The sequence below is a fragment of the Kitasatospora sp. NPDC001225 genome (genome assembly GCF_053597855.1).
In genome coordinates this window covers 1-54,797 of record NZ_JBSFJC010000034.1, presented here as the reverse complement: position 1 = coordinate 54,797, position 54,797 = coordinate 1, and the positions used below count along the sequence as shown (strand labels likewise).

Genomic DNA, 54,797 nt, shown 5'->3' with positions numbered 1-54,797 from the left:
CAACCACGTGGTGGACGCGATGCAGGACAAGCCGTTCGCGGACCAGGCCGCGATGCTCGAGAAGGCCAGGTCCTACGACGACTCGACCGACATCCGCCGCCTGATGGTCAGCCTCTGGCGCGGCAAGGCCATCAGCCACTACGAGGCCCGCCGCTACCGGGCGGCGATCAAGCTGCTGGAGGAGGCGCTCGAACTGTCCGGCACCCAGGAGGACACCGACCAGCTGTGCCGCGAACTCGGCATCGTCTACGGCTCGTTCGCCGTCCAGCAGGCCAACGCCCGGAAACTGCGCGAGGCCAAGGAGCTGGCCCGCACGGCCGTCGAGTACAGCCCGGACGACCCTGAGCTGCACGCCATGCAGATGCGGATCAGGTCGCTCTACTGACGGCAACCGCACGGCAGTCGGGAGCGTCCTGGACCGTACGCCGCAGACCGTACGCCGCAGGCCGAGCCGTCACCCGAAGCGCCGACCGAACCGCCACCGCCACCGTGAGGAGAGAGACCTCCCGCCATGCCACTGCACGAACCGTCGCCGTACGAGGTCCTGGGCATCCCGCTCACGGCCGGCGTGCGCGAGATCAACCTCGCCGTCGGACCGGCGATGCGGGCCGGCCGGTACACCCGGCAGCAGATCCAGGAGGCCGCCGCGCTGCTGCGCAACCCGGACCGGCGCCTGGAGGCGGACCTCCAGCGGCCCCTCCCGCCGGAGCCGGTCGACCAGGCCGCCGAGCTGCTCGCCCCCGCACTCGTCGAGCCGCTCCTGGTGATCGAGCGCCCGCCGCTGCCGCCCGCCGCCCTGCCCGCCCTCCATCGGGCCGAGCTGGCCGCCGACTTCACCGAGCCCGCCCCCGGCGGCGCCGACCCCGAACCGCCCGTCCCCGCCCGCTACACGGCGGACCTGTCCGTGCTGCCGCAGATCGAGGTCCCAGATTGACTTCCCCCCTCCTCCGAAGGAAGGGGTTCCCCTCAGCCTCGCGGCTGAGCCGCTGCGCGTCGCGCAATGGTCGGGACTACTTCCTGCTTCGCCGACGACCGCCCGCCCGGAGTACTCCGTTGAGGCCTTACACCGTCTCCACAGGCTGCTGCCGCCAGTCCGGCGGCCAGGATGTTGCGTGCCGCGTTCACGTCCCGGTCGTGGAACGCTCCGCAGCCGCATGCCCACTCGCGGATGTTCAGTGGCATCGTGTCGCGGATCACTCCGCAGGCCGAGCACAGCTTGGAACTGGGGAACCACCGGTCGATGGTCATCAGGTCGCGGCCGTACCAGGCGCACTTGTACTCCAGCATGGTCCGCAGCTCGGTCCAGCTCGCGTCGCTGATGGCACGGGCGAGCTTGCGGTTCTTGAGCATGTTGCGGACCGTCAGATCCTCGATCACGACCGTTTGGTTTTCACGGACGAGTCGGGTGGTGAGCTTGTGCAGGAAGTCCCTGCGCCGGTCGGCGATCTTCGCGTGGACACGGGCGACCCTGCGCCGAGCCTTCTCCTGGTTCGCCGATCCCCCGGCCTTGCGGGCAAGGTTGCGCTGGGCCTTGGCGAGGCTTCCGCGATCCTTGCGTTCGTTCCTCGGGTTGGTGATCCTCTCCCCGGTGGAGAGGGTCACCAGGCTGGTGAGACCGACGTCGATTCCGACCGCCGCGTTCGCCGGGGCGGCCATCACCGGCCGGTCGTCGCACAGCAGGGAGACGAACCAGCGGCCGGCCGCGTCCTGCGACACGGTGACCGTGGACGGCGAAGCCCCCTCGGGGAGTGGCCGGGACCACACGATGTCGAGCGGCTGCCCCATTTTCGCCAGGGTGAGCCGTCCGCCCCGGAGCCGGAACGCGGATCTGGTGTACTCGGCACTCTTCCGGGACTTCTTCCGGGACTTGAACGTCGGGTACTTTGCGCGATTCTGCCAGAAGTTCGAGAACGCCCCCTGCAAGTGCCGCAGGGCTTGCTGGAGCGGAACGGAGGAGACCTCGGAGAGGAATGCGAACTCCTCGGTCTTCTTCCACGCCGTCAGCATCGCCGACGTCGTGTTGTAGTTCACCCGTTCCCGGTGCAGCAGCCATGCTTCCGTGCGGGCGGCAAGCGCCTTGTTGTAGACCAGGCGTACGCACCCGAACGTGCGCGACAGCTCTGCCGCCTGTGCATCGGTCGGATAGAAGCGGTACTTGAACGCCCGCTTCACGTGGGTGGATGCCACGGATCACACGTTAACACTCACGTTTGTGACCATGTGACAGAAGGTCATCTACGGGGATTCCGCGCTGCCTTGACGGTGGTCCGGCTATCCATGCCCCGCCGCGCGGGAGCTTCATTTCCTCCCTCGGCCAAAGTCGGGGGTATCCACGAAGGAGTCGTGATGACCGATGCACCCGCCGAAGCCCCGGCCGGCGGCCACCGGCCGCTGGAGATCCCGCCCGGCGTCGAGGACGTCGACCTGGAGCAGGCGTTCGGCCGACTGCTCTTCCGGGCGTCCCTGTTGGGGAGCAAGCTGACGGAGCAGAAGCAGGCCGCCCGGGCCGAGCAGCGCGAACTGCTGGGCATCCTGGTCGAGGTGGACGACGCGCTCGCCGCCCTCGGCCTGGACCGCGAGCTGGTGGCGCTCGGGCGCGGCGCCGGCCTGGAGGCCACCCGGCGCCGGCTGCTCGGGCAGCTCGCCAAGGCCAGGGTGCGGCCGATGCGGCTGGAGGGCATGACGGCCGACCCGGACCTGACCGAGATCGTGGGCACCGAGGCCCGGTCCGGGGTGGCGCCGGAGACGGTGGTGCGGACGGTGGTGACCGGGTTCTTCTGGGGGGACGAGGTGCTGCGCCGGGCCCAAGTGGTGGTCGCCGCACCGGAGTCGGAGCCGTACTCGGACCCGTACCCGGAGCCGGCGGTCACCGAGCCGGAGGCGTCCGGGGCCGCCGGGGCCACCGAGGCCGCCGAGACCGTCGAAGCCTTCGAGACAACGGAAGCCACCGAGGCCGTCGAGCCCGAGACGCCCGAGTCACCCGAGGCGGACGACGCACCCGAAGCCGCCACGCCGGTCACCCGGGCCCAGCCCAAGGCGGCCCCGCCCCGGGCCCGCCGCCGGGCCAAGGCCGTGGCCGAGCAGGCCAGGCAGACGAAGCGCAAGAAGTAGCCAGGACCACGAGGGGCAAGAGGGGAACGACATGTACCGCACACTCGGCATCGACCTGGGCACCACCAACTCCGTGGTCGCCCACCTGCGCCGGGGCGAGCCGCAGATCATCTTCAACCGGCAGAACCAGGAGGCGACGCCCTCCGTGGTCGGCAGCGGCCGCAAGGGCGAGCTGCTGGTGGGTTCCACCGCGCGCAGCCGGATCGCCGTCGACGGCGCCAACGTGATCCGCTCGGTCAAGCGCTTCATGGGCCGCAAGTTCAAGGACCCGCAGGTCCAGGCGGCCCTGAAGGAGGTGGACTACAAGGTCACCGCGGGCACCGACGGCGACGTCAACGTCTGGTTCAACGGCCGCTCGTACACGCCGATCGAGATCTCCGCGATCATCCTGCACCGCCTCAAGGAGGACGCCGAGCAGCGCTTCGGCGAGCCCTTCCACCGCGCCGTCATCACCGTCCCCGCGTACTTCGGCGAGCGGCAGGTCGCGGCCACCCAGGAGGCGGGCCGGATGGCCGGCCTGCACGTGCTGCGGATCATCAACGAGCCGACCGCCGCCGCCCTCGCCTACGGCATCACCTCCGAGGCGGGCGAGGAGGGGAGGACCGTCCTGGTCTACGACCTCGGCGGCGGCACCTTCGACATCTCCATCCTGCTGCTGGTGCCCGGCTCGGTCTCGGTGCTCGGCATCGAGGGCGACAACCTGCTCGGCGGCGACGACTTCGACCGGGGGATCACCACCGCGCTGCTGGAGGACATCCGCGAGGAGTACGGCGCGGAGTACCAGCCCGACCTGCGCGACCGTCCGAAGATCGCCGCCACCGCCGAGACCATCAAGATCGAGCTCTCCCACCAGGAGTCCTCCGAGGTCATCCTGCCGGGCCTGGGCGCCGGACAGCTGGTGCTGGAGACGGAGTTCGAGCGGGCCCGCTTCGAGGAGCTGATCGAGGCCCGGATCGAGCGCACCATCGAGCTGACCCACAAGGCCATCATGCAGGCCAACCTGACCGTCGGGGACATCGACGAGGTGGTGCTGGTCGGCGGCTCGACCGCGATCCCGCTGGTCGCCCGCCGGCTCGGCGAGGTCTTCGGCCCCCGCCGGATCCGGCGCGGCGTCAATCCGATGCAGTGCGTGGCGCTCGGCGCGGCCGTGCAGTCCGCGCTGGTCGGCGAGGTGGAGTGCCCCGAGTGCCGGGCCCCCGGCGACCTGTCCGCCTCCAACTGCGCCAACTGCGCCGCCGGCCTGCTCGGCGGCGACCGGGTCTCCTGCCCGACCTGCCACCTCCCGGTCGACGCCGGGGTGGCCTCCTGCCCCAAGTGCGAGCAGGCGCTGGACGGTTCGGGCGGCGGCGGGACGGTCCCGCGGCAGGCCACCCGGGCCACCGCCGTGGTGCACGGCGGCAACTGCCCGCGCTGCGGCACCCCGGCCGCCCCCGGCGTCACCGCCTGCGAGCTGTGCGGCGAGCCGCTCAACTCGGCCGCCCCGGGCCACACCAGGGTGGCCACCACCGCCGCCGAGGACGTCGGCCTGCGCTGCGCCTCCTGCGGCCTGGTGAACCCGCCGGGCTGTGAGGTCTGCCCGGGCTGCGGCGAGCTGGCGCAGGTCACCAACCCGTTCGACATCACCCCGAAGAACCTCGGCATCGAGCTGAACGACGGCCGCCTCGCCGTCATCATCCCCAAGAACACCAGCTACCCGACGAGTTCGCCGGTCAGCCGGGAGTTCGTGGTCTCCGGCAGCGGCCGGCAGCGGCTGGAGGTCGCGGTCTACGAGGGCGAGCACGAGATCGCCCAGCAGAACGAGCTGATCGGCCACCTCACCCTGCGGCTGCCCGAGGGCCTGGGCGGCCGTACCCCGGTGGAGGTCGCCTTCGGCCTCGACCGGGACCGCACCATCACGCTGTCGGTGCGGATCCAGGGCGGCGCCGAGAAGACCGTCAAGCTGGAGCGGGTCACCCTCGACCCGGAGCTGAAGGTGCAGGTGGAGGAGCAGCAGCGGCAGATCGAGTCCTTCACCGACCGCTGGGGCGGCGAGCTGACCGAGGCCGAGATGCGCGAGGCGCAGCGGCTGATGGACACCCTGGACGACCTGGCGGCCGGGCAGACCCGCGGCCAGTCGGTGGACGCGGCGCTGGAGCGGGCCCAGCAGCAGCTCAAGGCCCAGCGCTGGGTGCGCGGCTCCGAGGCGTACCTGAGCCTGTTCATCCACTACTGCGAGAAGCTCCTCGACCCGAGCGACCTGGACCGGCTGCGGTCGGTGGCCGCCGAGCTGCGGCTGCGCCGGGAGGCCGCCGACTGGGACGGCGCGGTGCGCTCGGCCCGCAAGGCGGACGAGCTGTGCGACTCGCTCGGGCACACCATGCGGATGCTGACCATGTGCAACATCTACGTGACCCAGAGCATGGTCTCGCCCGCCCTGGCCCAGCTGATCATGGCCGAGCTGCGCGGGCTGGACGAGGCCGTGGAGGCGCCCAACATGGCGGACGTGAACACCCACATGTCGAACCTGCTGGCCCTGTACGCGCAGGCGCAGCGGGAGCTGGGCAGCGAGCCGGCCCAGGAGTCGCTCGGCCCGGTCCGGCCGGAGGAGGCGGGGCCGCGATGAGCGCCGTGGACGCCGTGGACGCCGTGTCCGTCCCGGGCGCCGGGGGCGCTGTCGCGGCCCTTGGGGCCCCGCCGGTGCCGTGCCCGCTGTGCAGGGTTCCGGCGGACCCGGTGACCCTGCGCTGCCCGTCCTGCCGGGAGGACCTGTCCGTGCTGTTCCGGCTGCGTTACGCCGGACGGATCGACTACAACCGCGCACTGGAGGCCCTGGCGGCCGGGGAGGGGCCGCTCGCCCTCGGGCTGCTGCACCGCGCGGTGGAGGCCGAGCCGGGCCTGCGTCCGGCCCGGGACCTGCTGGAATCGCTCGGTGGCGCCGGTCCCGAGGGCGGGGAGCCGGTGGGTCGGGAGGGCGACACGCCCTAGACGGGCGAATCCGGCGTGCGGAGGAGCGCATCCCTTGTGATCGTGGGCGAGGTGTGATCGTCACACTTCGACCCGCTCTGCTCACAAGGAGTGACGCAATGCGTATGCGTACCACCTTCGCCGCCACCGCCCTCGCCGCGGTGACGGTCCTCGTCGGGGCCGGCACCGCGTCCGCCGGCGACGCCACCGCCAACGGGGCCGCCATCGGTTCGCCCGGCATCCTGTCCGGCAACGTGATCCAGGTCCCGATCAACCTGGAGGCCAACGTCTGCGGGAACTCGATCGACATCATCGGGCTCCTCAACCCGGCGTTCGGCAACACCTGCATCAACAAGTGACCCCGCGCGCTGGGGCCGTCCGTCGACCGTGACGGGCGGCCCCAGCGCCGTGTCCGTACCCCCGTTCGGGGGTGGCGGCGCGGGGCCGGCGCCCGCGACCATGGACCCCGTCCCGCACCGCCGTCCCCAGGGAGCCCGCCCGTGCCGACCACGCCGACCCCGCGCAGCTACGCCTCCGGCACCTCGGACGTCCCGCTGCTCGGCGACACCATCGGGGAGAACCTCGACCGCGCGGTGCGCGCCTTCCCCGGGCGCGACGCCCTGGTCGACCGGGCCACCGCCCGCCGCTGGACGTACGCCGAACTCGCCGCCGACGTCGACGCCCTGGCACTCGGCCTGCTGGAACTCGGGATCGCCAAGGGGGACCGGGTCGGCATCTGGGCCCCCAACTGCGCCGAGTGGACGCTCACCCAGTACGCCACCGCCAAGCTCGGCGCGATCCTGGTCACGGTCAATCCGGCCTACCGCGCCCACGAGTTGGAGTACGTGCTGAACCAGGCCGGCATCCGGCTGCTGGTCGCCGCCGAGCGCTTCAAGACCTCCGACTACGCCGGGATGATCTCTGAAGTGCGGCCCCGCTGTCCGCAGTTGGAGCACGTCCTGCTGCTCGGCGGCCCCGACTGGGACGCGGTGACCGCCGCCGGACGGCGCGCCGACCCGGCCCGACTCGCCGAACGGCAGGGCGAGTTGGCCCCCGACGACCCGATCAACATCCAGTACACCTCCGGGACGACCGGCTTCCCCAAGGGCGCGACGCTCTCCCACCACAACATCCTCAACAACGGGTATTTCGTCGGGGAGTTGCTCGCCTACACCGAGCGGGACCGGATCTGCGTCCCGGTGCCGTTCTACCACTGCTTCGGCATGGTGATGGGCAATCTCGCCGCCACCTCGCACGGCGCCTGCATGGTCATCCCCGCCCCCTCCTTCGAGCCCGGCGCCACCCTGGCCGCCGTCGCCGCCGAGCGCTGCACCTCGCTGTACGGCGTGCCGACCATGTTCATCGCCGAGCTGGCCGACCCGGACTTCGACCGCTACGACCTCGGCAGCCTGCGCACCGGCATCATGGCCGGCTCGCCCTGCCCGAGCGAGGTGATGAAGGAGGTCATCGGGCGGATGGGCATGGCGCAGGTCTCCATCTGCTACGGCATGACCGAGACCTCGCCGGTCTCCACCCAGACCCGGGTCGACGACCCGGTCGAGCGGAGGGTCGCCACGGTGGGCCGGGTCGGCCCGCACCTGGAGGTCAAGGTGGTCGACCCGGCCACCGGTCGGACCGTCCCGCGCGGCGAACCCGGCGAGCTCTGCACCCGCGGCTACTCCGTCATGCTCGGCTACTGGGGCGAGCCGGAGCGCACCGCCGAGGCCGTCGACGCCGCCCGCTGGATGCACACCGGGGACCTCGCGGTGATGGACGGGGACGGCTACCTCGCCATCACCGGCCGGATCAAGGACATGGTGATCCGCGGCGGCGAGAACCTCTACCCGCGCGAGATCGAGGAGTTCCTCCACACCCACCCGGACATCCTCGACGTCCAGGTCATCGGCGTCCCCGACGCCAAGTACGGGGAGGAGCTGATGGCCTGGATCCGGATGCGGGAGGGCGCCGAGCCGCTCACCGCCGAGGCCGTCCGCGGGTACTGCGCCGGCCGGCTCGCCCACGTCAAGATCCCGCGCTACGTGCACGTGGTCGAGGAGTTCCCGATGACGGTCACCGGGAAGATCCGCAAGGTCGAGATGCGGGCGCAGGCCCAGCGGATCCTGGGGCTCTGACCGGGGGCGCGCCTCCGCCCGGGCGAGTCCGGGGAGCGCGCCGGCCCGCCCGGCGGGAGAGTGTGATCATGCTCGACGTCACAGTGGAACGCCTGATCCCCCTCCCGCCCGCCACGGTCGCCGCCTACGCGATGGACTGGCGCCACGACTCCGAGTGGACCCGGGGCATCCGCAGCGCCACCCTCACCCGGGAGGCCGACACCGGCGGCTTCGGCGCGGGCGCCGAGGTCACCCGGACCGCGCACTTCCTGGGCCGGTCCTTCTCGTACGTGCTGCGCGTGTCGCGCCACGACCCGCCGACGGTGCTCGACATGGTCTCTGTCGCCGGGCCGATGCCCATGCGCGTCACCTACACCTTCGAGCCCACCCGGACCGGCACCTTCGCCCGCATCCGCGTCCGCGGCGGCCTCCGCCTGGCCGGCCCGCTGATGTCCCGCCCGGTGCGGTCCGCCCTCACCGCGGACCTGCGCGCCCTGGAGTCCCGCCTCGGCCGCTGACGCCCGCCCCCCGCGCGCGAACGCGGACGGCCGGCGCGGGCTGCTGCCCGTCGCCGGCCGTCGAGGTCCGTGTCCCGGTTACCGCGCGCCCCACTCCCGGTCCGTCGGCACGATCTCGCGGCCGAGCGGCATCAGCGAGATCGGGATCATCTTCAGGTTGGCCCACCCGAAGGGGATGCCGATGATCGACAGGAACAGCGGGATGCTGGTGACCAGGTGCCCGATCGCCAGCCACCACCCGGCGAAGACCAGCCAGATCACGTTCCCGACGCACGACGCCGGCCCGGCGTCCGGCCGCTCCACCGCCGTCCGCCCGAACGGCCACAGGATGAAGCCGGCGATCCGGAAGGAGGCGATGCCGAACGGGATGGTGACGATGAGCACGCAGCAGATGATTCCCGCGAGCACGTAGGCAAGCGCCATCCAAATGCCGCAGAAAAGCAACCAGATGACGTTGAGGATGAACTTTATCGCCTTCATGGTCGGTACCTTCTCACGGCCGGTGACTTGCAGCTACGACCGTGGCATGCCCGTGGGCGGCTGTGTCCACGCCCCTAAGGGGTGGTTCTCAGGGTCCGGTCGGGGGCGTGGGGTGGTGGCCGGGTTCCCGGGGCGGGGCGGTGGGCATCCGAGAAATATTGGTATAGACCTAGTCGGCTAGCTGGCTTAGCCTCCCTGTGGTGACGAGCGGGACCATACGGGGGTATCTGCTGTGCTTGAGGTGCTGGGCATCGAACCGTCGGCGGAGGCGGTGTACCGGCTGATCGTGGAGGAGCCGGGGTTCCGGGTCGTCGACATGGCCGAGCGGTTGGGGTGGAGTGAGGAACGGGTGCGGGTCGCGTTGAACCGGTTGGCCGAGCTGGACCTGGTGAACCTGGAGGACGGCTGCCGGGACGCGGTGCCGTTCAATCCGGACGTCGGGTTCGGGTTCCTGCTCTCGCGGGCCACCGCCGACCTCAGCCGGCGCCAGCGGCAGATCGAGTCCGCCGAGCAGGCGGTGACGGCGCTGAGCGCCCGGTTCAACGCCAACCGGGCCTCGCGGTACGAGGTCATCCACCGGCTGGAGGGGCTGGACATGGTCCGCAAGCGGCTGGAGGACCTGGCCTCCACCGCCGAGCGCGAGTGCCTGTCGCTGCTGCCCGGCGGCGCCCAGCTGCCGGACACCATGGACGCCAGCGAGCCGCTGGACCGGCAGGCGCTGGAGCGCGGGGTGCGGATCAGGAGCGTCTACCAGGAGAGCTTCCGCAACGACCCGGCGACGCTGGAGTACGTCCGCTGGTTCACCCGGCTCGGCGGGCAGGCCTGCACGGTGCCCTTCCTGCCGCTGCTGCTGGTGGTGGTGGACCGGGAGACCGCGCTGGTGCCGATCGACCCGCAGGACGGCCGCGCGGGCGCGCTGGAGGTGCGGACCCCGGGGGTGGTGAGCGCGCTGGCCCTGCTGTTCGAGGAGTTCTGGGCGGCGGGCACGCCGTTCGGCCAGGACCCGCGCCGCAACGAGCACGATCTGACGCCCCAGGAACGGGAGTTGCTGCTCCTGCTGAGCATCGGCTGCACCGACGAGGTGGCCTCCCGGCGGCTCGGGCTGTCGCTGCGCACGGTGCGCCGGATGAGCTCCCAGCTGATGAACCGGCTGGGCGCGCGCAGCCGGTTCGAGGCGGGGGTGCGCGCGGCCAAGGAGGGCTGGCTCTGACCGACGGGCACGGGGCCGGGGCCTGTCCCGCACGACAGGCCCCGACGGCTGGCGGGAGGTCCGGTCAGGCCGCGGTGTCCAGCCGTCGGCGCTGCTCCTCGTCGAGGACGAGGTCCAACGCGCCCAGGCTCTCCTCCAGTTGGGCGACGGAGCTGGCGCCGACCACCGGGACGGTCGGGACGGGGTGGCCGATCAGCCAGGCCAGCACCACCTGGTTGACGGTGGCGCCGGTCTCCTCGGCCACCTCCGCCAGTACGGCCAGCCGGGCCTTCGTCTCCGGCCGCTCGTACTCCGCGCGCAGCGGGCGGTCCGGGCGGCAGTACGAGCCGCCGAGCAGCGGGGAGTAGGCGAGCAGCGCCATCGACGGCCGCGCCGCGAGGTACGAGAGCAGGGCCTCGTCGGCGTGCTTCTGGACGCCGAAGTCCGCGTCGGGCCTCGGCCGCAGGTAGCTGTGGCGCTGCTGGATGCACCGGTAGCCGGGCCAATCCCGGTCGGCGGCAAGGTCGTTGGCGTCGGCCAGCTGGGCGGCGCTGTGGTTGCTGCACCCGAGGGCGGTGACCTTGCCGTCGGCGACCAGCCCGGCGAAGGCGCCCATGGTCTCCTCGACCGGTGTGGCCGGGTCGGCCACGTGCGCGTAGTACAGGTCCAGCCGGTCGGTGCCGAGGCGGCGCAGGCTGCCCTCCGCCGCCTCCCGCACCGCGCGGGCGGACAGGCCCTCGATGTGCTCGGGGAAGGGCAGTCCGGGCACCGGGCGGGCGCCGAGCTTGGTGGCGAGCACCAGGTCGTCGCGGTTGCCGCGGCGGGCCGTCCAGCGGCCGAGCAGTTCCTCGCTCTCGTAGCCGTTCGCACCGGGCGCCCAGAAGGCGTAGTTGTTCGAGGTGTCGATGAACGTCCCGCCGGCTTCCGTGAACCGGTCGAGGATCGCCGTCGAGGTCTCCTCGTCGACGGTGGTGCCGAAGGTCATCGCGCCGAGACAGAGCACGCTGGCCGACTGGCCGTCAACTCCGAGGCTGCGGTACCGCATCAGTCTTCCCTCCAGGGGGATTGGCAGTGGTGTCGCCGGGCGCGGCCGGGGCAGTGCCCCGCCGCGACCTGGTCACCAGAATCATTACCCCGGCGGTGCCCAGTTCGGCCACTGTGCAGACCAGCCGGGAGACGATCGCGGCCGCGCCGGCCGTGGAGACCGGCACGACCGTCGACAGCGACAGCACCAGGACCATCTCCCGGGCGCCCAGGCCGTCCGGGAGGACGATCGTCAGCGTGCCCGCCACGGTGGCGAGCGCGAAGCCCCCGACGCAGGCCGCCAGCGAGCGGCCGGGCGGCCCGCCCAGGGCGACCACGATCAGCCACAGGTGCAGGCCGGCCGAGAACCAGGACAGCAGGGCCAGGGCGAGCGAAACCCGCACCGCGCGGGGCGAGTTGCGCCCGGACGGCGGCGGCCGGCGGAACAGTCGGGCGCCGTGCTCCACCGCCGCGCCGATCAGGCCCGGACGGACCACGAAGCAGAGCAGCACCAGGACCGGCAGGGCCAGCCACCAGGTGTTGCCGCCGAGCACGGCGGGCGCGATGCCGAGCGCGGCGAGGCAGGCGGTCAGCATGGTGATGCCCAGGCTGACCACGTAGGTGGTGACCATCCGTCCGGCCGTGGCCCCGTACTCGGCGCCCAGCTGGATGTGCGCGAGCAGTCCGAAGACCGGGGTCGGGAGGAACTTGCCGAGCAGCCCGCAGAAGAAGATCCGGGCGCTGCCGAACAGCCCGACGGGCGGCCCCAGGTCGTCCAGGACGGCCCGCCAGGACAGCAGGCCGAGCAGCAGCCCGCCGACGTTCGTCAGTACGGACACCGCCAGCAGGGCCAGGGACCAGCCGTCCGCCATCCTGGTCACCAGGCTCCAGGCGTCGTTGCGGGCCACCGCGACCAGGCCCGCGACGCCGGCCACCAGGAGGACGGCGGTCAGTAGCCGCCGCCGGCCCCGCGGCGGGCCGGCCGGACCGCCCCCGGACGCGTCCGCTGTAACACCGTCCGTCGCGACGCCGTCCTTCGTGACACCGTCCGTCATGACGCCGGGTGCCGCGGCCGCCGGAAGCCGCGTTCGGTGAGCGCCCGTACCGCGCCCCGGGCGACGCCCGCCACCAGTGCGGTGTGCAGCAGGAAGTGGTAGCCGACGAACACCGGGTAGTACCGCAGCCCCTGGTCGCGCACCACGAACCGGGCCAGCCCCGGGTCCGCCACCGCGAACCAGGCCACGCCCAGGGCCGGGAGGACGGCCGCCTTGGGCGTGAGCAGCAGCAGCGGCAGACTCCCCCAGGTGGCGGCGGTGGCCAGCACGCCCGGCATCCGGTTCGCCTTGAGCGCCCCGGGGCTGAATCGGTGGGCGCCGGCGAACGCCACCAGCAGCTGCGAGCGCCGGTACTGCTCGCCGAGCAGCGCGCCCAGCCGCTCCACGTCGTCGTGCCGGCCGGTGATGCGCTCGGTCAGCAGGATCGGGTACTTCGCCGCCAGCCGCTCGCTGTACTCCACGTCCTCGGACTCGCGCAGGGTCTCGTCCAGCGGGCCGATCTCCTCGTACACCTCCCGCCGGATCGCGCACATGGCGAAGAAGACGGTGCGCACCCGGCCGGTGGCGCGCCGGCGCCACCAGTACTCGTGCAGGACGCGGTAGCGCTCGACCGGGCCGTCGTCGAACAGTGCCCGCTTGCCGACCACCCCGTGGACGCAGCCGAGGTCGGGCTGCTCCGCCAGCAGGGCCACGGCGTTCGCGACCGCGTCCGGGTCCAGCGCGATGTCGGAGTCCAGGAAGAACAGGATCTCCCCGGTGCTCTCGGCCGCCCCGCGGTTGCGGGCGACGGACACCCCGCCGTTGCGCTGGGTGATCAGCCGGACGGGGTAGCGCCGGACGATCTCCGGGGAGCGGTCCGAGCTGCCGTCGTCGACGACGAGCACCTCGTGCACGGGGTAGGTCTGCGCGAGGGCGGACTCGACGACCGCCGCGATGGTCTTCTCGTAGTTGTAGTTGGGGATGATCACCGACACCGTTGGTCGTGCCTCGGCCGTGCGTGCGTCCGGATCAGCCATGTGTGCCTCCCGTTGCGGGCCCGGTGATCCAGGCGTCCTGGCGGAGATGGTCGGATGTGCCCTCGGGGCTGCTCAGCGAGTAGCGGTGGGTCCGGGAGCCGTGTGCGGTGAACGCCCAGTCGAAGCGCCACCAGTCGTGCCAGCTGCCGGCGTCCCAGGACATCGGCAGGATCGTGTCGCCCGCGTCCGCCGCGTCCTGGGTGAGGCCGCGCAGCTCGTTGAGGTCGCCCATGCCGGCGTTGGTGTTGAAGTCGCCGGCGATGAACAGGGGGTCGGGGTTGGCCCGGACGTCCCGGACCAGCCCGTCGAACTGCTGCCGGCGCTCCCGCTGCCGGCGGTGCACGTCGGCCGGGAAGTCCTGCGGGGGCATCCCGTAGGCGACCGGCACGAGCATGTGGACGTTGTAGAAGGACATCACCGAGCCGTTGACCGCGAGGTCGGTGCGCAGCACCTTGGCCCCGGCGAAGACGCGCGACCAGTCGCCCTCCCCGCGCGCCCGCAGCTCCTGGTCCGGGCCGACCGGCGGCTGCGCCACCACGGGGAACCGGGAGAGGGTCACCAACTCGCCCCGGGTGACCACCTGGTAGCCCGGGAACTCGCGCTTCAGCCGGGCGGTGTCGTCCACCTCGCGGGCGCCGTCGGCGCCGGCCGCGTCGTCCCAGTGCAGGTACTCCTGGAGCAGGTACACGTCGGCGTTCTGGGCCTTGAGGTAGGCGTAGAACCGGTCCGGGTCCACGTCGGAGCCCCAGTACTCGGTGTTCTGCGCGACGACGTGGATCGCGCCGGGCGGCACCGTCCGGTCGGCCGTCGCCGCGGCCAGCGTCAGTCCCGACTGGTCCAGCCCGACGGCGAGCGAGAGCACGCCCATGACGGCGGGCCAGCGCACCCGGCCGCGGCCGCGGCGCAGCCGGACGGCGAGCGCGGCCAGCAGCACCAGCAGCGGGACGCCGAGCAGGACCGGGGGAGGGGCGGCCCCGGGGACGACCCAGAACCAGGCCCGGCCGGTCAGGGCCTCCTGGAGCGCGCAGAACAGCAGCCACCCCGCGCTCACCGCGGCCAGCAGCCGGACCGGCCAGGTGGCGGCCCGGTCGGCGAGGAACCAGGACCGCCGGGGCCGGGGGAGCGCGAAGCGCCCGGGCTGAGGGGCCGTCACCATGACTGCACCGCCAGCAGGAGTCCGAAGCCGGTCAGCCACAGTCCGCCGACGGCGAGCATGGTCCGGTCCGTGAAGAGGGTCCGGGTCGGTTCGCCGCCGCCCTCGCTGACCAGCAGGATCTGCAGGTAGCGGGCGATCGCGAAGACCGCCAGCGGGGTGGAGAGCAGGATCCGCAGCTGGCGCATGCCGCCGGCCGCGGCGTCGCTCTGCAGGAAGGACACGTAGGCGAGCACGGTCACCGAGGCGGCGAAGGTGACCATGCTGTTCAGGAACGGGACGGAGTAGGCGCGCAGGGCCGGCCGGTGCAGCTCCGAGGGCCCGCCCTGCACCGAGGTCAGCTCGTGCCGGCGCTTGCCGAAGCCGAGCAGGATGCAGACCGAGAAGACGCAGAGCAGGAACCAGGAGGAGATCGGGACGGAGGCCGCCATCGCGCCGGCGCAGACCCGCAGCACGAAGCCGGTGGCGATGACGAACACGTCGACCACCGAGACGTGCTTGAGGACGAAGCTGTACAGGATGTTGGTGACCGCGTAGACGAGCACGGGGACGGCGGCGGCCCCCGCGGCCGCCGAGCCGGCCAGCAGGGCGAGGTAGAGGACGGCGCCGAGCACGATGGCGACCGGGACCGGGACGGCCCCGGAGGCGATCGGGCGGTGGCGTTTGACCGGGTGGCGGCGGTCCCGCTCCCGGTCGGCGAGGTCGTTGACGACGTAGGTGGCCGAGGACGCGAGGACGAACAGGACCAGGACGGGCAGGGCGCCGGCGACGGCCGGCCACGGCGAGGCGCCGGACGCCAGCAGGGGCAGCACCAGGACGACCGCGTTCTTCGGCCACTGGAACGGTCTGACCAGCCGGAGCAGGCCGCGCACCAGCGAGCCGCGCCGGGGCTCCCCGGGCAGCCCGGACCCGCCGGGCTCCTCGGGCAGGTCGGCGGGCGGGGGGCCGGTGGCCCCGTCGGGCGGATGCACCGGCGGGCCGACGAGGCCCTTGCGGTACTCGCTCGCAGTACTCACTTCCGTTCCCTTCGCTGCTGTCAGAAGAGGACCTTGACCGTGCGCAGGGCACCCTCGCGCCAGCGGTCGGAGTGCGTCCGGCCGGTGGTGCCGGCCACGGCGGACCGGTTCGCGCGGTACCAGGTGAAGCTGCGCTCGATGGCGGTCGCGTTGGAGTGGCGGGGGGTGAAACCGAGCACCTCGCGGGCGTCGGTGATGTCGACGCAGGAGTCCCGGGTGAGCTTCTGGACGAGGCGTCCGTAGACCGGGGACAGCCGCAGCGCGGCCAGCGTCCGCAGGGCGGCCTTCGCCGGGCCGAGCGGCAGCGGGACGACCCGCTTGCCGTGGCCGGCGAGGTCCAGGACGACCTGGCAGTCCTCGCGGAACGAGCCGTACTCGGCCGCGCCGACGTTGAACTCCCGGTTGACCCGCTCGCCCGGCAGGGTCAGCACCGCGGTCACCAGGTCGCAGAGGTCCTCGACGTCCAGCATCTGGTTGAGGGTGTGGCCGCCGCCGAGGACGGGGAAGCCCCGGCCGTCGAGCGCCCAGTCGAAGAGCATCGCGAAGACGCCCAGCCGGCCCGGGCCGATGAAGGTCTTCGGGCGCAGGACGGGCACGCACATGCCCCGGTCGCGGTAGTCGGCGCACAGCCGCTCGGCCGCGATCTTCGCGGCGTTGTACGGGTCGACCGGGACCAGTGGGTGGGTCTCCGGGGTCGGCGTGCGCTCCGGCAGGCCGTACACCGCGGTGGAGGAGATGTGCAGCACCCGGTCGGTCCCGGCCCGCCGGGCGGCGTCCAGGACGGTGCGGGTGCCGTCGACGTCCACCGAGCGGATCTCCGCCGCCGGGTGGCTCGGCAGGGCGGCGGCGCCGTGCACCACCACGTCCGCCTCGGCCGCCAGCCGGCCGAGCAGGGTGCGGTCCCGGACGTCGCCGACCACCGCCTCCACGGAGGGCAGGGCGGCGAGTCCGGGCGGCAGCGGGCGGCGGTCGAGGGCGACCACCCGGTGGACGGGCGAGCTGCCGAGCCGTCGGACCAGGGCGCTGCCGAGGAAGCCGGCCGCGCCGGTGAGCAGCACGCGCTGGGGGCGGGCGGTGGAGCGGGGGCCGTCGGGCGTCACGGGGCTGTCGGTGGTCACGGGCGGCCTGCCGGCGGGGTGGTCGGGCCGGGGGCACCGGCCAGCGGCGGACGGGCGGCGCCCGCCGGCGGCTCCTGGCGCCGGTACAGCCGCCGGAACCGCGGGCTCAGCAGCCACTGGCCGGCCCCGACCGCCGCGCCCGCCGTCACCGCGGTGCCCGCCGCGAAGTGCAGGGCGGTGTACGCGACCGCCGTCGGTACCCCGCGCTCGCGGACCAGGAAGGCGTGGAAGCCGCGGTCGGCGAGCACGGCGCCGGCCGCCAGGGCGGCGGTGGCGGGCAGCGTCCGGCGGGACACCAGGGCCAGCGGCAGCGAGGCGACCGCGCCGGCCGCGGCGAGCGCGGCGACGGCCCGGGAGCGGGTCTCGAACCCGCGCATGAAGCCCCGGTGGTCCACGTAGAGCGGCACCCGCAGGCGCGCCCGGCGGAACAGCTTGCGGACCAGCCCGGACAGCTGCTCCTCGTCGTTGTGCCGCCCGACCACCGCGGAGCTGAGCTCGATCCGGTGGGTGGCCGACAGCCGTACGCCGAAGTCGATCTCCTCGGTCTGGCGCAGGGCCGGGTTGAGCCCGCCGGAGTCCAGGAACAGCGACCGGCGGATGGCCGCCAGGGCCGAGAACCAGGGGGTGACGGTGCCCTCGGAGCTGATCCGCCAGTAGTACGACTGGAGGATCCGGTAGTCCCCGACCCGGGTGGTCGGCAGCAGCGGCTCCTTGGCGGTGATGCCGCACACCGACCCGGTCTCCGGGTCGGCGGCGAGGCGCTCCACCGCGGCGGCGACCGAGGTCGGGGAGAGGCCGACGTCGGCGTCCAGGAAGAACACGATCTCGCCGCGGGCCTCCCGGGCACCGCGGTTGCGGGTCTCGGCGGGCCCCGCGTTGCGCTCCTGGCGGACCAGTCGGCACGGGTACTTCTCCGCCACCAGGGCGGAGTCGTCGGTGCTGGCGTCGTCGACCACGACGATCTCGAGGTTGGGGTAGGTCTGGGCGGTCACCGCGTCCAGGCAGGCGGGCAGTGTGCGGGCGTCGTTGTAGAGCGGGATGACCACCGACACCAGGGGAAGGGTCATGTCTGTCCTGTTCAGGCCGCGGGGATCTCGGGCAGGTCCGGGTCATCGTCGGACGGGTTGACCCGCGCCTCGCTGATGATCTTCCGGTCGTCACTGGTCAGGCAGCGGCCGGTGGCCAGGTCGAACTCCCAGTCGTGCAGGCGGCAGGTGAGGATGCCGTCCCGGTGGGAGCCGAACCGGACCAGGTCCGCCTTGAGGTGGGGGCAGAGCCGCTGGACGACGTGGTCGCCGGCCCGGGCGCGCTTCTCGGTCTGGCTCAACTCCGCGTAGTAGCCCTCGACATAGGCCATCCGCTCGGTCGAGAGAGAGGCGAAGAAGGTGGTCACGAACTCGTTGAAGGGCCCCTTGCGGGCGGCCTTGAAACGGCAGGACAGGAACAGCTCGTTCGCCCAGTCGGGGCAGCGCTCGGCGACCATCCGCTCCATCAGCGGCCGGGGCAGCTCGAAGCGGTAGCGGCACTCCTCGCCTGCCCAGCGGGCCACCCGGCGGTCCAGGAAGTCGAACAGGATCTGCTCGGCGGGTGCGGTCCCGGCTCCGGTCCCGCCGTCGGCTCCCTCCTCGGCTCCGGCCGCGTCCGGGGTGTCCACCACCTCGACCAGGACCCGGCCGTTGATGCCCTCGCAGGTGCGGTCGGCGTACTGCAGCAGCGGCTCCACCCACTCCCGCAGGCCGGTCAGCAGGTCGGTGCGGGTGGTCGGCCAGCCGGCCTTCTCCGCGCGGATCCGGTCGGCCCGGCGGGCCTGGTACTCGCGCAGGTAGCCGGTGCGGTCGTCGCGGATCCGGGCGACCGTCCGCTCGTCGACCTGCTCCAGCCGGCAGCTGCGGTCCGGGCCCAACTCGGCCACGGTGCCCGGCAGGAGGAGGTGGGTGTTGGTCACCCCGCGCTCGCGGAGGAAGTCGAGGAAGACCCACTGGTCGGGGAAGATGTTGGCGTCGTCGCCGTCCAGGTCGTTGAGGTGGAAGAGCTCCTCGTCCAGGAAGCAGGGCGGCCCGGCGAACGGGAAGACGTGCTCGGCGCCGTACTGCTCGACGTAGTTCAGCGCGCGGGCCATGCCGTTGCGGCGCTTGCGGCGGCCGACGGTCTGCTTCATCCGGGCGGGGAAGTCGTACACCATCGGGTACCAGATCGCCCCGGAGTACTGGAGGAAGTGCCCGGCGAGCGGCCCGAAGGACCTGATCCGGGGCTCGTCGACCGGGCGGGCGTCGTTCTGGTTGAGGATCCGGGTGCCGTTGTCGTCGATGAGGATCGCGGAGTCGCCGATCGGGCCGTCGGTCGGCGAGGTGAGCGCGTTGACCATCACCTGGACGCCGCCGTCCAGTTGCGTCGGTTCGAGGTCCCGGGTCTGGACGAAGTGGCGGAAGCCGAGGTCCTCCAGGGACGTCCGCAGGTCGCGGACCGGGTAGTCCGGCAGCAGGACGACGGTGTCCTTGGACATCCGGGTCCGCAGCCACTCGGCGTCGAAGTGGTCGTGGTGGAGGTGGGAGACGTACAGGTACTCCGCGGTGTGCAGTTGGGCGGTGTCCATCGCCTCGTTGTCGGGGAACGGGAACCACGAGGCGAAGAACGCCGGATTGAACCAGGGGTCGCAGAGGATGCGCCCGGCACTGGTCTCCACGAGCAGGCCGGCGTGGCCGACGGATGTGATGCGCATGAGTCTCCAATGGCGGTCGAGCGACTTCAGGGGGAGGCGGCCGGGGAGAGGCAACGGCCGTGGGGGGAGCCACCGTTGGGGGAGCGGCCGCGGTGCCGTCCGGGCGGGCGTCAGTGGCCGTCCGTGGGCCCTGTCAGCGGTCGTGGGCGGGCGTGAGCGGGCGTGAGCGGCCGTGAGCGGTCGTCAGCGGCCGTTAGTGGCCGTCAGTGGGTGTCGCGCCGCGGGCCGGCGGGCCGGTCGAGCACGTTGAAGTCCGCGACGGCGAACCGGGCGAGCGCCGTCGGGCCGGCGACGGCCCGGTGGGCGATCGCGATGGCGCGGCCGACGGCGTCGGTCAGGTCGCAGCCGGCGAGGTAGAAGGTCAACCGGACACCCCGGGGGGTGATGTGGACGTGGAGGTGCTCGACGCCGTCGCGGGCGGACGTGACGCTGTCCAGGGCCGAGAGCACGGCCCCGACGGTCGGCCGGGCGCCCGCCGACCCGCCTGTCGCGGCGGTCAGCAGCACGCCGACGAGGTGCACCGGAAGTCCTGGGAGCTCTGGGGGGAACCGGCCGGTCAGCCCCAGGAGAAGCCGCTGCCCACCGCGGCCGGGAAGGCCTGCGGGAGCGGGCGGAAGGGAAGCGGGGCGACCGGCGCGGTGGCGAGCCCGGTCGTCGTCCGGCGTACGGGGCCGCGGGAACGCGCGGAGGTGAACATGGGGAAGTCCTCCGAATCCTGGGGGGTTTCGGGCCGCTCTCGTTCGTCCGCGGCCTCGGTGGTCCCAAGATTCGCACGGGCCCCGGTGCGCTCACACGGGTTCAGGGTGACACCAAACGCGTGGCAGCTTCGGGCCAGGAAGGGGACGTCGCGCCGACCCCGGATGAGCTGCGCGGCAGTCGACTTGGCAGGTTTCGGTCAGGCGGAAGGTGTCAGCCCGCCACCGTCGCGCGTTCCGCGATGCGGACAGCCGGCGGCCGCCCCCGGGAGGGAATACGTGCAGGTCCCTCGCGTGGACGGCTCGGTCTCGCGAGGGACCTGAGGGTGGGTCCGGGGCCGGAGCAGGCCGGTGCCACGACTGGGGTAGCGTTCCTTTGCCTACCCTTGACCCGGAAGACCTGATGATCGAAGCAAGCTACTCGGCCGTCCCCGCCCTCCTGCTCGTGTTCGCCGTCCTCGGGTCGGCGCTCGCCCTCGGAACCGCCCGGTGGGCCCGCCGGAGAGGCATGGCGGTCCCGACGGCGGTGCTGTGGGGACTGAGCCTGGCGGGCGAGCTGGCGGTGACGCTGACACCGACGGCCACCGGGTACTCGGGGCCGCCGAGTTGCACGATCGGGCCCGGCATGTGGGCCGACGCGACGGCGCAGCAGGGGCTGATGAACATCGCGCTCTACCTGCCACTGGCGTTCTTCGGCGTGCTGCTCTTCCGACGGCCGGTCACCGTGCTCGCGGGCTGCGCGGTGCTGTCCGCCGTCACCGAGGTCGTCCAGACCCTGCTCGGGACCGGACGCGCCTGCGACGGTGCGGACTTCGTCGACAACGCGGCCGGCGCGCTGCTGGGGACGCTGCTCGCCGCCGGCTGGCTGTTGGCGCGGCGGCGCGGGCTGCCCAGGCTGCGCCGGGACCTCGTCCACGGGCTGGTGCTGGGCGCCGTCGGGCTGGCGGGGGCGGGGCTGGTGGTCCACTTCGGGATCCGCACGTACCGGGACTCGCCGGGCCTCTTCGCTCCGCCGTCCGACGACATCGCGACGGCGCAGCGGGTGGCGGAGGGCGTGTTCGGCCCGCGCACGCTGGTGGACACCACCACGACCACCGCCGACCCCGGGCTCACCCAGCAGATCATGGACGTCAGCACCGACCGCGGCGACCTCCGGATCGAGCAGCCCAGCGGCCGTCTGCTCGCCGTCGCCGCCGCCACGCCCTCCGCCGACGCGGCCGGCTCGCCAGCCCTCACCCCGGAGCAGGTCGTCGCCGCCGGCCGGGCCTTCGCCGACACCTGGTTCGCCGACCGGATCGCCGGCCTGACCCCGACCGTCACCCCCGCCGGCCCGAACGGCGCTGCCCGCACGCTTGGTTACCGCCGCGAGGGTACGGCCGCCGGGCAGCCGGCGGTGCGCCTCGACCTGACCGTGGGCGCCGACGGCCGCATCCTGACAGCCGCCTCGTAGTCCCTGGTCCTCGAACTCCCGTGGTCCGTCCCGGGATTCAGGCAGGACGGGGCAGGTACGCCAGGCCGTGCGCGCCCGCCTCGCCGAGCCGGGGGACCTCCAGTCGGGCCACCTGCTCCAGCGACTCCAGGTCGATGACGTCGACGGTGGAGGAGACGGCGCAGGAGACGTAGGCGAGGCGGCCGTCGGGGGAGGAGGTGACGGTGAGCGGGAAGAGGCCCACCTCGACCGAGCCGAGCCGCTGGTGACCGTCGGCGGCGAAGACCGTGAGACGGCCGGGGAGTTGGCGCCCCAGGGGCGAGCCGGCCTCGGGGACGCTGCGCACCTCGCCGGCCAGCAGCCTGCCGGTCGGGGTGAGGTGGACCGGCAGGGCCGGGGAGTCCGTCGGGAGGACGTCCGTGACGGTCGCGGTCGCGACGTCGATGACGCGGATGCCGGGGGTCGGGGCGGGCGTGGCGGTGGTCGAGAAGTACGGGCCGGCGGCGTAGACCCGGGCGCCGTCGGGGGAGACGGCCAGGCCCTCGCTGCCGGGGACCTCGACCTTGGCGGTCAGCACGCCCCGGTCGAGGTCGACGACCGAGACGAAGGGCGCCTCCTTGTTGGTGGCGAAGCCGGTCCGGCCGTCCGGGGTGATGGCGAACCAGTGCGGACCGGGCGCCTCGGTGTCGATCCGGCCGATCGGGCGGCGGGTCCCGGTGTCGATGACCACGACGCCGCCGGGCCGGTCCGGGCCGCCCTCCACGCTGACGTACAGCCGGCCGCGGGCGGTGTCCAGGGCCAGCCCGTGCGGGCCGTGTTCGGGGGCGAGGTCGACCACGTCGACGACCCGCCGGGTGTCGGCGTCGATGACGGTCACCTCGGTGCGGCGGCCGCTGTTGGCGCCGTAGTAGCCCGAGCGGTAGGCGCTGGTGCACCAGAGCAGCCGCCGGTTCGGGTCGAAGCAGAGCTCGTGCGGTTCGGCGAGGACCCGGACGGTGTCGAGGTGCCGGTCGGTGGCGGCGTCGAAGAACAGGACGTCCGAGCCGCTCTGGCTGACGACGGCGAGGACGTCGCCGGAGCGGTCGGTGCGGTCGGTGTGGTCGGCACGCTCGGTGCGGTCGGTGCGGGAGGGCTGCGACATGAGGACTCCTCGGGGAGGGCTTCGCGGTCTCGCGGTTTCGCGGTCGTTTCCACTGTCGTCGGCAGCCGCGGCGGGAGCCATGCAAGGATCGGCATCGGATAGTTGCCCAGGATGCAAAGACCCAGGTCAGGAGCGGACGGCCAATGGATCTCAACCTGCTGCGGGCGCTGGACGCCCTGCTCCAGGAGAACAGTGTGACCCGCGCCGCCGAGCGGCTCGGCACCTCACCGGCGGCCGTCAGCCGGATGCTGGCCCGGCTGCGCCGCGCCGTCGAGGACCCGCTGCTGGTGCGCGCCGGGCAGGGCCTCGTCCCGACCCCGCGGGCGCTCGAACTGCGGGAGGAGGTCGGCGCGCTGCTGCGCGGCTGCGACGACGTGCTGCGCCCCGGCGCCGGCTTCGACCCCGTCCACCTCGACCGGACCTTCACGCTGCAGGCCGGTGAACTGATGCTGGTACGGACGGCGGGCGCCCTCGTCGAGCGGGTCCGGGCGGAGGCCCCGCGGGTGGACGTGGTCTTCCTGCCGGAGGCGCTGGAGGACGGGCCGGCGCTGCGGCAGGGGCTGGTGGACGTCGAACTGGGCGTGCTCGGCCACCTGGACACGGAGGTCCGCACCCGGCAGCTCCTCCGCGTTCCCCTGGTCGGCCTCGCCCGGGCGGGCCATCCGCTGTTCGACGGCCGCCGGATCACCGCCCGCCGGTTCGCCGCCGCCGACCACATCGGCGTCTCCCGGCGCGGCAAACGGCTCGGCCCGATCGACGCCGGGCTCGCCGAACTCGGGCTCCGGCGCCGGGTGGCGGTGGTCGTGCCCAGTCACACCGGCGCGATGCTGCTCGCCCGGGACAGCGACCTGGTCACCCTCGTCCCCGAGGACTGGCTGCCGGACACCGTCGCCGCGCTGGGCCTGCGCACCTTCCCGATCCCGCTGGAACTCGCCCCGCTGGAGCTGGGGATGGCCTGGCACCCGCGCAACTCGGCCGATCCGGGGCACCGCTGGTTCCGCGAGCACGTGGCGGCCGCGGTGCTGGGGCCGGAGTAGCCCCCCGCGGGGGTGCGCCCCGGCTCGGTCCGCGGTGTGCGGCCGGGATACCCTGCCGGGGTACATGGCGGCGGCTGGGGACAGGAGGCGGAGGATGGTGCGGTCACGGCCGTTCGGTCCGCCGGTGCCGTGGGCGCCGCGCCTGCTGCTGCTCGCCGCGCTGCTGTTCGGCATCGTGACGATGCACACGCTCGGCCATCCGGGCGGCGGGCACGGCGGTTCCGGCGGGTACGGCGGGTACGGCGGACACGGTGGTTCCGGCGGGCACGAGGGAGCGGGGACGCACGCCTCGGCCGTGCACCAGGCGCACCCCGCGGCCGCCGTCCACCACGGCCCGGCCGCCGCGCCCATGGGGGCCGCCTCCGCCGTCGACCCCGCCCTCTCGGCCGCCTCCTCCGTCGACCCGACCATCGCCGGCGGCATGGACCCGATGGCGGTCTGCCTCGCCGTCCTGGCTGGCTGGACCCTGGTGCTGCTCCTCGCCGGCCCGCTGCTGCGCCGCAGCGGCGACGCCGCCGCCGCCGAGGTACGGGCCCGACTGCTGCGCGCCGTCCGCGCGCTGCCCCCGCCCGGGGGCGGGCGGATACTCCTCGCCCGGCTTTCGGTGCTGCGCCAGTAGGCGCGCGCCCGCCGTCCCGTGCCCGCGCCCGCCCTGGAGCGCCCGCGCGCACGTCCACGCGCCCGCTCGCGCCCCGCAGCGCCCGCGCACGGAACGGCCGACGCGACGTCCTGCACACCCACACACCGCACGAGGTGCACTCCGCCATGCGCACACCCACCCGTCGTACCGTCCTCGGCGCCGCGCTCGCCGCAGCCGGGACCGGCCTGCTCACCGCCTGCTCCTCCGGCTCCATGAAGGGCATGGACCACGGGTCCATGAACCACGGCCCCACGAGCGGCACGACCGGAGCCGCCGCCCCGGCTGGCTACCTCGCCCCGAACGGCCCCGAGGTCGCCGCCGCCGAGGCCCGGCGCAACCCCGGCCCGGAGCGGAAGGTCGCGCTCACCGCCACCGAGACCACCCTGGACCTCGGCGGCCGCACCGTCCGCAGCTGGGCGTACGGCGACCGCCTGTCCGGCCAGGAGGTGCGCGCCACCCTCGGCGACACGCTCGCCGTCACCCTCGCCAACCACCTGCCGCAGCCCACCACGCTGCACTGGCACGGCCTCGCGCTGCGCAACGACATGGACGGCGTGCCGGGCGTGACCCAGGCCGACGTCCGGCCCGGCGCCTCCTTCGAGTACCGCTTCGCGCTCGCCCACCCGGGCACGTACTGGTTCCACCCGCACTCCGGCGTCCAGCAGGACCGCGGCCTGTACGCCCCGCTGATCGTGGAGGACCCCAGGGAGCCGCTGGCCTACGACAAGGAGTGGGTCGTCGTCCTGGACGACTGGGTGGACGGCGTCGACGGCAGCACCCCGGACGCCGTCCTCGCCGAACTCGCCCGGGGCATGGGCGGGATGGACCACTCGGGCGGCTCCGGCCACGACATGCCGGGGATGACGGGGATGCCGGGCCACGACATGGCGGGGACGCCCGGCGCGGGCAGCACCCCGAACGCCGCCGGCCCGTCCCGGATGCTGATGGGCGCTCAGAGCCCGCTGCTGGGAGGCGACGCCGGTGACGTCGCGTACCCGTTCCACCTGGTCAACGGCAGGCTCGCGACCGCGCCCGAGACCTTCACCGCCAAGCCCGGCGACCGGATCCGGATCCGGCTGGTCAACGCGGGCGGCGACACCGCCTACCGGGTCGCCCTCGGCGGCCACGAGCTGACCGTCACCCACACCGACGGCCTCCCGGTCGAACCGGCCACCGCCCAGGCGCTGCTGCTCGGCATGGGCGAGCGCTACGACGTGCTGGTGACCGCCAAGGACGGCGCCTTCCCGCTGACCGCGCTGGCCGAGGGCAAGAACGCCACCGCCCTGGCCGTGCTGCGCACCGGCGGCGGCGCCGCGCCCGACGCCGCCGTCCGCCCGGCCGAGCTGGACGGCCGGCTGGTCACCGCGGGGCAGCTCAAGGCCGCCCCGGACGTCCGGCTGCCGGCCAAGACGCCGGACCGCACGGTGAGGCTGGAGCTCACCGGCGGGATGGCGAAGGCCGACTGGGCGTTCAACGGCCGCCGGTACGACCCGGCGCAGCGCTACCCGGTGGCGGCGGGCGAGCGGGTGCGGCTGGAGTTCCGCAACAGCACCGCCATGTGGCACCCCGTCCACCTGCACGGTCACAGCTTCGCGCTGCCCGGGGACGGCCCGCGCAAGGACACCGCGGTGGTGCTGCCGGGCACGACCCTGGCCGTCGACTTCGACGCCGACAACCCGGGCCTGTGGATGGTGCACTGCCACAACGTCTACCACGCGGAGACGGGCATGATGACCGTCCTCGGCTACCGGGCCTGATCGCGGACTCCCCCCCCGCGCGAAAGTGCCCGGGTTCCACCCCGAAAGGACCCCGAACCGCTCCGGCGGTTCGGGGTCCCGCCGTCTCCGGCACCCGGCGCACTCCGGCGTGCCACCGGCACCGACCTGCGGCGTCATGACGATTTCTTAACGCGGCCCGGTAGCGGATCCTTAACGCCGGTCGCATAGCCTGACGCACTGCCGTCGCCCGACGGCGTTTTTACGGGGTCTTTAAACAAGAGGTGCAAGGTGGTTTCGTCGGGTTCGACGGAGACGGCGGAGTCGGACGCGCCGTCGGCGCGAATACGCCTCCGCAGCTGGCTGCTGGAGGACGTGACCGCGGAGAAGCCCGCGCGGCAGTCCGCCGACGAGGGCGCCCCGGAGGCGCCGACCGGGGGCGCGGCGGCGGGGGACTCCGCCGCGCACGGCACGCCCGCCGGCCAGCGCTGGTGGCGGGTGATGTGCCTGACCGGCCTGGACTACTTCTCGACGCTCGGCTACCAGCCGGGCATCGCCGCCCTGGCCGCGGGCGTGCTGTCGCCGATCGCCACCATCGTGCTGGTGGTGGTCACCCTGCTGGGCGCGCTGCCGGTCTACCGGCGGGTGGCCAAGGAGAGCCCGCGCGGCGAGGGCTCGATCGCGATGCTGGAGCGGCTGCTGTCGTTCTGGAAGGGCAAGCTGTTCGTCCTCGCGCTGCTCGGCTTCGCGGCGACGGACTTCCTGATCACCATCACGCTGTCCGCCGCCGACGCGAGCGCGCACCTGGTGGAGAACCCGCACCTGACCGGCTTCCTCGGCGGCAAGCAGGTGGTGATCACGCTGGTCCTGGTGGCCCTGCTCGGCGCGGTCTTCCTCAAGGGCTTCAGCGAGGCGATCGGCCTGGCGGTGTTCCTGGTCGGGACGTACCTGGTGCTGAACGTGGTCGTGGTGGCCGTCGGCCTCTGGAAGATCGTCTCGGCGCCGCACGTGGTCACCGACTGGACGGACGCGCTGACCGCCCAGCACGGCAACCCGATCGTCATGGTCGGCGTGGCCCTGGTGACCTTCCCGAAGCTGGCGCTCGGCCTGTCCGGCTTCGAGACCGGCGTCGCCGTGATGCCGCACATCAAGGGCGACCCCGACGACACCGAGGCGAACCCGGCCGGCCGGATCCGCGGCACCCGCAAGCTGCTGACCACCGCCGCCGTGATCATGAGCTGCTTCCTGATCGCCACCAGCTTCATCACCACGCTGCTCATCCCGGCCGACCAGTTCAAGGCCGGCGGCGACGCCAACGGCCGCGCCCTGGCGTACCTGGCCCACCAGTACCTCGGCGGCGCCTTCGGCAGCGTCTACGACCTCTCCACCATCGCGATCCTCTGGTTCGCCGGCGCCTCCGCCATGGCGGGCATGCTCAACCTGCTGCCCCGCTACCTGCCGCGCTACGGCATGGCCCCGCACTGGGCCCGCGCGGTGCGGCCGATGGTGATCGTGCTGACCCTGATCGGCTTCCTGGTCACCTGGATCTTCGACGCCGACGTAGACGCCCAGGGCGGCGCGTACGCGACCGGCGTGCTGGTGCTGATCAGCTCCGCCGCCATCGCGGTGACCATCGCCGCGCACAAGAAGCGCGAGCGCGGCTGGACCGTCGCCTTCGCGGTCATCGCGGCGATCTTCCTCTACACCACCGTGCTGAACTGCCTGGAGCGGCCGGACGGCCTGAAGATCGGCGCCTGCTTCATCGCCGGGATCGTCCTGGTCTCGCTGCTCTCCCGCCTGCGCCGCGCCTTCGAGCTGCGCGTCACCAGCGTGGCCCTGGACGACGTGGCGGAACGTTTCATCAGGGACTACGCCCACCGGCCGCTGCGGCTGATCGCCAACGAGCCGAACAGCCGGGACCTCGCCGAGTACCGCGACAAGATCCACCAGATCCGCGCCGACAACGACATCCCCGGCGAGGACGACCTGGTCTTCGTCGAGGTGACCGTCCGCGACGCCTCCGACTTCGAGGCCGCGCTGACCGTGCGCGGCGAGGTGCTGCACGGCCGCTACCGGGTGCTCACCCTGGAGAGCTCCAGCATCCCGAACGCGCTCGCCGCGCTGGCGCTCAACATCCGGGACCGCACCGGGCAGCAGCCGCACCTCTACTTCGAGTGGACCGAGGGCAGCCCCTTCGCCCAGTTCCTGCGGTTCTTCCTGTTCGGACAGGGCGAGGTCGCCCCCGTCACCCGCGAGGTGCTGCGCGAGGCCGAGCCGGACCGCTCGCGCCGCCCGCGCGTCCACGTCGGCTGACGGCCTGTCTCTGCTGCAAGGCCCGTAACGCCCCGGCCCGTCCGCCTCGGTCCGTCCGCCCCGGTCCGTCCGCTCCTGGTGAGCGGACGGGCCGTCGGCGTGTCCGGGGCCGAACGACGGACCGCCGCCCGCGCCTGGGCGGGCGCGGGCGGCGGTCGGGTTCGACCGGTCCTAGGAGGGGAGTTCGAGGACCAGTCCGGGATGGATGAGGTCCGGGTCCTCGCCGACCGCGTCGCGGTTGAGCTCGTAGAGCGCCGGCCAGCCGCCGGGGACGCGCAGGGACTCGGCGAGGTCGGCGAGGGTGTCGTTCTCGCGGACCGTCCAGGTGCCGTCCTCGGACTCGACCGGGGCGGCTTGGGTGTGGGTGTGGGTGTGGGCGTGGGCCGGGGGCGGCGGGGCGTTGTCGCGGCCCTGGCCGTGGGTGGCGCGGGCGCCGCACACGGGCCAGGGGGAGAGGCCGCGACGTTCGGCCAGGAGCTGGGCGACGGCGATCTGCTGCTCGCGGGTGGCGAGGTCGGCGCGCGGGGCGTAGCCGAGGCCGCCGTTCTCCCGCCAGGTGGGCTGGTCGAACTGGAGGCCGCCGTAGTAGCCGTTGCCGCTGTTGATGCGCCAGTTTCCGCTGCTCTCGCAGGCCGCCACGCGGTCCCAGTCGTACGAGCCGCCGCCCTCCCTCCCGGGGTCGGACCGGCTGTCGCGGCCTGGCGGCGCGGCGTGGGCCGCGGGGGCGGCGAGGGCCACGGTGAGGGCGCAGAGCGCGGTCGGGACGATGCGGCGCAGGCGAACGGTGGGAGGCATGGGCGGCTCTCAGACTCGGGGACAAGACCGGCGCCGTCCACGGGGGCGGCGCACTCCCACCCATGCACGCCGGACGGTGCGTTCCGTGGACGACACGTCCGACGGGTCACCCGCGCGGCGGTCCGGGGCCACCCCGGTGGTCGGCGGCCGACCGGCCGTACTCCTCGTCGCCTTGCCGTTTCGTCGCTTTGGTGCCTCGTCACCTCGCCGCTGGTGCGCCTGCCGCCCGCTTCCGGCGCCGGCGGCCGTCGTCGCGGCCCCGGCTCCCGCGCCGCGACCTCGGGGCTCCCGCGCCGCCCGGCCGACCGGGGACAAGGTCGTGCACCGAGGGTTCCCGGCCACCCGCCGTTCGGCTGGCGTTCGCCGTCCGCACGGCTGGGCGTGACCCGGCCGTGCGGTGCGGCTGGGAGCCTCCTCGGCGTTTCCCCGAGCCCAGGAGGCGGCAGTGGCGGCACAACCCTCTCGTACTTCCCGCACATCCCGTACGTCTCGAAGGACGGTCCTTCGCACCGGTGCGGCGGCCGGTGCGCTCGCCGCGCTGCCCGCGTCCACCCTGCTGTGGACCCAGCCGGCGGTGGCCGGTACGCCCGGCCCGGAGCAGCTCCACCTCCAGTGGGGCGACGAGCCCTCCCGCGAGATGACGGTCTCCTGGGCGACGGCGGCGTCCGTGAACCGTCCCCGGGTGCGGATCGGCACCCCGCGCGAAGGCGCCGGCCGGACGGTGCACGCGCGCAGCCGCAGCTACGTGGACGGCCTCAACAAGGTCGAGACCTTCACCCACCACGCCCGCCTGGACGGCCTGCGGCCCGACACGACGTACGTCTACGAGGTGCTGCACGACGGCGCCCAGCCGGTCCGCGGCACCTTCCGCACCGCTCCCGCGCCCGGCCGGGCCGCGTTCCGCTTCACCAGCTTCGGAGACCTCGGCACCGGCGACAACGTGTTCAGCAAGTCCTCCATCCACGGCGCGGCGGCGGTCCGTCAGGTCGAGGGGTTCGACCCGCTGTTCCACCTGCTCAACGGCGACCTCGCGTACGCCAACAACAACCCGCAGCGCCAGCCGCAGGCCTGGAACGCGTTCATGAACAACATGTCCGGATCGGCCGCCCACCGCCCGTGGATGCCCACACCCGGGAACCACGAGGTCGAGGCCGGTGGCGGGGAGCTCGGCTACGCCTCCTACCTGACCCGCTTCGAGCTGCCGGACAACGGCACGCGTGACCACTGCGGCACCTGGTACGGCTTCCAGATCGGCTCGGTGCTCTTCGTCAGCCTGGACGGCAACGAGATCGCGGTCGAGGACGACGCCAGCATCGACCCCGCCACCGGGCAGTCCATCTACATCAGCGGGTACAGCGACGGCGCCCAACTCCGCTGGCTGGACCGGCTGTTGTCGCGGGCCCGGGGTGGCAGCTCGGTGGACTGGATCGTGGTCTACCTGCACCAGTTCGCGATGTCCTCCTCCGCCCAGAGCCACGGCGGCGACATGGGCATCCGGGAGAAGCTGCTGCCGCTGCTCGACCGCCACAGCGTCGACCTCGTGCTGGCCGGCCACGACCACGACTACGAGCGCACCCACCCGGTGCGCGGCACCGCCCCCGGCGGCCTGCTCACCCCGGCCGTCGCCGACGACGACCTGCGGCAGATCGACACCTCGCAGGGCACCGTCCACCTGATCCTCGGCGGCGGCGGCACCGCCGGGCACGACGACGTCTACCTGCCCGCCGACGCCGACGGCGTCCGCGAGGCCTCCGTCCGCACTCAGCGCCTCACCTACAAGGCCGACCCGGACGCCAAGGAGAAGGCCCACTGGTCCGCCGTCACCGACCCGGACACCCGCTACCCCTACGGCGTCGCGGTCTTCGACGTCGACCCGGGGACGGTGCCCGGCGGCCGGACCGCCATCACCGTCAGCTACTACCACTCCGTCCCGGCCACCGCCGCCGCCCCGCTCCCGACGCCGGTGCTGTACGACCGCTTCACCCTGTACCGCGACCGCAGCGACGGCTGGGACGACGACCAGGGTGAGGACTCCCAGGGCGAGGGCTCGCAGGGCCGGTCGGTCGCCGGCGCCGGCCGGTAGCGCACCCGTCGTCGAGGGCCCGCCGCGCCGCCCGGTGCGCGGCGGGTCCTCGCTGTCGTACCAACTCGCCTACCGTGAAAGGGAATCGAAAACACGTCCGGTGATGCCGGACCTCTTGTCAAAGGTTAGGGAAGTTTCCTAACTTGATGTCATGTCCGAGACCGAGACCCCACGGCACTCCCGGCGCGACCTCCTCCGAGCCGGCGCGGCGGGCGGAGCGGCCCTCGCGGCCGGCGGCCTGCTGCTGCCGGGCACCGCCCTGGCGGCCCCGCGCCCGACCGCCCTCGCCACCCCGACCCTCCCCGTCACCCCGACCTCCCCCGCCGCCCCGACCGTCCCCGCGCCCCGGAGCGAGCGGACCGCCGGATCCGCGCTGCGGCCCTTCGGCCGGCACCTCGCCTACGGGGCCGACCCGTCCCAGCAGGTCGTCGTCTCCTGGCAGGTGCCGGACGCGGTGACCGCGCCGTTCGTCCGCATCGGCGTCCAGCCCGGCGACTACGGCGCCCCGATCGCCGCCGAGGTCCGCACCCTGGTCAGCAAGCTCTCCTGGCAGAAGCCGGTCGAGGACCAGCCCCTCGTCAAGCCCACCACCGTCACCCAGTACTACCTGCACGCGCGGCTGGACCAGCTGATCCCGGACACCACCTACTACTACGTCGTCGGCCACCAGGGCTACGACCCGGCCGGCCAGGGCGCCCGGCTCGGCGACGTGGCGAGCTTCCGCACCGCGCCCGCCCCCGGCCGCGGCGCCGGATTCACCTTCACCGCCTTCGGCGACCAGGGCATCGGGTACAACGCGGCGGCCACCGGAAACCTGATCGCCGGCCTCGACCCCGCCTTCCACCTCCACATGGGCGACCTCTCCTACGCCAACGCCGGCGGCAGCGGCAAGACCAGCGACGCGTACGACGCCCGCCTGTGGGACTCCTTCTTCGTACAGAACGAACCCGTCGCCGCGCGGACCCCGTGGATGCCGGCGATCGGCAACCACGAGATGGAGCCCTGGTACGGGACCGACGGCTACGGCGGCATGCGCGCCCGCTTCACCACGCCCGACAACGCCTGGAGCCAGTCCACCGGCATCTACTCCTGGCGCTACCAGAACGTCGGCCTGATCAGCCTCGACGGCAACGACGTCTGCTACAACACCCCCGCCAACCTCGACTACACCAAGGGCAAGCAGAAGAAGTGGCTGGAGAGCCGGCTCGCCGCGCTCCGCGCCGACACCGGCATCGACTTCATCGTCGTCTACCTGCACCAGTGCACCTACTCCACCTGCCACGACAACGGGGCCGAACTCGGCGCGCAGCAGGACTGGGCCCCGCTGTTCGACAAGTACCAGGTGGACCTGGTGCTCAGCGGCCACAACCACGTCTACGAGCGGACCGACCCCATCCGGGCCGGCAAGCCCACCCGCAAGGTCGCCTCCGGCGACACCGTCGACCCGGTCAAGGACGGCACCACCTACGTCGTCGCGGGCGGCGGTGGCGGCGGGCTCTACTCCTTCCCCGCCGCCGACACCTACCTCGGGCACGAGAGCGCCAACGACAAGCCCGTGCCGATGGTGGTCTCCGACCGGAGCGGCCACAACCAGACCGTCAAGGTCACCTGGTCCAGGGTCCGGTACACCGGCTACTGCCTGGTGGCCATCGACGTGACCCCCGCCGTCGCGGGCAGGCCCGCCCGGATGGAGGTGCGCTCGCTCACCGAGGACGGCACCGCCGTGGACCGGGTCACCGTACAGCGCGGCTGACCCGGCGGCCGGCACCCGGTCCCGTTTGAGTACCGCTACTCAGGCGGGCGGGGCCGGTGTGCCGGGACGATGGCGGTCCCACGACGCCGGAGGCCACGGAGGGCCCGCCATGCTCAGCCGGATCGCCGCCGCCCTGGTGCCCGTCCTCGGGCGCCTGTCCGTCACCTCCGAGACACCCGGCCCGGTCGCCCCGGGCAGCGTCGTCGCGGCCAACCACACCTCGGCCGCCGACCCCGGCGTGGTGCTGGCCGCGCTGCGCCGCCTGGGCGCCGAGCCGGTGGTGATGGCGACCGCCGGACTGTGGCGGGTACCGGTGCTCGGCGGAGTGCTGCGCTCCGGCGGGCACATCCCCGTCCACCGCGGCACGGCCCGGGCGGCCGAAGCCCTCGACGCGGCCGCGGCGGCGCTCGCGGCCGGCCGGGTCGTCCTCATCTACGGCGAGGGCGGCCTGCCCAAGCACCGGGACTCCCGCGACGCGGAACCGGGCGCCTTCCGCACCGGCCTCGCCCGGCTCGCGGCGGCGACCGGCGCCCCCGTGGTGCCGCTCGGCCAGTGCGGCGCCCGCCGCCTCAGCTCGGGCGGCACCGCCAAACAGCTCGCCGGACTCGCCACCGCCCCCGTACGCCGCCCCGCCCTGCACGTCCACCTCGGCGCCCCGCTCCACCTGCCCGGCGACATCCCCGAGGCCACCGCCGCCGCCCACCGGGCCGTCACCGCCGCCTGGCGCACGGCGCAGCGGCGGTGCGGCGGGCCGGGTAGGTCATGGATCACGTGATCCATGACAACTCCCCTCCAGGCAAGGGCAGTCCGAGCACCCAGTAACGTTACTGGGTGCTCGGACTATCCCTGTTCGGTCAGCTCCGGGGAGAGGCCTCCAGCCGGTCCGCGGACCACAGGACAGCGGCCAGCGCCACCAACACCGGGACGGCCAGGAGGCCGAAGCAGATCGCCCCGGCCTGGGGCGCGCCCATCCCGGCCCGGACGAGACGCCACCCGAGGCCCAGGTCGACTTTTGTCGTCGCCAGGCTGCCGAGACCGCCGGCGGTCACCCGCAGGTGCAGTCGCCGGGACCGGGACGGGGTCGGTGCGGGTGTTTCCTGTGAGAGCATGGCAATGCCTTCCGGATCGGATAACGGATTTCGAACCCGATGAGGCATACGGGCGCCGTTCCGGCGAGGGGGCGGCGCCCATTTCATGCCCGTCTGCGGGTCCGGTGACGAGGATACCCACGCTCGGGCAGGGTGTGGACCGCCTCCTGATTCCGAAGCGACGGTCCTGTGCGGGCCGTTGGAGTAGTGCAGATTGATATAAATTATTGCTGATCTCCGCAGGTCAGAGCCATGGTTTCGTCTACGGAGCACACATCTCCACCTGCGAATTCGTGAAATCGCCGCAGAAAGAAGCGCACCACATTTCGACGCCGTTCCAGCCCGCAAGTCCGAACTTCGCGGGACGGGCCTCTCTCGTGGGCACTTTCGGATGGTGTGCCGACAATGCCTGCCGCCGTTGGGCGGTTGGCATCCGGTCGATCCGGAAAAAAATTCCACCGATCCTTCGACCCGGCCCCGCCCGCCGCGCCACCACCTCGCCGCAGCCCTGGAGGTCGCGCCGGACCAAGCCGCGACGTCCGAACTGCTCGACCAGTACGACCAGTACGACCAGCTCGCCTCCGGCCGACAGCAGGCCGGGCCGTTGCCATCCCTACCCTGACGGGATCGGGCTCCAGGCGTCCAGCAGGTTCCGGAGGCGTTGGCGGTGGTCCGCGATCCACCCTTCCGGCAGGTCGATCGGAACCCGCACGGTGACCATCGAGCCCGACTCGTCCTCGACAACCACCTCGGGGCACCCGCGCTCACCGGTGAGCTGGATGAAGACGGACGGTCCGCTGTCCATCTCCATCCACTCGATGTCCTGGCCGGCACCGAGCCTGTCCAGGGCCAGGCCCCACTCCTCCAACTTCGAGGCCGACAGCACCAGGTCGATGCGCCCACTGACGAAGGGCGTCGCCACGGCGATCTCGGCCGCAAGCCCGCCGTACCATCGCGGGTGCCGACCCAGGACCGTGATGCCGACGCCGTTGCCCTCATCGTCAGCGAGAACGACAAGATCCATCGGAGTCACCTCGGCCATGACTCTCCCTCCTTCAACCGGCACGAGAGGGCATCGTGGCTCACCCGTCACGCTCGAGGCCAGCGCATTCCGGCCGGAGTGACCCCGACCGGCTCGGGGGGGGCATCGTGCGCGAGAAGTCGGCCTGGCCGACTTCTCACGCACATGATGGGGATGGGAGTGACGTCGCCCAGCCCCTCTGCCCGCTCTCGGCGGGGCCGGGGGCGGACCCGTCGGCCCGGGTGATCCCTTCGCCGGGCCGCGAACTACGCTGGCCGGCATGGACTGGCTCGATCGGGTGGCGCGACTGAGGCGTTGGACGAAGGGCGGCGAGCGTGCGCCGCACAAGCCGCTGCTGCTGCTCTACGCGCTAGGCGGGTACCAGCGGGACGCGGACGGCGAACTGCGGTACAGCGCGGTCGAGGGGGAGCTGAAGCGGCTGCTCGTCGAGTACGGCCCGCCGCGTCCGACGACCCCCGCTTACCCGTTCCACCACCTGGTCAGCGACGGGGTGTGGGAGGTCCGCGCCGACCAGGGGCCGGGGAGCCCCGGCAGCGGGGTCGGGGTCCTCCGGTCGAGCGGGGCCGCCGGCAGGCTCGCGCCCGCGCTGCGGGCCGCGCTCGGCGAGGAGCCGGCCCTGCTGGGCCGGATGGCCCGGGTGCTGCTGGACGCCCACTTCCCGACGTCCCTGCACGCCGACCTCTGCGAGGCGGTCGGCCTCGACCTGGAGCGGGCCGAGACCGGGGCCGTGGGCGGGCCCGAGGCCGCGGCCCGGCGGCAGCGCGACCGGCGGATGCGTGAACTGATACTCACCGCCTACGAGTTCCAGTGCGCCTTCTGCGGCTACGACGGCGCCCTCGGGGCGAGCCCGGTCGGACTGGAGGCCGCGCACGTGCGCTGGTGGTCGCACGACGGGCCGGACGAGGTCGACAACGGCCTGTGCCTGTGCTCACTGCACCACAAGCTCTTCGACAAGGGCGTGTTGGGCCTCGGCGAGGGCCATCGCATCCTGGTCTCCGACCGCTTCGTCGGCCGCAGCGAGGCCAGCCGCCGCCACGTGCTCGCACTCTCCGGCCGCCCGCTCATCGGCCCCCAGCCCGGCCGCCCCCCGGTCGCCGACCGCCACCGGCAGTGGCACACGCGCCAGGTGTTCCACGGCGTCCCGCGCCAGCCCGCAGAGCAGGGGGCCTTGGTCTAGTCGTACTGACCGGGAAGGTTCGCCGGATCGGCGGTTCGAGCGGTTGGATGTCCGGAGACGTCCGATGCGACCGTCGGGGGTGTGGTGGCTGAGCCTGTCCGCGTGCGCAGGTCGACCGACCAGGAGGGAGAGCGTCAGGCCCTCACACCACGCGCGATTCGGTACAGCACGTTCGGACGCAGTGGCCCTTCGGGCGCGGTGGGGTCGTCGAAATCGTCAGCCGGGTCGCGGGTCATGCCGATCCGGCGCATCACTGCTTGGGAACGGATGTTGGTAGCAGTCGTCACTGCAAGAATCTCGGGGAGTTCAAGCGTTTCGAAGCCGAAGGCAAGACCAGCCAGGGCGGCCTCGGTGGCGTAACCCTGGCCCCAGGCCGAGCGAGCGAGCCTCCAACCGATCTCTACCCCCGTGAACGGCATGTCATCATCCACCTGGTCCAAGCCCGCGAAGCCGATGAACTCGCCCGTGGCCTGCACTTGAACCGCCCACCATCCGTAGCCTCGCCGGTCGAACTCGGCCTGGAACCGCGCCACGGAGGCATCGCTCCGTTCACGGGTGAGCAGGTCGCCCAAGTGCTCCCGAACCTCAGGATCGGCATTCATAGCCGCCCACGGTTCAAGGTCGGAGTCTTGCCATCGACGGAGCACGAGGCGATCGGTACGCAGTTCAGCCATGCTGCCCAGCCAACGTGAGCGCCGTCCCCAAGGCAATCCAATTTCTCCGGGACCGCTACCGCCGCTCAGGAGGAGACTGCTCGGCCGGCTCCAGGACTGACGAAGCAACCACCGCCCCGGCGGGCATCCCGCTGGTCGGATCCTTGGTCACCACAGACAACCAACGGCCGGTTCAGCGGGTCGGCATGCCTCCGTGGGGACTGTTGACCACCAGCGGCAGGGAACCCTCGGCAAGGTAGAAGTGCCCGGGAAAGTAGTCGATGTGGAGGTGGCCGCCGTCCTCGGCGGAAGCCATGCCGCGCAGGTTGTCCGCGAGTACCGCCCGGCCGGCGGAGTCACCGCTGATCACGAGGAACTGCCGCTCGGAGTCCAGATGGACAAGGACACCGGGGCCGGCGGTCCCCTTCACCTCGATCCCCGCCAGGGCGTCGGTGGCCGGTGAGGGGGTCGAGATGAGAAGCCCCTTGCCCTCGGCCACCGCGTCCGCCAGACGGTTCAGCTCCTCCGCCGACGCCGTCAGATCCACTTCGCCGTACACGGGGTCGCTGACGAGTCTCACGCGGTCGGCACTCCTTCACGATCGGAATCCCTGATGCTACTGAACCTGGGCGGGTGAGGTCGGGGAGCGCCGAGTGTGCCGGTGCCCCGGACTGTTCCGCGGGTGGCTGCCGCGCCAGGATGAGCGCATGACCGAGAGTGAAGCGGACCTGCCGGCGCTGCTGCGCGAGCTCGATGATCCGGCGTGGCTGGAGTGGCCGCAGCGCTACGACCGTCGCGGGACCGCGGTTCGCTTCGGTGCTCTGGTGGCTCGGCTCGAAGGCGACTTCGCTGTTCCCTGCCCGGCCGAGCAGGACGCCCAGGACTCCAGCGAGTACGGACGCGTCGTCGTTCCCGGGCACGCGACCGTCTGCGGAACCCGGATCGTCGTCTGCGTCAGCAAGTTCGGCTCACTGGCGCTGGTCTGCGCCGACAACCCGGGCGCCTTCAGCGGAACGGAGGAAGCCCGGGCCGAGGGCGAGCTGGACGACGCGGACCTCGCCAGGGTCAACCGGGCGCTGGTCGAACTCGGCTATGTCGTGATTGCCGAGGAACTGCTGGAGAGCGACTACGACGGGCCGAGCCGACTGCCCTCGTACATTCAGCGGCCCACCTGGTCGGACCGCTTCTTCGGCTACTTCTGACGACCGCGATCGAGACCCGGTGCAGCACCGCGTTGATCCTGCGAGGGTCTTGATCGCCCCCGGCGGGGGTGGGGGCGCGATCGGCTGGGCGCGGTCCGGTTTCAGTCGTGGACGAGTACGGTCGTGTAGTCGGCCAGGGCGGTGTTGATCTCGGCTGGGTCGAACGCGGCGGGGTCGAACTGGTCGGCCGAGTCGAGGCCGAGCCATTCGAGTCGTTCCTCGTGTTCTTCGTGGCCGGGGTCGGTGAGAACCTCGACGAGGTACTCGTATCCCCAGATCCCGCCGCAGTCCTCGGGCGGGCCGGCCCGTCGGCCGGTGAGGCAGTGAGGGTAGGAGACACCGGGTTCGGCGTCTCCTACGGCCTCGACGAGGATGTCGTGCTCCCAGTTGTCGCCGAAGTCGTAGATGTAGCGGAACCGCGTGCCGACGCCGGGGGCGATCTGGTCGAGGCGCATCGCCGTCGCGTCGCGGATCCCCAGGTCCCGATCGGTGACGCCGTACCGTTCCCGCCCGGTCTCGAAGGCCCACATGTGGTAGTCCTCCCAGCCGAACGAGGCCTGGACCAGGTCGTGCAGCCGCCGCAGATCCGTGCCCGACGGCACCTGAAGGCGACGCCAGATCGGGGGCTTGGAGCCGGACAGGGTGACCTTGATCGTGTGGACGGACGTTCCCGGGGCGGTCCGGGAACGGGTGGGCGGCTTCACGCGCCTGGTGTTCGACATGGCCGCCATCCTGCCAGGGGCACCGGTTCCCGTACGGGCGTCGGCCGTCGGCTCACCCGCCCGTGTGACAATGCGCTGCACTGGCTGAAGCACGTCCGAGCGGTTGCATTCTCACAGCGCGAACGGTCGGTGGGCCAGGGCCAGTTCGACGACCTCGGCCGCTGTCGGCTCCGGCCCGTCGGCCGAGTAGATCAAGTCGCTGACGTAGCCGCTCGGACAGCCAAGGCCCCTGTCCAGTGCCTCCAGCGTGCGGTCGATCTCGGCGTCGTAGCAGTCCCCATCCATGATCTTCTGCACCATCGCAACGGCCGACTCACGAGTCATCACTGCTTCAGCCACCCCCTCCAGGATGAGGAGAGAGTCTAGTGAGTCACGTGATCGACCGGACGGATTCCTAGCCGGGGAAGATCCGCCCGAGGTGGTAGCGCAGGACGGTGGTGGCGGCCTCCGCCGTTCGCTGGCGGAGCAGGACGCTGAGGCCGAGGCCGGCGGAGACGGCGAGGAGGACGACGGCCTCCTCACGGGGGTCCAGCTGCGGGTCGGCGGTTCCGGTCTGTTGGGCGGCGGTCAGCTGGGCGGTGAGGAAGGCCTCCATCTCGTTGGGCGCGGCGAGGAACCGGGGCCCGCCGAGGGCCGGATCGGTGACGGAGAGCACCGCGTACTCGGTGTGGATGAGGTGGAAGGCCCGGCTCTCCTCGTCGGTGGGGACGGCTTCGAGTAGGACGGCTTCGATGATGCCGCGCGGGCCGCTGGCGCCGGTCGCGCGGACGCGCCGCTGGACGCGTTCGCCCATGCGGGCCGTCAGCCGGGTCATGGCGGCGAGCAGCAACTGCTCCTTGGTGTCGAAGTAGTACTGCACGAGGCGGACCGAGACGCCGGCCTCGATGGCCACCGACCGCATGGTGACGGAGTGCAGGCCGCTGTTCGCCGCCGAGCGGAGCAGGGCGTCGATGATGTGGGCCCGCCGTTCCTCGTGATCCACCAGCTTCGGCATCGGGTTCCTTCCGGATCTTTTTGTGGTACAACCATACCATCAAACAGGGAGGGATCATGACCAGGACCAGCGTCGGACACTTCGTCAGCGAGCCGGCTCGGGCGAAGTTCCTTGAGGCGTACGACCGGGCGATGGAACTCTGGCCGGGCCCGCGCCGGGAACTCGACGTCGAGACCGCGTACGGGAGCGTCCACGTCCACCGCTACGGCGCGACGACCGGCGAGCCGATCGTGCTGCTGCACGGCCACGCCGGGCACCCGTCCAACTGGTACCCGCAGATCGCGGCGCTCGGCGAGCGGCACCCCGTCTACGCGATCGACACCCTGGACGACCCGGGCCGCAGCGTGCAACGTGCCGTCGCGGCCGGGTCGGAGGAGAACGCGGCCTGGCTCGGGGAGGTGCTGGCCGGCCTCGGGCTGGAGCGGGTCCACCTGGTGGGGGTGTCGTACGGCGGCTGGCTGGCGCTCAACCAGGCGATCCACGCGCCCGAGCGGCTGGCCTCGGTCACGCCGCTCGACCCGGGCGGGATCGAGAAGGTCCCCGCGCGGTTCTACGCCCACATGGTCGGCGGCCTGTTCGGCATGCTCGCCCCGCGCCCGCTCCGCCCGGCCGTCGGCCGGCTGCTGGCCAACCCGGCACTGAGCGCGCCGCGCGAGATGATCGCACCGCTGATGCTCGCCATGCGGAGCTACAAGCCGGGCGGCCGCCCGCCGGCCCGGCCGTTCACGGACGAGGAGTTGGCGTCGATCGAGCTGCCGGTGCTCGTCCTGGTGGGTAGGCGCAGTGCGCTGCTGCGGCCGCGCCAGGTGGTGGAGCGGGTCACCCGCCTGATCCCCGGCGTGCGGGCGGAGATCGTCGAGAAGGCCGGACACGGACTCAACCTGGAGCGGCCCGAGTTGGTCAACGAGCGCCTGCTGGCCTTCGTCGAGCGCGGGTAGGGGGAGGTTCAGGCTGCGGCGGCGCGGCTCACGGTGGCGGCCTTCGGTGGGGAGAGCCAGATCAGCCGGGCGGTGATGCCCGGCGGCCCGGAGAAGTGGCGCATGGCCCGCTCGGGAGAGCGGAGGGTCATCCGCGTTCGCCCGTCGACGCCGATGACGTGGGCCCGGCCGTCCGAGTCGGCGAGCCCCCAGGCCGCGACCCACCCGTCAGCGTCGTTGCCGCACACCTGGACGACGGCGAACAGCCGGGGCGCGGTGTCGAGCACGAGCCCGCACAGCTCCTGCTCGAAGGTCGGTTCGACCGGCGGGCGGAGCGTGGCCGGGCGGGAGTTTGGCGAGGGCGTAGCGCTCATGGAAGTCTCCTACATGTAGGGGAGTTGGACGCCGCGCTGCTGTCACCGCCGGCAGCGGGCATCCATGACGCAGAGTCAAAAGTAGCCAGTCGGTAGTATGTAGTCCACCGCCTTTGAGGAATCTGTATCACTACCACTCCCATGGGTGACGGGCGCCGACGATGGCGGTCGAGAGCGAGGAGACAGCGGATGCCGCCCAGCAAGACTCCGCCGAGCATCCGGCAGCGGCGACTCGGTGCGGAGCTGCGCCGGTTGCGCGAGCAGGCGGGACTCTCGGTCACACGAGCCGGGGAACTGCACGGCACCCCGCAGTCCCGCATCAGCAACATCGAATCCGGCGGGTACCCGGTGAGCGCGGACCGCGTACGGACCCTGGCGCGTCTCTACGGCTGCGCGGACGACGCCCTGATCGAGGCACTGACGCACATGACCGGCGGCCGCACGCGTGGCTGGTGGGAGGAGTACCGCGAGATCCTCCCGGCCGGAGCACTCGACCTGGCGGAACTCGAACACCACACGCAGACGATGCGGATCGTCTCAGTGGTTCACATCCCTGGTCTTCTCCAGACCCCTGAGCATGCTCGTGCCCTGTTCCGGGACGTAGTCCCGCCGTTGTCCCCGCCCGAAGTGGAGCACCTGGTATCCCACCGCATCAAGCGACAGGCGGTGCTCTTCGGCGACCGTCCGATGCCGCTGTCGGCCGTCGTCCATGAGACGGCCTTGCGTATGGGTTTCGGGGGCCGCAAGGTTGCCCGTGATCAGCTCGAATATCTGCTGACCATGAGTGAACACCCGCACATCGATCTTCGTGTCATCCCGTTCGGCACCGGTAGCTACCCGAGTTCCGGTGCCGGGATCGTGTACTTCGCAGCAGAGGTCGCGCGGTTGGACAGTGTCCAGGTCGATGGGGACCGATTCGAGTTCATTGACACCGAGCCGCAGCTGATCAAGTATCGAGCCGTACTGGATCGGTTGGAAGCGAGTGCGCTCAAGCCCGACGCGTCCCGCGACCTGATCCGCCGTACCGCCCAGAGCATGTGAGACGGGAAGAACCATGGCCGTTCAGAGCTGGCAGAAGTCCTCGTTCAGCGGCGACACCGCCAACTGCATCTACGTCTCAGCAGTTGCCGACGCCACTGTCCGGATTCGTGAGAGCGATGACCCTGACACCGTCCTCTCGACTTCGCCCGGCGCGCTCGGCGCACTCCTGTGCGGCGTCAAGGCCGGGGAGTTCGACCACCTGACGACGTGATCTGCGCGGTGTGCACCCTTCTGGCCCGTGCCCCAGGTGTCCTGGGACACGGGCCGGCGTCATTCCCCTTGCGTGCGTGAGAAGTCGGCCAGGTCGACTTCTCACGCACACCATCGGGTGGGGGCGGTTGGGACCGGCTGGCGAGGGTCGCGGACTGGGCGCTGGGCTGTTGGTATGACGTTCGGACGGTTGGGCGCGCGGGTGGATCTCCGGGCGGTTAACGTCGGCCGCAATGCGTTCGTACGCCCATACGTCCTCAGACCGGAGGTTTCAGTGCAGCGGTGGATCATCCTGACGGTACTCACCTCGGCCCTCACCGGCCTCACCGGCGCGGCCGGGGCCGCCGTACCGGCCCGGGCCGACGAGCCGGTCCCCACCACCGTCACCCTCGGCGACGCCGTCATCGACCCCAAGCTCCCCGGACGGGTCCGGGTACAGGTCGAGTACCTCTGCTCGATCGCGGACGAGGCCCGATCGCTCACTGTCTCGGTCGAACAGAGGGACCCGGAGGACAACACCGCCGTCGCCTTCGGCTCCAGCCGGACCGCGGAGGCGGACGTGATCTGCGACGGCACGCCGCAGACACGGCAGGTCCTCGTCCAGTCCAAGACCACCAACTGGATCCCGGACGTCGACGCGATCCTGACCACCACCGTCTCCAACATCGGCGCCACCCCGTCGGCCGCCGCCGACTCCAAGCGGGCCAGGCTGCTCGCTACCTCCGCCTGATGCGGACCCTCCTCCGGGCCTCGGCCCTCCTGCTCGCCGCGGCCCCCGTACTGACCGGCTGCGTCAGCTCGTTCATGGTGCCGGGCCCGGAGGAGACCAGCAGTACCGTCGCGCCGCCGTCGCCATCCACGGCCCCGCCGTCGCCCAGCCCCTTCACGGGGACGGTGACGATCCGCGACTTCTCCTTCGAGCCGGCCGACTTCACCCTCAGCCCGGGCACGGCGGTCACCGTGACCAACACCGGCACCACCGCCCACACCCTCACCGCCCAGGACGGCACCTTCGACACCGGCCCGATCGCCCCGGGCGGCAGCGCGACGCTTACCGCTCCCACGCAGCCGGGCGGGTACTCGTACCTCTGTACGTTCCACCACTTCATGCGCGGGATTCTGACCGTGGCCTGAGGGGCTATTGCCCTACGCTCGTCCCCTGCACATGGGGAGGGCATGAGGGATGGTCGACAGCACGTCGAACACGATGAGCGGCACGGCGAACGGCCCGGTCGTGCAGGCCGGGCACATCGGGGCTGTCTACGTGGGCGGGAGTCAGCCCCCGGCGGCGTCGGAAGGGGCCGACGAGTGGGTGCGGGCCGCTGCCGAGTCACGGGCCTGGAAGCACGTCCGGGAGGACCGGGACGCCGAGCCGTACCGGTGCGCCGTCCTGAAGGCCGTCGGTGAACTGGCCCGGCTGCGGGACGAGACGGTGCTCGCCGACGACCCGTGGCAGGATCCCGGGATCGCGGTGCGTTTCGTTTCACGGGTCGACGGGCTGCTTGGCAACGATCGGCTCGACCTCTACCCGGCCGAGGCGGCGCTGCTGGCCGTCCTGCCGTTCCTCTACCGGGTCCGCTCGCTGCGCCTGGCGACGGTGCGCGCCTCCGTGCGTCCGACCGAACTCTCCTCCTCACTCGACCCCGACGCCGACCGCGCGGCGTACGAGCAGTTCTTCGAGTCCTACGACCTGCTCGTGGGCCGCACCCGGACCCGCCCCGCCTCCGCCGCCGCGCTCGGTTGGTGGCTCTTCCACCGCTGGCTCGATCAGCACGAAGACCTCGCCGACCCCGAGGGCGTTCAGGAGATCATCGACCAGTTGCCGATGCTCGCCGACCTCGGTGAGACCTTCGCCCTCAAGCGCGTCTGCGCCCTGCTGCACGGTCTCCGTCGGGGCCCTGACGTCGGCAACCGTGACTACCTGGCAAGCCTCAGTGCTGACGACCACCTGCGGGCCCCGGGCGAACAGCACGTCCGGGAGCCGAGGTTGGCCCTGTTGCTCGCGCTGGCGTACGGCACCGCCATCGAGATGACCGCCCTGCCCGAGATCGTGGCCGAACACCTCGGCATCCCGCACGAGGTCGACCTCACCGACCTGCGCCGAACGTTGGACGAGGCCGCGTGGGGCGGCTCTTACGATCTGCCGGTGCTGCGCGCCGAGTGCCACCACGAGGCGGTGGTCGAAGGACTGCGCGAGTACACCGCCCGGGCCGACGAACTCCTCCACGCCGTCCGCCGGGTCCTCACCACACACCCACTTCCCACTCGTCTCGCCTCCGACGAGGCTGCCCCCGCCGCTGGCGCCTTCACCGGTTGGGCTCGCTTCCGCATGGACGAACGGAGGGTGCGCAGCCTACTGATGGGCGTAGAGCTCTACCGCGACCGAGATCTGGCCGTCAGAGAGCTCTACCAGAACGCCCTCGACGCCTGCCGCTACCGCCGCGCCCGCACGGAGTACCTGGACCGCACCAACCCCATCGCGACCTTCACCTACGACGGTCGTATCGAGTTCCGTCAGGGCGTGGACGAGAACGGCCGCGCCTACCTGGAGTGCCAGGACAACGGCGTCGGCATGGGGGAGGAGGAGCTGAGGGGCGTCTTCTCCAACGCCGGCGCCCGCTTCGCGGAGCAGCTGGACTTCAAGCTCGAACGCGCCGAGTGGCGCAAGGTCGACCCGCCCGTCGAGCTGTATCCCAACAGCCGCTTCGGCATCGGCGTGCTGAGCTACTTCATGCTCGCCGACGAAATCCGGGTCAACACCTGCCGCATGGACACCACGGGTCAGTTAGGTCCGCAGCTGGAAGTCTCGATCTATGGCCCGAGCCACCTCTTCCGCATCGCCGAACGGGCGGCACAGGGCCGCATGCCGGGTACCACCGTCCGCCTGTACCTGCGCGACGACATCGAGCTGGGAGAGTCGTGGTCGTGTGTGGACGTCCTCGAACGTCTCCTGGCCGTCGCGGAGTTCGCCACCTCGGCGGTGCACGACGGCGTCCGGGAATCCGGATGGGAGCCCGGCGTCCTGAAAGTGCGGCAGGCGCCGCCGGGTGAGACCTTCGGCTTCAGCGCATGGGGTCTGACGACGTCATGGGCCGGAGCGCCGGAGGACGCCCAGGTGACATGGTGCGAGCACGGCGGGGCACTGCTCGTGGACGGCCTGGTGGTCGAGCCGGAGGTCGTCCGCGGGGTCATCTCGCCGAGGGGGTTGTCCGGGGTCGTTCTGAACCTCACCGGCAGCCTGTCGCCGAGGAGGTTGTCCGTGGATCGCCGCCGTGTCATCAGTGACCTTTCGGAGACGGTCCGGGGCCTGCTGGAGCTGGCGGTCGACGAGTTCGTGAGCGGGGACTCGGTCGTGTTGAGCATGGAGTGGATCCATCAGGTAACGGAGGGGAACTACCATCTCGCCGATCTGGTGGCCGCCGAAGTCATCCGACAGGGCCGTCCATTCGAATTCCGTGGGGTCGAGTACGAAACCCGTAGCACGGGCTGCTTCCTGGCGGACGAGGGAATCCTCAGGTGGTGTGAACATCCCGACCGGTTCCTTGATGGAATGCTTCCAGGCGATCCGCCGGATCACGTCCTCCTCTGGCGGATGATGGCTCACGGGCTGGATCGGACATTCCCGGAACTGTCCAGTCTGTGCCCGGAATTGCTCCGGTTCCGGAATGTGCGCCCGGCGATGCCGTCCGACATCGAGGTGCTGGCTCCGAGGCATCAGGCCTTCGGGGCCAGGTCGTGGACGCTGGAGCAGCCGGACGGGGAATGGGTGGTGGACCTCGGTCGGAGTCTCGGCATCACGCTCAAGCAGGCCCGCGATCGAGCTGCCGGACTCGGCGTGCTTCCCGCTCGTGACTTCGTCTGCTGTCTCGGCCCCGACCGCCCGCCCGTAGTCATCCCCCGCCAGGCTGCGGTGGCTTTGAGCGGATTCTCGGCAGCGGCACCGGTTGATGCCCGTGTCGAGGACCTGGAGATCGGCGAGCAGGAGATCGGGGAGCTGGCAGATCTGTGGCGGGAAGATCCCGACGAGCTGACCTACGACCTGATCTTCATGGTCGGGGAGCTCGGCGGGCAGTCGTTCCGTGAGGTGATCGAGCGGATCCGGGCCTGTGGGGCGGAGATCCCGATCGTCCTGCCGGAGCGCCCGGTCCGGCTGGACAGGGAACTCTTCTCGCCCGACGGAGCGATGGATTGGGACGACCTTCCGTTGGGTGCCCCCGTGCCGTTCGCGCGTCTGATCGATGCGGCTCGGACGCTTCAGCTGCATGCGAGGGAGTTGGCTCGCCACTTGAGGACCCGTGGGATCATTCCGTCCGCCGACGACCTGCCGGCCGGGTTCACGATGGAGCAGGCGTGGGATCTTCTCGATCTCGACAGGTCAGGGTCCATCGGATCGTTGTGGATCGAGGGTGCGACCTTGGCCGACCTGTTGAAGGTGTCACTGAGGACGGGGCATCCGATGGCCCGGATCACCGACTGGTACCGCGCGTGGGGCATCGACGCCCCCGACCCTGCCGAGCTGATCCGCGACGCTCTCGCCCGGGTCCCCATGGCCGACCCCTCCTGAGCACCGAATCCACCCGTGAACAGGGCTGCTGCAACGTGCCTCCTTGTTCTACAGTTCTGTAGAACATTACGCACGGCGATCGGGGACGAGCATGGACAGGCCGCTTCGGCTGCCGCAGCAGGATCGGGCGGACTTCGAGACGGAGCTCGGGCGGGCGCTCTCGGCGCCGGAGGTGCGGGCGGCGTTGCGGGCGAGTGGGGAGGAGGCCCGGGGGGTGGAGCGGTTGCGGCGGACGGCGCGGGAGAACGCGGAGTTCGTGCTGGCCGCGGCGGCGCCGGAGTACGAGCGGTACGCGGCGTTGCGGGCGGATGCCGATGCGGTGGCGCGGCTGCCGGTGGACGTGCCGGCCAGGGAGCGGGCGTCGGGGTGGTGGGGGGTGCTGGGGGTGGTGGTGCCGATCATCGCGGTGGGGGCGGCGGTGGTCTTCCTGCTGCTGGGTTCCGTGCTGGGGCTGGTCGAGGACATGGAGGTGTTGGCGCACGCGCTGGTGGACGCCGGGTGGGTGTCGGCCGGGGCGGGGGCGGTGAGTCTGCTGGTGGGCGGGCTGGGGTTGCTGGGGGCGGCCCGGTCGAGGGGGCCGGAGGCCGGGGAGGCGGCGGACGGGCCGGGGGAGCTGGTGCTGGCGCGGGATGCCTGGCGGTCGGCGCTGGCGGAGCGCGGGCTGGTGCCGTACCTGGTGGCGCAGGCGAGTGCGGCGCCTGGTCAGCGGCGCTGATCGAGTCTCGCCGTGCGGGCGGCGTCGACGAGGAGTTGGGCGGCGTCCGGCGGGATGGCCAGGCGGCGGGCGATCCAGGGGGCGGGGCGGCCGGCCCGGGCGAGCATCCAGGCGGAGTACAGGTGGCCGAGCTGGGGGGCGTTCTCGGCGAGCAGTATGGGGCGGACGGCCTCCATCGGGAAGCCTTCGAGGGCGCGGGCGCTGTACTCGCGGCCGTTGGGGCCGGGTGGGGGTAGCGGGAGTGGGCGGCGGAGGTCGATCCAGCGGCTGAGCAGGACCGCGCCGACCACCAGGAGGCCGGTGCCGGAGGCGCCGATCAGGATGCCGCCGATGACGGGGCGGTCCTCCTCCTCGGCCATACCGAGGGCGATCTCCTCCAGGACGAGCAGGCCGAGCACGGTGAGCAGCACCGCGGCTTCGGCGGGGCGCGGGTGGGTCCGGGACGTCGTCATGCGGAACCTCTTCCTCGGCGGGGCGGCCGGGGGTTTCGGGCGGGCGCGGCGATTCACCTTCCGTACAACGGGCGGTGGGCGGCCCGGGGCACGCGTCACGGTTCAGGCGGTGAAATCGCGGATGAGAATTGACGGACCGTCAAGAAGGCGAGGTGGACGGCTTGTTGGCCGATCGGGAAGGGCCGGCCGGGTGGGCCGTCTGGCGGAGGCTGCGACCGCACCTCCTTCCGGTCGGGCGCACCTGGGCGGTGCGTGCGTCGACGGGGCGAGGGGCCCGACCAGGGGCGGGCTTCGGGTCAGCATAGCCTGGGCATGCCAACTTCGACAGGCTTGTCGAAGTTGCGGAACCCGGGCTCGCGGTGGCGTGCCCGGAGGTGTCCGACCGGCTACTTTGAGTACGGAGCTCCGCTTCCACGGCCGGCCTTCGCGGCAGGGTTCCACAGCGCCGGGTGCCACAGCCGGGTGCCACAGCCGGGTTCCGCGGCCGGGATTCACGGCGGTAGGGGAGGTCGGGGCCGATGGGGCTCACCAACCACAAGCTGCTGGCGCTGATGGCGCTGCTCGCGGTGTTCACGGTGCTCGGCACGCTGTGGGTCTGGCCCCGGCTGGCCGTCCGGAGCTGGCCCGCGATGTTCCTGCGGCTCGGCACCATCGCCGTCACCCAGCTGGCCCTGCTGGTCACGCTGGGGCTCGCCGTCAACGACTACTTCGTGTTCTACAGCAGCTGGTCCGACCTGCTGGGGCGCGAGCACGGCGCGGGGGTGATCCGGGGGACGGGCGGCGGTACGGGGACGGGCGGCGGAACCGGTGCGGGCGGCGGTACCGGTGCGGGCGCGGCCGGCGTGCAGGTGCTCGGCCCGGCGGAGATCACCGGCGCGGGGGCGGTCGGCCGCGATCCGGCCCGGATCGGGCGGCTCGACCGGGTGCGGCTGCCCGGGGCGACCACCGGGCTGAGCTCCGACGGCTACGTCTACCTGCCGCCGCAGTACTTCCAACCCGGCGGCGAGACGCGGCACTTCCCGGCCGTGCTGGTGCTGACCGGCTTCCCCGGCGACGCCGCCAACCTGGTCACCAAGCTGCGCTACCCGGCGGCCGAACTCGACCTGCTGCGCAAGGGGTCGATGCAGCCGACCGTCCTGGTGCTGATGCGGCCCTCGCCGACCATGCCCCGGGACAGCGAGTGCGAGGACATCCCGAACGGGCCGCAGGCGCAGCGCTACTTCACCACCGACGTGCCCGCCGACCTGCGCGCCTCCTACCGGGTGCTGGACGGCACCGGCAGCCTGGGGATCGTCGGCGACTCGACCGGCGGCTACTGCGCGGTCAAGCTGGGCATGGAGCACCCGCGGACCTTCCCGGCGGCCGTCTCGCTCTCCGGCTACTTCAAGGCGGCGGAGGACGTCACGACGGGCGACCTCTTCGCGGGCGACCCGCGGCGCCGCGCCGAGGCCGACCTCGACTGGCGCCTGGCCCACCTGCCGATGCCGCCCCTGGCGGTGCTGCTCGCGGACAGCAAGGAGGACGGCAGCACCTACGCCGACTCCAGCGCCTTCGCGGCGGCGGCCCGTCCTCCGCTGGTGGTCGACCAGGAGACGGTCGACACCGGCGGCCACAACTTCACCACCTGGGGCCGGCTCATCCCGCCCGCCCTCGGCTGGCTGAGCGCCCACCTGCGCGTCCCGGAGTAGCGCAAGTGGGCGCCAGCAGAAGGTCGGTGACGATCTGTCAGCGGGCCAGCAGGGGGAGTGGCGCGCCGGTGCGGGCCGGGAGTTCGAGGCGGGTGAGGAGGGCCGAGGGCGAGACCTCGACCACCCGGCAGCCGGCCCGGTGGCGGCAGTGGCGGGCGACCGAGCCGTGCCGCAGGCGGTCCAGGCGGCGGCGGGTGGCGGCGCCGAGGACGAGCAGGTCCGCCGGGCCGGTGACGGCGCCGACCAGGGCGGGGCCGGGCTCGGCGTTGACCACCAGCGGGTGGATGACCAGGTCGGACGGGTAGCCGCCGTAGGCCTGGTCGAAGGCGACGTCGAGGCGTCGCCGGGCGGCGTGCTCCAGTTCGGAGAGCGGCCGTAGGCCGTCCCGCTCGTTGGCGGCCCAGGCGGCCACGGGCACCAGCACCGCCTGGTGCCGGGCCGCCTCGCCGACGGCGTGGTAGAGGGCGGCCAGACTGCTCAGTGATCCGCTCAGGCCGACGATCACTCGGGTGGTCCCGGTCATGGCCGTTCGCCTCCGTCTCTCCGGCGGCTCTCTCCATCGGGCTCCGCCGGTTCGGAACTCCTTGCTTCGGATGTCTCCAGTGAACCCCGGAACGGAGCCGTCCGTACCGCCGCTGACACCACCATGACGCGGGTCGCCCACATTTTGACAGCGCTCTGACGGGCCGGTCGGGATCCCCCGGCCGATCGCTCAGCCCAGCCCCGGGACGAACTGGACCAGCAGGTCGATCGCCTTGATGCCGAGGAACGGCAGCACCAGCCCGCCCAGTCCGTACACCCGCAGGTTGCGCCGGAGCAGGTCGGTCGCGGAGGCCGGCTGGTAGCGCACGCCGCGCAGGGCGAGCGGGATCAGGGCGACGATGATCAGCGCGTTGAAGATGATCGCGGAGGCGATCGCCGAGGTGGGGCTGTGCAGCTCCATGATGTTGAGGTGGTGCAGCCCGGGGTAGGCGTTCGCGAACATCGCGGGGATGATCGCGAAGAACTTGGCCACGTCGTTGGTGATCGAGAAGGTGGTCAACGCGCCCCGGGTGATGAGGAGTTGCTTGCCCACCCGGACGATCTCGATCAGCTTCGCCGGATTGGAGTCGAGGTCGACCATGTTGCCGGCCTCCTTGGCGGCCGGGGTGCCGGAGTTCATCGCGACGCCGACGTCCGCCTGGGCGAGGGCGGGGGCGTCGTTGGTGCCGTCGCCGGTCATCGCGACCATGTTCCCGGCGGCCTGTTCGCGCCGCAGGTGGGCGAGCTTGTCCTCCGGGGTGGCCTCGGCGAGGAAGTCGTCCACCCCGGCCTCGGCGGCGATGGCGCGCGCGGTCAGCGGGTTGTCCCCGGTGACCATGACGGTACGGATGCCCATCCGCCGCAGCTCGGCGAAGCGTTCGGCGATGCCCTCCTTCACCACGTCCTTGAGCTCGACCACGCCCAACGCCCGTGCGCCGTGCCGGTCGTGGACGGCGACCAGCAGTGGGGTGCCGCCGGCCCGGGCGATCCGGTCCACCAGCGGTTCGGCCTCCGCCGGCAGCCGCCCGCCGGAGTCCGCGACCCAGCGGGCGACGGCGTTCGCCGCGCCCTTGCGGACCAGGCAGGTGGTGCCGTCCGGCCAGGTGAGGTCGACGCCGCTCATCCGGCTGTGGGCGGTGAACGGTACCGGCTGCTGCTCGCCGAGTTCGCCGGGGGAGCGCGGCGGCACCCAGTACTGACGGTTCGTCAGTTCGACCAGTGACCGCCCCTCCGGTGTCCCGTCCGCGATGGAGGCCAACTGGGCGGCCTCGGCGAGCTGTTCGGTGGTCGCCCCGGGCAGCGGGTGCAGGGCGACGGCCCGTCGGTTGCCGTGGGTGATGGTGCCGGTCTTGTCGAGCAGCAGCACGTCCACGTCCCCGGCGGCCTCCACCGCCCGGCCGGAGAGGGCGACCACGTTGCGCTGCACCAGCCGGTCCATCCCGGCGATGCCGATCGCGGAGAGCAGGGCGCCGATCGTGGTCGGGATCAGCGCGACCATCAACGCGACCAGCACGATGGTGGTCTGGGGCGCGTGCGCGTAGACGGCCATCGGCTGGAGCGAGACAACCGAGAGCAGGAAGACGATGGTCAGCGAGGCCAGCAGGATGTTGAGCGCGATCTCGTTCGGCGTCTTCTGCCGGTCGGCGCCCTCGACCAGGGCGATCATCCGGTCCACGAAGCTCTGCCCGGGGCGGGAGGTGACCCGGACGACCAGGTGGTCGGAGAGCACCCTGGTGCCGCCGGTGACGCCGGTGCGGTCGCCGCCGGACTCGCGGATGACGGGTGCCGACTCCCCGGTGATCGCCGACTCGTCGACCGTGGCGACGCCCTCGACCACCTCGCCGTCCCGCGGGACCACCTCGCCGGCCGGGACGAGCACGATGTCGTGCACCATCAACTGCTCGGCGGGGATGACCTCGTGGCGGTGGTCGCGGGTACCGACCCGCCAGTGCAGCAGCCGCCGGGCGGTGGTGGCGGACTGGGCGCGGCGCAGCGACTCGGCCTGCGCCTTGCCGCGGCTCTCCGCGACGGCCTCGGCGAGGTTGGCGAACAGCACGGTCAGCCAGAGCCAGAAGGAGATCACCCAGGCGAAGACGCCCGGGTGGAGGACGGCGCTGATCGTGGTGAGCGCGGAGCCCGTCTCCACCACCAGCATCACCGGGTTGCGCATCATGGTGCGCGGATGGAGCTTGCGGACGGCGGCGGGCAGCGCCTCGGCCAGCTGGCGGCGGGTGATCAGCCGGCGGCGGCCGCCCGGCGAGGTGGGCCGGTGGCTCGGCGGCGGCTCGGGCGCGGGGGCCGCGGTGCGCTCCGGGCGGCGGAACCAGTTCTGCTGGTCGGGGGTGTTGTCCGGGGTGGTGAGGGCCGAACGGCGCATCGTCTCGGGGGACCTTCCGGGCCGCCCCGGTTCGTCGGGGGCGGCGGGTTCGGGTGGGGCTGCGGGGACGGCGGACAGCCCACCACCGGAGAACCGGGGGACATGCCGCTCTTGACACAGGATTGGCGGCGAAACCCCCGTCCTTGACGGAGCTCTGACACCGCCGCCGGCCGACCGCCGGACCGCTGTCAGGAAGGCGTCAAGGACGGGCCCCGGGCCGTACGCCCTGCGTCAAGGGCGGGTGCGGTCGGTGTGCGGAGGGTCTCCACTGGAGGGGTGCGGCCGCCCGGGCCGTCGTCTGGAGGGACCCCGCCATGACCACTGTCACCGCCGTCATCGACGTCGACGAGCCGCTGGAGCGGACGGTCCGCCTCGTGCCCGCCGCCTGGCGCCGGGACCGCCCCGAGCCGCCGGAACCGTCCCCGGCCGCCGACCGGGACCGCACCCGCCCGGCGAACTGCCGCTTCGCGATGCACTACGAGGACTGACACCCGTCAGGGCGTCCGCCGCCCACGCGCCCACCCAGAGGAGCAGCCGCCATGACCCAGCTCATCGCCCCGCCCGTCCCCACCACCCCCGGGACCGCCCCTGGAGCCGTCTCCGCCGACGTGCTCGGCGGCCCCTGGCCGGCCACGGCGCGGCCCGGCCGGGGAGCCGATCTGCTGATCGGCGGGGTCGGGCTGGCCGAGGCCGCCGAGCGGTTCGGCACCCCGCTGTACGTGCTGGACGAGGCCGAGGTCCGGGGGCGGGCCCGGGCGTACCGGCGGGCGCTGCCGCACGCCGAGGTGCTGTACGCGGCCAAGGCCTTCCTCTGCAGCGCGATGGCCGACTGGGTGGAGCAGGAAGGGCTGGGCCTGGACGTCTGCTCGTCCGGCGAGCTGTGGCTGGCGGTCTCGGCCGGCTTCCCGGCGCAGCGGATCCTGCTGCACGGCAACGCCAAGTCCCCGGAGGAACTGCGGCTGGCGCGGCGGCTGCGGGTCGGGCGGATCGTCATCGACGGCCCGGCGGAGATCGCGCGGCTGGCCGCCCTGGTGGCCGCCGACACGCCGCAGAAGGTGCTGGTCCGGATCGTCCCGGGGATCGCCGCCGGGCACCACGCGGCGGTGCGGACCGGGGTCGGCGGGCAGAAGTTCGGCTTCCCCGTCGAGGGCGGCGACGCGGCCGACGCGATCGCCCGGGTGCTCGACCAGCCGGGGCTCGAACTGGCGGGCCTGCACTGCCACCTGGGCTCGCAGATCACCTCGGTCGAGCCGTACCTGGAGGCGGTGGACGCGGTGGTGCGGCTGCTCGCCGAGACCCGGGACCGGCACGGCGTCGAACTGCCCGAACTGGACCTCGGCGGCGGCCATGGCATCAGGTACCTGCCCGGGGACGAGGAGTTGGACCTCGCCGAGTTCGCCGTCCGGGTCACCGACCGGCTGGCGGTGCGCTGCGCCGAGGCCGACCTGGACGTGCCCCGGCTGATCGTCGAACCCGGCCGCGCGATCGCCGGACCGGCCGCCGTGGCGGTCTACCGGGTGCTGTCCGTCAAGCACACGGCGGACGGCCGCTGCTTCGTCGCGGTGGACGGCGGCATGAGCGACAACCCGCGCCCGGCCCTGTACGGATCGCCGTACACGGTGCGGCTGGTCGGCCGCCGCTCGGAGGCGGGGGAGACACGGGTCGACGTGGTCGGCCGCCACTGCGAGGCCGGGGACGTGCTCGTCCGCGACGCCGCACTGCCCGCCGACCTGCGCCCCGGCGACCTGCTGGCGATGCCGGCGGCCGGCGCGTACCAGCTGTCCATGGCGTCCGGCTACAACCTGGTCGGCCGCCCGGCCGTGGTCGCGGTGAAGGACGGCCGGGCCCGCCTGCTGATCCGGCGCGAGACGGTCGAGGACTTCCGCCTGCGCGAGGTCGGCCGCTGACGGCGGACGGCGGCCGTGTGGGAAGTCGGCCCGGCCGTGCTCGTGCAGGGCGCGGATCGCGGCGACGGCCTGGTCGCGGTGCCAGGCCAGCGGGGAGTC

At 72.5% G+C, this 54,797-nt stretch carries 54 protein-coding genes (1 of these 54 running past the window's edge); 29 read left to right on the top strand and 25 right to left on the bottom strand.

The features are described 5' to 3' along the window. A protein-coding gene (locus ACWDCZ_RS14725) for a hypothetical protein (protein WP_449816086.1) crosses the window boundary here: on the top strand, positions 1-385 show its end. It extends 3,833 nt beyond the left edge of the window; the window shows 385 of its 4,218 coding nt (coding positions 3,834-4,218); its start codon lies off the left edge, out of view; its stop codon occupies positions 383-385. Positions 386-511: 126 nt separating this feature from the next. Then, a complete protein-coding gene (locus tag ACWDCZ_RS14720) occupies positions 512-934 on the top strand; it encodes a hypothetical protein (protein ID WP_449816085.1) in 423 nt (140 codons plus the stop codon). A gap of 32 nt (positions 935-966) precedes the next feature. Here the strand turns inward: ACWDCZ_RS14720 and ACWDCZ_RS14715 are convergent, their stop codons facing one another. After that, a complete protein-coding gene (locus tag ACWDCZ_RS14715; RefSeq protein WP_449816084.1) occupies positions 967-2,187 on the bottom strand; it encodes an RNA-guided endonuclease InsQ/TnpB family protein in 1,221 nt (406 codons plus the stop codon). A gap of 159 nt (positions 2,188-2,346) precedes the next feature. On the opposite strand from ACWDCZ_RS14715, the gene ACWDCZ_RS14710 reads away from it, so the two are divergent. The 6 genes from ACWDCZ_RS14710 to ACWDCZ_RS14685 all read left to right on the top strand — a co-directional run bounded on the left by ACWDCZ_RS14710 (position 2,347) and on the right by ACWDCZ_RS14685 (position 8,683). Continuing rightward, positions 2,347-3,111: a nucleotide exchange factor GrpE gene (locus ACWDCZ_RS14710; RefSeq protein ID WP_449816083.1), complete on the top strand. Its 765-nt coding sequence runs from the start codon at positions 2,347-2,349 to the stop codon at positions 3,109-3,111. A 31-nt stretch (positions 3,112-3,142) separates the two neighbouring features. Further along, complete coding sequence (locus tag ACWDCZ_RS14705) at positions 3,143-5,713, top strand: Hsp70 family protein (protein ID WP_449816082.1); 2,571 nt, start codon at positions 3,143-3,145, stop codon at positions 5,711-5,713. Beyond that, positions 5,710-6,075 (top strand): hypothetical protein, encoded by a 366-nt coding sequence (locus tag ACWDCZ_RS14700; RefSeq protein ID WP_449816081.1) that lies wholly within the window; start codon positions 5,710-5,712, stop codon positions 6,073-6,075. Before ACWDCZ_RS14705 ends, ACWDCZ_RS14700 begins: the two co-directional genes overlap by 4 nt. Before the next feature lie 98 nt (positions 6,076-6,173). After that, the gene (locus tag ACWDCZ_RS14695) at positions 6,174-6,413 is read left to right on the top strand and encodes a chaplin (protein WP_082346034.1); all 240 of its coding nucleotides are present in this window, start codon (positions 6,174-6,176) and stop codon (positions 6,411-6,413) included. A 141-nt stretch (positions 6,414-6,554) separates the two neighbouring features. Next, on the top strand, positions 6,555-8,186 hold the full coding sequence (locus ACWDCZ_RS14690; RefSeq protein WP_449816080.1) for an AMP-binding protein: 1,632 nt from the start codon (positions 6,555-6,557) through the stop codon (positions 8,184-8,186). 65 nt (positions 8,187-8,251) lie between these two features. Further along, positions 8,252-8,683: an SRPBCC family protein gene (locus ACWDCZ_RS14685; RefSeq protein WP_049656735.1), complete on the top strand. Its 432-nt coding sequence runs from the start codon at positions 8,252-8,254 to the stop codon at positions 8,681-8,683. A gap of 78 nt (positions 8,684-8,761) precedes the next feature. Here the strand turns inward: ACWDCZ_RS14685 and ACWDCZ_RS14680 are convergent, their stop codons facing one another. Next, entirely contained in the window at positions 8,762-9,163 is a 402-nt protein-coding gene (locus ACWDCZ_RS14680; RefSeq protein ID WP_117487065.1) for a YccF domain-containing protein, read from the bottom strand. A 232-nt stretch (positions 9,164-9,395) separates the two neighbouring features. Between ACWDCZ_RS14680 and ACWDCZ_RS14675 the strand changes: the two genes are divergently transcribed. Next, positions 9,396-10,373 (top strand): helix-turn-helix domain-containing protein, encoded by a 978-nt coding sequence (locus tag ACWDCZ_RS14675; protein ID WP_049656999.1) that lies wholly within the window; start codon positions 9,396-9,398, stop codon positions 10,371-10,373. A gap of 64 nt (positions 10,374-10,437) precedes the next feature. Here ACWDCZ_RS14675 and ACWDCZ_RS14670 read toward each other — a convergent pair whose 3' ends face one another. The 10 genes from ACWDCZ_RS14670 to ACWDCZ_RS14625 all read right to left on the bottom strand — a co-directional run bounded on the left by ACWDCZ_RS14670 (position 10,438) and on the right by ACWDCZ_RS14625 (position 20,149). Next, positions 10,438-11,397, bottom strand: a complete 960-nt coding sequence (locus ACWDCZ_RS14670) for an aldo/keto reductase (RefSeq protein ID WP_117487064.1) — start codon at positions 11,395-11,397, stop codon at positions 10,438-10,440. Continuing rightward, the gene (locus ACWDCZ_RS14665) at positions 11,372-12,430 is read right to left on the bottom strand and encodes a lysylphosphatidylglycerol synthase domain-containing protein (RefSeq protein ID WP_449816079.1); all 1,059 of its coding nucleotides are present in this window, start codon (positions 12,428-12,430) and stop codon (positions 11,372-11,374) included. The genes ACWDCZ_RS14670 and ACWDCZ_RS14665 overlap by 26 nt, the downstream gene beginning before the upstream one ends. Continuing rightward, positions 12,427-13,446 (bottom strand): glycosyltransferase family 2 protein, encoded by a 1,020-nt coding sequence (locus ACWDCZ_RS14660; RefSeq protein WP_380742830.1) that lies wholly within the window; start codon positions 13,444-13,446, stop codon positions 12,427-12,429. The genes ACWDCZ_RS14665 and ACWDCZ_RS14660 overlap by 4 nt, the downstream gene beginning before the upstream one ends. Further along, a complete protein-coding gene (locus ACWDCZ_RS14655; RefSeq protein ID WP_388045123.1) occupies positions 13,439-14,602 on the bottom strand; it encodes an endonuclease/exonuclease/phosphatase family protein in 1,164 nt (387 codons plus the stop codon). Before ACWDCZ_RS14655 ends, ACWDCZ_RS14660 begins: the two co-directional genes overlap by 8 nt. Then, positions 14,596-15,615, bottom strand: coding sequence for a UbiA prenyltransferase family protein (locus ACWDCZ_RS14650; RefSeq protein ID WP_380742832.1), 1,020 nt, complete (start codon positions 15,613-15,615; stop codon positions 14,596-14,598). Before ACWDCZ_RS14650 ends, ACWDCZ_RS14655 begins: the two co-directional genes overlap by 7 nt. A 20-nt stretch (positions 15,616-15,635) precedes the next feature. Beyond that, positions 15,636-16,733 (bottom strand): NAD-dependent epimerase/dehydratase family protein, encoded by a 1,098-nt coding sequence (locus tag ACWDCZ_RS14645; protein ID WP_380777314.1) that lies wholly within the window; start codon positions 16,731-16,733, stop codon positions 15,636-15,638. After that, positions 16,730-17,800, bottom strand: coding sequence for a glycosyltransferase family 2 protein (locus ACWDCZ_RS14640; RefSeq protein ID WP_387966867.1), 1,071 nt, complete (start codon positions 17,798-17,800; stop codon positions 16,730-16,732). The genes ACWDCZ_RS14645 and ACWDCZ_RS14640 overlap by 4 nt, the downstream gene beginning before the upstream one ends. Before the next feature lie 11 nt (positions 17,801-17,811). Beyond that, positions 17,812-19,452, bottom strand: coding sequence for a Rieske 2Fe-2S domain-containing protein (locus ACWDCZ_RS14635; protein WP_449816078.1), 1,641 nt, complete (start codon positions 19,450-19,452; stop codon positions 17,812-17,814). Between the two features lie 203 nt (positions 19,453-19,655). Continuing rightward, positions 19,656-19,973 (bottom strand): hypothetical protein, encoded by a 318-nt coding sequence (locus ACWDCZ_RS14630; protein WP_074002493.1) that lies wholly within the window; start codon positions 19,971-19,973, stop codon positions 19,656-19,658. 35 nt (positions 19,974-20,008) lie between these two features. Next, positions 20,009-20,149 carry a hypothetical protein gene (locus tag ACWDCZ_RS14625; protein ID WP_181970519.1) on the bottom strand — a complete coding sequence of 47 codons (141 nt, stop codon included), beginning with the start codon at positions 20,147-20,149 and terminating at the stop codon, positions 20,009-20,011. Positions 20,150-20,550: 401 nt separating this feature from the next. On the opposite strand from ACWDCZ_RS14625, the gene ACWDCZ_RS14620 reads away from it, so the two are divergent. After that, on the top strand, positions 20,551-21,597 hold the full coding sequence (locus ACWDCZ_RS14620; RefSeq protein WP_375877120.1) for a VanZ family protein: 1,047 nt from the start codon (positions 20,551-20,553) through the stop codon (positions 21,595-21,597). 37 nt (positions 21,598-21,634) lie between these two features. Here the strand turns inward: ACWDCZ_RS14620 and ACWDCZ_RS14615 are convergent, their stop codons facing one another. Further along, positions 21,635-22,717: a YncE family protein gene (locus ACWDCZ_RS14615; RefSeq protein WP_449816077.1), complete on the bottom strand. Its 1,083-nt coding sequence runs from the start codon at positions 22,715-22,717 to the stop codon at positions 21,635-21,637. Between the two features lie 143 nt (positions 22,718-22,860). Here ACWDCZ_RS14615 and ACWDCZ_RS14610 point away from each other — a divergent pair, with 143 nt between their 5' ends. From ACWDCZ_RS14610 to ACWDCZ_RS14595, 4 genes are all read left to right on the top strand, one after another. Next, positions 22,861-23,754, top strand: coding sequence for a LysR family transcriptional regulator (locus ACWDCZ_RS14610; protein ID WP_449816076.1), 894 nt, complete (start codon positions 22,861-22,863; stop codon positions 23,752-23,754). Positions 23,755-23,848: 94 nt separating this feature from the next. Continuing rightward, positions 23,849-24,373 (top strand): hypothetical protein, encoded by a 525-nt coding sequence (locus tag ACWDCZ_RS14605; RefSeq protein WP_449816075.1) that lies wholly within the window; start codon positions 23,849-23,851, stop codon positions 24,371-24,373. A 146-nt stretch (positions 24,374-24,519) separates the two neighbouring features. Beyond that, positions 24,520-26,151: a multicopper oxidase family protein gene (locus ACWDCZ_RS14600; RefSeq protein ID WP_449816074.1), complete on the top strand. Its 1,632-nt coding sequence runs from the start codon at positions 24,520-24,522 to the stop codon at positions 26,149-26,151. 249 nt (positions 26,152-26,400) lie between these two features. Next, the gene (locus ACWDCZ_RS14595; RefSeq protein WP_074002498.1) at positions 26,401-28,422 is read left to right on the top strand and encodes an APC family permease; all 2,022 of its coding nucleotides are present in this window, start codon (positions 26,401-26,403) and stop codon (positions 28,420-28,422) included. 171 nt (positions 28,423-28,593) lie between these two features. Here the strand turns inward: ACWDCZ_RS14595 and ACWDCZ_RS14590 are convergent, their stop codons facing one another. Then, positions 28,594-29,217 carry a transglycosylase family protein gene (locus ACWDCZ_RS14590; protein ID WP_449816072.1) on the bottom strand — a complete coding sequence of 208 codons (624 nt, stop codon included), beginning with the start codon at positions 29,215-29,217 and terminating at the stop codon, positions 28,594-28,596. Positions 29,218-29,791: 574 nt separating this feature from the next. Between ACWDCZ_RS14590 and ACWDCZ_RS14585 the strand changes: the two genes are divergently transcribed. From ACWDCZ_RS14585 to ACWDCZ_RS14575, 3 genes are all read left to right on the top strand, one after another. Further along, positions 29,792-31,300 carry a purple acid phosphatase family protein gene (locus ACWDCZ_RS14585; protein ID WP_449816071.1) on the top strand — a complete coding sequence of 503 codons (1,509 nt, stop codon included), beginning with the start codon at positions 29,792-29,794 and terminating at the stop codon, positions 31,298-31,300. Positions 31,301-31,451: 151 nt separating this feature from the next. Then, positions 31,452-33,053, top strand: coding sequence for a purple acid phosphatase family protein (locus tag ACWDCZ_RS14580; RefSeq protein WP_449816070.1), 1,602 nt, complete (start codon positions 31,452-31,454; stop codon positions 33,051-33,053). Between the two features lie 109 nt (positions 33,054-33,162). Next, positions 33,163-33,828: a lysophospholipid acyltransferase family protein gene (locus tag ACWDCZ_RS14575; protein WP_449816069.1), complete on the top strand. Its 666-nt coding sequence runs from the start codon at positions 33,163-33,165 to the stop codon at positions 33,826-33,828. Between the two features lie 79 nt (positions 33,829-33,907). Here the strand turns inward: ACWDCZ_RS14575 and ACWDCZ_RS14570 are convergent, their stop codons facing one another. Together ACWDCZ_RS14570 and ACWDCZ_RS14565 are read right to left on the bottom strand one after the other, a co-directional pair. Further along, a complete protein-coding gene (locus tag ACWDCZ_RS14570) occupies positions 33,908-34,162 on the bottom strand; it encodes a hypothetical protein (RefSeq protein ID WP_449816068.1) in 255 nt (84 codons plus the stop codon). A gap of 592 nt (positions 34,163-34,754) precedes the next feature. Beyond that, positions 34,755-35,183: a DUF5959 family protein gene (locus ACWDCZ_RS14565; protein WP_449816067.1), complete on the bottom strand. Its 429-nt coding sequence runs from the start codon at positions 35,181-35,183 to the stop codon at positions 34,755-34,757. 259 nt (positions 35,184-35,442) lie between these two features. Between ACWDCZ_RS14565 and ACWDCZ_RS14560 the strand changes: the two genes are divergently transcribed. After that, a complete protein-coding gene (locus ACWDCZ_RS14560; protein WP_449816066.1) occupies positions 35,443-36,360 on the top strand; it encodes a phosphorothioated DNA-binding restriction endonuclease in 918 nt (305 codons plus the stop codon). A 134-nt stretch (positions 36,361-36,494) separates the two neighbouring features. On the opposite strand, the gene ACWDCZ_RS14555 is transcribed toward ACWDCZ_RS14560, so the two are convergent. Together ACWDCZ_RS14555 and ACWDCZ_RS14550 are read right to left on the bottom strand one after the other, a co-directional pair. After that, positions 36,495-37,034 (bottom strand): GNAT family N-acetyltransferase, encoded by a 540-nt coding sequence (locus ACWDCZ_RS14555; protein ID WP_049650069.1) that lies wholly within the window; start codon positions 37,032-37,034, stop codon positions 36,495-36,497. A 172-nt stretch (positions 37,035-37,206) separates the two neighbouring features. Then, a complete protein-coding gene (locus ACWDCZ_RS14550; protein ID WP_049650068.1) occupies positions 37,207-37,593 on the bottom strand; it encodes an Imm32 family immunity protein in 387 nt (128 codons plus the stop codon). 127 nt (positions 37,594-37,720) lie between these two features. Between ACWDCZ_RS14550 and ACWDCZ_RS14545 the strand changes: the two genes are divergently transcribed. Further along, the gene (locus ACWDCZ_RS14545) at positions 37,721-38,215 is read left to right on the top strand and encodes a hypothetical protein (RefSeq protein ID WP_449816065.1); all 495 of its coding nucleotides are present in this window, start codon (positions 37,721-37,723) and stop codon (positions 38,213-38,215) included. Positions 38,216-38,316: 101 nt separating this feature from the next. Here ACWDCZ_RS14545 and ACWDCZ_RS14540 read toward each other — a convergent pair whose 3' ends face one another. From ACWDCZ_RS14540 to ACWDCZ_RS14530, 3 genes are all read right to left on the bottom strand, one after another. Further along, positions 38,317-38,937, bottom strand: a complete 621-nt coding sequence (locus tag ACWDCZ_RS14540) for a plasmid pRiA4b ORF-3 family protein (RefSeq protein ID WP_449816064.1) — start codon at positions 38,935-38,937, stop codon at positions 38,317-38,319. A 111-nt stretch (positions 38,938-39,048) separates the two neighbouring features. Next, positions 39,049-39,276, bottom strand: coding sequence for an e9imm peptide (locus ACWDCZ_RS14535; protein WP_449816063.1), 228 nt, complete (start codon positions 39,274-39,276; stop codon positions 39,049-39,051). A 55-nt stretch (positions 39,277-39,331) separates the two neighbouring features. Continuing rightward, a complete protein-coding gene (locus ACWDCZ_RS14530; protein WP_449816062.1) occupies positions 39,332-39,931 on the bottom strand; it encodes a TetR/AcrR family transcriptional regulator in 600 nt (199 codons plus the stop codon). A 56-nt stretch (positions 39,932-39,987) separates the two neighbouring features. On the opposite strand from ACWDCZ_RS14530, the gene ACWDCZ_RS14525 reads away from it, so the two are divergent. Beyond that, on the top strand, positions 39,988-40,869 hold the full coding sequence (locus tag ACWDCZ_RS14525; RefSeq protein ID WP_449816061.1) for an alpha/beta fold hydrolase: 882 nt from the start codon (positions 39,988-39,990) through the stop codon (positions 40,867-40,869). An 8-nt stretch (positions 40,870-40,877) separates the two neighbouring features. On the opposite strand, the gene ACWDCZ_RS14520 is transcribed toward ACWDCZ_RS14525, so the two are convergent. Continuing rightward, positions 40,878-41,222: a hypothetical protein gene (locus ACWDCZ_RS14520; protein ID WP_449816060.1), complete on the bottom strand. Its 345-nt coding sequence runs from the start codon at positions 41,220-41,222 to the stop codon at positions 40,878-40,880. Positions 41,223-41,411: 189 nt separating this feature from the next. On the opposite strand from ACWDCZ_RS14520, the gene ACWDCZ_RS14515 reads away from it, so the two are divergent. The 6 genes from ACWDCZ_RS14515 (at position 41,412) to ACWDCZ_RS14490 (ending at position 47,752) form a co-directional block, all read left to right on the top strand. Beyond that, positions 41,412-42,263: a helix-turn-helix domain-containing protein gene (locus ACWDCZ_RS14515; RefSeq protein ID WP_380742942.1), complete on the top strand. Its 852-nt coding sequence runs from the start codon at positions 41,412-41,414 to the stop codon at positions 42,261-42,263. 13 nt (positions 42,264-42,276) lie between these two features. Continuing rightward, complete coding sequence (locus tag ACWDCZ_RS14510) at positions 42,277-42,474, top strand: DUF397 domain-containing protein (protein ID WP_387823277.1); 198 nt, start codon at positions 42,277-42,279, stop codon at positions 42,472-42,474. 273 nt (positions 42,475-42,747) lie between these two features. After that, positions 42,748-43,203, top strand: coding sequence for a hypothetical protein (locus ACWDCZ_RS14505; RefSeq protein ID WP_375874810.1), 456 nt, complete (start codon positions 42,748-42,750; stop codon positions 43,201-43,203). Beyond that, entirely contained in the window at positions 43,203-43,607 is a 405-nt protein-coding gene (locus ACWDCZ_RS14500; RefSeq protein WP_416876348.1) for a cupredoxin domain-containing protein, read from the top strand. The genes ACWDCZ_RS14505 and ACWDCZ_RS14500 overlap by 1 nt, the downstream gene beginning before the upstream one ends. Before the next feature lie 49 nt (positions 43,608-43,656). Next, entirely contained in the window at positions 43,657-47,037 is a 3,381-nt protein-coding gene (locus ACWDCZ_RS14495) for an HD domain-containing protein (RefSeq protein WP_449816059.1), read from the top strand. A gap of 91 nt (positions 47,038-47,128) precedes the next feature. Beyond that, positions 47,129-47,752 carry a hypothetical protein gene (locus ACWDCZ_RS14490; RefSeq protein WP_380742944.1) on the top strand — a complete coding sequence of 208 codons (624 nt, stop codon included), beginning with the start codon at positions 47,129-47,131 and terminating at the stop codon, positions 47,750-47,752. Here the strand turns inward: ACWDCZ_RS14490 and ACWDCZ_RS14485 are convergent. Beyond that, a complete protein-coding gene (locus ACWDCZ_RS14485; RefSeq protein ID WP_117487037.1) occupies positions 47,740-48,204 on the bottom strand; it encodes a hypothetical protein in 465 nt (154 codons plus the stop codon). The two genes, ACWDCZ_RS14490 and ACWDCZ_RS14485, sit on opposite strands and share 13 nt — an antisense overlap. Positions 48,205-48,722: 518 nt before the next feature. Here ACWDCZ_RS14485 and ACWDCZ_RS14480 point away from each other — a divergent pair. After that, positions 48,723-49,892 (top strand): alpha/beta hydrolase, encoded by a 1,170-nt coding sequence (locus ACWDCZ_RS14480; RefSeq protein WP_449816058.1) that lies wholly within the window; start codon positions 48,723-48,725, stop codon positions 49,890-49,892. A 37-nt stretch (positions 49,893-49,929) separates the two neighbouring features. On the opposite strand, the gene ACWDCZ_RS14475 is transcribed toward ACWDCZ_RS14480, so the two are convergent. Beyond that, on the bottom strand, positions 49,930-50,415 hold the full coding sequence (locus ACWDCZ_RS14475) for a universal stress protein (RefSeq protein ID WP_049650056.1): 486 nt from the start codon (positions 50,413-50,415) through the stop codon (positions 49,930-49,932). A 189-nt stretch (positions 50,416-50,604) separates the two neighbouring features. After that, entirely contained in the window at positions 50,605-52,791 is a 2,187-nt protein-coding gene (kdpB, locus tag ACWDCZ_RS14470; protein ID WP_449816057.1) for a potassium-transporting ATPase subunit KdpB, read from the bottom strand. Positions 52,792-53,105: 314 nt separating this feature from the next. Here kdpB and ACWDCZ_RS14465 point away from each other — a divergent pair, with 314 nt between their 5' ends. Beyond that, positions 53,106-53,279 (top strand): hypothetical protein, encoded by a 174-nt coding sequence (locus ACWDCZ_RS14465; RefSeq protein ID WP_375874815.1) that lies wholly within the window; start codon positions 53,106-53,108, stop codon positions 53,277-53,279. A gap of 51 nt (positions 53,280-53,330) precedes the next feature. Then, positions 53,331-54,698 (top strand): diaminopimelate decarboxylase, encoded by a 1,368-nt coding sequence (lysA, locus tag ACWDCZ_RS14460; protein WP_449816056.1) that lies wholly within the window; start codon positions 53,331-53,333, stop codon positions 54,696-54,698. The last annotated feature ends 99 nt before the right edge of the window (positions 54,699-54,797 follow it).

What these genes read in the sequence shown, in the direction of transcription:
- ACWDCZ_RS14520 (WP_449816060.1), bottom strand. Translation starts at nt 41,222, where the DNA reads ATGAGCGCTACGCCCTCGCCAAACTCCCGCCCGGCCACGCTCCGCCCG.
- ACWDCZ_RS14620 (WP_375877120.1), top strand. Translation starts at nt 20,551, where the DNA reads ATGATCGAAGCAAGCTACTCGGCCGTCCCCGCCCTCCTGCTCGTGTTC.
- ACWDCZ_RS14660 (WP_380742830.1), bottom strand. Translation starts at nt 13,446, where the DNA reads ATGGCTGATCCGGACGCACGCACGGCCGAGGCACGACCAACGGTGTCG.
- ACWDCZ_RS14560 (WP_449816066.1), top strand. Translation starts at nt 35,443, where the DNA reads ATGGACTGGCTCGATCGGGTGGCGCGACTGAGGCGTTGGACGAAGGGC.
- ACWDCZ_RS14490 (WP_380742944.1), top strand. Translation starts at nt 47,129, where the DNA reads ATGGACAGGCCGCTTCGGCTGCCGCAGCAGGATCGGGCGGACTTCGAG.
- ACWDCZ_RS14465 (WP_375874815.1), top strand. Translation starts at nt 53,106, where the DNA reads ATGACCACTGTCACCGCCGTCATCGACGTCGACGAGCCGCTGGAGCGG.
- ACWDCZ_RS14565 (WP_449816067.1), bottom strand. Translation starts at nt 35,183, where the DNA reads ATGGCCGAGGTGACTCCGATGGATCTTGTCGTTCTCGCTGACGATGAG.
- ACWDCZ_RS14590 (WP_449816072.1), bottom strand. Translation starts at nt 29,217, where the DNA reads ATGCCTCCCACCGTTCGCCTGCGCCGCATCGTCCCGACCGCGCTCTGC.
- ACWDCZ_RS14515 (WP_380742942.1), top strand. Translation starts at nt 41,412, where the DNA reads ATGCCGCCCAGCAAGACTCCGCCGAGCATCCGGCAGCGGCGACTCGGT.
- ACWDCZ_RS14610 (WP_449816076.1), top strand. Translation starts at nt 22,861, where the DNA reads ATGGATCTCAACCTGCTGCGGGCGCTGGACGCCCTGCTCCAGGAGAAC.
- ACWDCZ_RS14495 (WP_449816059.1), top strand. Translation starts at nt 43,657, where the DNA reads ATGGTCGACAGCACGTCGAACACGATGAGCGGCACGGCGAACGGCCCG.
- ACWDCZ_RS14545 (WP_449816065.1), top strand. Translation starts at nt 37,721, where the DNA reads ATGACCGAGAGTGAAGCGGACCTGCCGGCGCTGCTGCGCGAGCTCGAT.
- ACWDCZ_RS14525 (WP_449816061.1), top strand. Translation starts at nt 39,988, where the DNA reads ATGACCAGGACCAGCGTCGGACACTTCGTCAGCGAGCCGGCTCGGGCG.
- ACWDCZ_RS14615 (WP_449816077.1), bottom strand. Translation starts at nt 22,717, where the DNA reads ATGTCGCAGCCCTCCCGCACCGACCGCACCGAGCGTGCCGACCACACC.
- ACWDCZ_RS14665 (WP_449816079.1), bottom strand. Translation starts at nt 12,430, where the DNA reads ATGACGGACGGTGTCACGAAGGACGGCGTCGCGACGGACGGTGTTACA.
- ACWDCZ_RS14705 (WP_449816082.1), top strand. Translation starts at nt 3,143, where the DNA reads ATGTACCGCACACTCGGCATCGACCTGGGCACCACCAACTCCGTGGTC.
- ACWDCZ_RS14695 (WP_082346034.1), top strand. Translation starts at nt 6,174, where the DNA reads ATGCGTATGCGTACCACCTTCGCCGCCACCGCCCTCGCCGCGGTGACG.
- ACWDCZ_RS14575 (WP_449816069.1), top strand. Translation starts at nt 33,163, where the DNA reads ATGCTCAGCCGGATCGCCGCCGCCCTGGTGCCCGTCCTCGGGCGCCTG.
- ACWDCZ_RS14655 (WP_388045123.1), bottom strand. Translation starts at nt 14,602, where the DNA reads ATGGTGACGGCCCCTCAGCCCGGGCGCTTCGCGCTCCCCCGGCCCCGG.
- ACWDCZ_RS14700 (WP_449816081.1), top strand. Translation starts at nt 5,710, where the DNA reads ATGAGCGCCGTGGACGCCGTGGACGCCGTGTCCGTCCCGGGCGCCGGG.
- kdpB (WP_449816057.1), bottom strand. Translation starts at nt 52,791, where the DNA reads ATGCGCCGTTCGGCCCTCACCACCCCGGACAACACCCCCGACCAGCAG.
- lysA (WP_449816056.1), top strand. Translation starts at nt 53,331, where the DNA reads ATGACCCAGCTCATCGCCCCGCCCGTCCCCACCACCCCCGGGACCGCC.
- ACWDCZ_RS14670 (WP_117487064.1), bottom strand. Translation starts at nt 11,397, where the DNA reads ATGCGGTACCGCAGCCTCGGAGTTGACGGCCAGTCGGCCAGCGTGCTC.
- ACWDCZ_RS14580 (WP_449816070.1), top strand. Translation starts at nt 31,452, where the DNA reads ATGTCCGAGACCGAGACCCCACGGCACTCCCGGCGCGACCTCCTCCGA.
- ACWDCZ_RS14625 (WP_181970519.1), bottom strand. Translation starts at nt 20,149, where the DNA reads ATGTTCACCTCCGCGCGTTCCCGCGGCCCCGTACGCCGGACGACGACC.
- ACWDCZ_RS14600 (WP_449816074.1), top strand. Translation starts at nt 24,520, where the DNA reads ATGCGCACACCCACCCGTCGTACCGTCCTCGGCGCCGCGCTCGCCGCA.
- ACWDCZ_RS14555 (WP_049650069.1), bottom strand. Translation starts at nt 37,034, where the DNA reads ATGGCTGAACTGCGTACCGATCGCCTCGTGCTCCGTCGATGGCAAGAC.
- ACWDCZ_RS14540 (WP_449816064.1), bottom strand. Translation starts at nt 38,937, where the DNA reads ATGTCGAACACCAGGCGCGTGAAGCCGCCCACCCGTTCCCGGACCGCC.
- ACWDCZ_RS14635 (WP_449816078.1), bottom strand. Translation starts at nt 19,452, where the DNA reads ATGCGCATCACATCCGTCGGCCACGCCGGCCTGCTCGTGGAGACCAGT.
- ACWDCZ_RS14720 (WP_449816085.1), top strand. Translation starts at nt 512, where the DNA reads ATGCCACTGCACGAACCGTCGCCGTACGAGGTCCTGGGCATCCCGCTC.
- ACWDCZ_RS14485 (WP_117487037.1), bottom strand. Translation starts at nt 48,204, where the DNA reads ATGACGACGTCCCGGACCCACCCGCGCCCCGCCGAAGCCGCGGTGCTG.
- ACWDCZ_RS14475 (WP_049650056.1), bottom strand. Translation starts at nt 50,415, where the DNA reads ATGACCGGGACCACCCGAGTGATCGTCGGCCTGAGCGGATCACTGAGC.
- ACWDCZ_RS14480 (WP_449816058.1), top strand. Translation starts at nt 48,723, where the DNA reads ATGGGGCTCACCAACCACAAGCTGCTGGCGCTGATGGCGCTGCTCGCG.
- ACWDCZ_RS14570 (WP_449816068.1), bottom strand. Translation starts at nt 34,162, where the DNA reads ATGCTCTCACAGGAAACACCCGCACCGACCCCGTCCCGGTCCCGGCGA.
- ACWDCZ_RS14680 (WP_117487065.1), bottom strand. Translation starts at nt 9,163, where the DNA reads ATGAAGGCGATAAAGTTCATCCTCAACGTCATCTGGTTGCTTTTCTGC.
- ACWDCZ_RS14605 (WP_449816075.1), top strand. Translation starts at nt 23,849, where the DNA reads ATGGTGCGGTCACGGCCGTTCGGTCCGCCGGTGCCGTGGGCGCCGCGC.
- ACWDCZ_RS14530 (WP_449816062.1), bottom strand. Translation starts at nt 39,931, where the DNA reads ATGCCGAAGCTGGTGGATCACGAGGAACGGCGGGCCCACATCATCGAC.
- ACWDCZ_RS14640 (WP_387966867.1), bottom strand. Translation starts at nt 17,800, where the DNA reads ATGACCCTTCCCCTGGTGTCGGTGGTCATCCCGCTCTACAACGACGCC.
- ACWDCZ_RS14710 (WP_449816083.1), top strand. Translation starts at nt 2,347, where the DNA reads ATGACCGATGCACCCGCCGAAGCCCCGGCCGGCGGCCACCGGCCGCTG.
- ACWDCZ_RS14510 (WP_387823277.1), top strand. Translation starts at nt 42,277, where the DNA reads ATGGCCGTTCAGAGCTGGCAGAAGTCCTCGTTCAGCGGCGACACCGCC.
- ACWDCZ_RS14500 (WP_416876348.1), top strand. Translation starts at nt 43,203, where the DNA reads ATGCGGACCCTCCTCCGGGCCTCGGCCCTCCTGCTCGCCGCGGCCCCC.